Source organism: Agrobacterium sp. 22-226-1 (assembly GCF_053522345.1).
Genome location: NZ_JBNWCP010000010.1, coordinates 1 through 57,671 on the forward strand (window position 1 = coordinate 1; position 57,671 = coordinate 57,671).

Genomic DNA, 57,671 nt, shown 5'->3' on the forward strand with positions numbered 1-57,671 from the left:
AAACTGCGATGCTTTCATCGTCTTCCGTTCCTTTCCCAGCCAGGAAAATGCACCGGAAAACTCTAACCAAAAACGGTCCAGTTTGAAGGGTTCAGATCAGGTTCAGATCATCAACATCGTCACACTGTTCGAGCCGCAGGAATGCGCCAACTACTTCAAATCATGCGGATATGATCCCGAGTAAAGTGGACGTGCTCTAGAGCAGATCCTGTGATCGATGAATCGATTGTGAAGTGACGGGGCGAGCGGAAGCTGATTCAACATCCACAGCGAAAGAGGTGGATGATGGGACAATCTCATCAAATTCGCTCGTTTGAGTGGTCCCTTGCAAGAGTATCAAACCCGCTATCAGGAATAAGGTCGTCTGACACAACCTTAGCCGGCTGACCGACATTCACCTCGGAACTGACACTCGGATGTTGGAAATTGAAAGCCGGTAGACCTCCCGTTGAAAACGGGGTTGCCGACGCTGACAGCAATTTTAGGGGTTGCATAAAGGAGGTGGCGTAGCTAACGCGTGAAAATGCGTTGGAGGCACGGCTCATGAAAGAATATAGATATCTCAATTTATCGTCCGCGTTGCTTTTTGTCGTCGTTCTTTTCGTTGGAATGCCGACTCTGATTTATGGCCCGAACGAACGCGAGTTCAGTTACCCATTCGCAAACATCCTTATTGAGTTCTCGTTGCCGGCGCTTGTTTCACTGGTTGCAATAGCGCTGCCATTTTTTATATTCCCGCGCGGGCTGGCGAAAATCTGGTCTTGCTTGCTAGCCGTCTGCGCCGCGTATGGTTGGGCACATGGGACCTTTCAGACCGTCAATTTTGGAGATTTGGACGCTGCGGGATGGACTGTCGAAATCCGCCCCTCCCACGCCGTGATAGATGCAGCGGTATCAATCGTTCTTGCATCACTCGTGTATTTTGTGGCTTGGAAACGTCCTAGAGTAATGACGATTATATTCTTCGTGTTCGTCCTGCAAATGGGCTGGCAAGCATTCTCGATCTCCCACTCATATGTCAGCATCCACGGCAAAGACTTACAAAGCCTTGGGGCTCTCAATCGCGAGAAAAATATTCTCGTCGTTCTGCTCGACACGCTCCAGTCGGATGTGTTTGAAGCTGTGCTCCAAAATGATAAGGAGTTGCGAGACCAATTTGATGGGTTCACTTGGTACCCGAACACGGTCGGCGCGGCTCCTACAACTTATCTTTCAATGCCCACTATACATTCTGGCCTGACGTTTGAGCCGGGGACGAAGCTTGCGGATTTCTTTCAGCATGCCGTCGGGGAGCAGTCGTTTCTCTCGAGGCTTGTGGACCGGGGATATGAAAGCCTTCTTATCAACCCAATCACGAGCGTCTGTCCCCGAGATGTAAGGTGTGAGACTGCCAAAGCTATACTTGGTGGGGACCCTACCGCTCTTCGCATGGAGGCTGCCCGTGTCTTTGATCTTTCAATTTTCCGCGTTGCCCCTCTCGCTTTGAAGCAAGCGATATACAATGAAGGCGCTTGGTTGGCGCAGATGTACTTATTCAGCGAGGAATTTGTCCATCGCGCCATTGAGGGAAACGAGTTGCTACGTGAAATGGCCTCGAGCGTTGCAGTCTCATCGTCTAAACCAACCGTCAAATTCATTCATCTCTTCAACACACATCCACCCTACGTCATTGACGACGCATGCGTATATTTGGCCCGCGAACAGCCGGCTACTCGCGAGGCTATAGAAAGCCAGGCGCACTGTGCGTTGCGGAATTTCGGCCGCCTTCTCGGCCAAATGAAATCGATAGGCGTCTACGACAATACGGTTGTTGCTATCATGGCAGACCACGGAAGCAATTACAGCATTCCGAGTCCCCGGATGCCGGACACGCCATTCGCTCTTTTGGTAGGTGCCGCAAATCCTACGCTGGCGGTCAAGCCCTGGAATGCCAAAGGTGAGATTAATATTGACACCAGAGACGCACATATTGGCGATTTGGCTCGTTCTATATGTGATATTACTGGTGACTGCATCGTCAACGACGGTGTTGCCCTGGGAAGCGAGCTAACTCCACGAACGCGCATTTATAATGATTACAAATGGGAGCACGACTTCTGGTATCTCGAGGCTATACCTAAACTGAAGAGATACACCGTTTCCGGCAATATGTTTTTGCAAACTTCTTGGTCAGATGCACGCGAGTTTCGGCGCGGAGACGATATTGGCAACATTGGAAGTGCCGACTGTCCTTGTGTCGCAACTGGATGGGGAGAGCCCGAACCTTGGGGTGTCTGGTCAACTTCTCAAAGTTCGTATGTCGCGATCCGTATTGCGCGGGAGGAGAGGCCATCAGCACTGAACGTCTCGATGACCGGGTTCGTCTTGCCCGTGGCGCTGCCGGAGCAGATCGTATCGATTTACAAAAACGGTAAGTATCTCACCGAGGTGCGTTTTACTCCTGAGGAGAATGATCGCGATCTGTCGGTGCCAGTTGAAGCAGGCGAGTCGATTGTGGGCTTGGAGTTTCGCCCATCAAACCCCAAGTCTCCTTCTGATTTGGGGTTGTCGATCGATGCGCGAAAACTCGGTGTTGGCATCCGCTCGATTTCTCTGACAAACTAGGGGAAATCCTCCAATTCACTTGCGGCTGTAGATTGATCTTTAGGCAATCACCTTCGTAGTGATTGTGTGACAGTTTGGTGACAGACACCTGCAGCGCCGCGCGGTAAACTCCTGCGTGATCAACACAGAGAGGATTATTCCATGAAAATTGTAACGTTTCCTAGCATCATCTGTCTTTTCTTGATGTCACTCACCAGCAACGCCTATGCCTATTTGGACCCGGGTACCGGGAGTATTGTATTGCAGGCAATACTCGGAGGCGCAGCTGTCGCGCTCGCTACGGGATCGATATATCTTCAACGGGTGAAATCGTTTTTTACGGGAAAGAAGCCTGACCAGACAGAAGACCACAGATAATCAAATGGTCGATGTTTTCATTGGTGAGGGCTCACAAGTTCCTGGATCATTTCGGGATCCAGCCGGGCATGTTTTCGAGCTCAACGGACGTTTATACCGTACAGTAACTGAATTCGGCGCCAGCGGCTACGAGGCCGCGCGCGATGCGCAGATGTTTCAAGACTTGTCAGAGAAGGGATGGCTGGTCCCTATTCTCAAGGAGTGTCCAGGTGGTGGCACCGACAGATATACGCTGGAGATCGAGCGTCTGCAGTGGATCACATATCCCTATGAATGGTCGTTCGAGTTGCTGAAGGCAGCGGCGGTGTTTCATATCGATCTGCATCTCTATCTTCTGCAACGTGACTTCACATTGACGGACGCGACAGCATACAATGTGCAATTTCGCGGTGTTACTCCCGTCTTTATTGACCATCTCTCTATCCGCCCCTACCGCGACGGAGAATTTTGGAGTGCGCATCGCCAGTTCTGCGAGCAATTCCTCAACCCCTTGCTTCTCCGTGCTTATGTCGGCCGTCCCCATAACGCATGGTACCGGGGCTCGATGGAGGGTGTGTCAGTGGCGGATATGGCAGCGATACTTCCGACGCGCAGGAAGCTTTCTTGGAACACGCTAACTAACGTTGTACTGCAAAATAGCTTTCAGTCAGGAACATCTGGTGATGCGACGAAGATTTCCATCGCCGGAAAAAAGTTGCCAAAACAGGCCTTTGTTGGGATGCTTCGACAACTACGAAAGTGGATTTCATCGCTTGTTCCCGGAGATAAGCGGAAGACCGTATGGGCGGATTACTCCCTCACCAATACGTACAACGATGCTGAACGCGAAGCGAAACATCAATTTGTCTCGGCATATGTCGCGGATTCGCAGCCACTTTCTGTTATCGATCTAGGCTGCAACACCGGAGAATATTCTGAACGGGCGTTAGCAGCGGGCGCCCGAAGCGTGATTGGGTTTGATTTCGATGTTCAAGCGATTGATCAGGCCTATCATACGGCACTGAAGAAGAAACTCAGTTTCACGCCACTATTTCTCGACGCCCGCAACCCGTCACCCAATCAGGGCTGGATGAATCAAGAACGGAGCAGCTTTAGTCAGCGCTTCCGTGCAGATGGAGTTTTGGCTCTAGCATTTGAACACCATCTTGCGATCGCGCATAACGTCCCTTTGGCATCATTTATCGAATGGCTGCTGTCCATTGCGCCCACAGGTGTAGTGGAATTTGTTCCAAAATCAGATCCAACAGTTCAGAAGATGCTGGCGCTGAGAGAGGACATCTTTCCAGACTATGATGCTGATAATTTTGATAACTTGCTTAAACAGCAGGCGCGGGTAATCCGAAAACAAATGGTGTCCCATTCAGGGCGGACGTTGTTTCAGTTCAGCCAATTGCCGTGAAATCCACCAGTGCAATATTCTGCTCCACTATCCACCGCACCCCCTTTTAAGGGGCCAAAGATGGCCGATCATCGTTAATCGTCGGTTAATCTGCCAAAGTAGTGCTAGTTAAATCTTCCCTTCTCTGCAAGAAGGGAAGATTTTGATGGCAACCCGAAGGGATAGTTTGTCTTATATGATTTCAACCTCGGGGAATGGGAAAATAAACTTTCCTCCGTCGGTTAGATACTGCTTCTCGCGACGAAGAATACTGTCTTTGAAATGCCAAGGTAGAACGAGGAAGTAGTCTGGCTTCATTGCTCTTGCCTCTGCTTCGGAGATGATCGGTATATGTGTGCCCGGCGTAAATTTGCCAAATTTCTCTTTATTTACTTCCGCAATTGCCGGAATTTCCTTGGAAGTAAGGCCGCAGAACTGAAGTACCACATTTCCTTTTGTGGAAGCGCCGTATCCCAATACCGTTTTTCCATCGGCGACCAGGCTACGAATAAGGCGACTTAAATCATCGCGATGGCGGAAAACTCGCTCCTCAAAATCGCGATAAGGACGCGGTGTGGATAGGCCCATCTTGTCTTCTTGTTCAAGAAGCCAGTTGATAACCGCATCATTTCGTTTCAGCGTCTTGTTGGAAATCTTGCCAGCCGTCACGGCGAAACTGCCACCGTTCACGCTGTTCATGACAACGTCAATGACGCGAAGGCCGGCAGCCGAAAGAATCTTTTCAACAACCTGGAGAGAGTAATACTCAATGTGCTCGTGGCAGATGGTGTCGTAAGAATTCAAGCGCAGCATCGATGGCATATAGCTTTGTTCGAAATGCCATATCCCATCGTCTGCCAGAACCTGTTCGATCTCCCGAGCGAACTTTATCGGATCTTCCAGATCGTAAAACATTGCGATGGAAGTGATAATCTTAGCCGGACGATCCGTCAGTGTCTTATAAGCCTGAGCGCTAAAAAACTCCGGAACAAAGCGAATTTCCTCCGGATAGAAAGACGCAAACTTGCCGGCAGTTGGATCAATGCCGAAACGCTTTAGACCAGGCGTTGAATAGGCTTTCAACGTTGTACAGTCATTGCTGCCGATATCTAGGATTACCTCACCGGGCGCCGGCGATGCGAGACGCTCAAGATAGGCGACCTTCGCACTCAGATGGTCTACCATCGATTGGTTCAGGCCCGAACGATAACCATAGTTGTCACCATACATCTCCGAGGAGTCGTAGGAATGCTTTAATTGAAGCAAACCGCTGGAAGGGCTCCATACCAGCTCCAACGGACCTTTTGTTACTTCTTCTTCTTTCGTTGCCGGAAAAACGCCTGTCAGAGCTTGTTCGCCGAGGTTTAATACGGATACTAAATCCTTTTGTCCCCCCACTCGGCATTTATCGATTTCGCTATACGCTGTCATTCTAAGCTCCTTCATGCATTTCTGATATTGTGTGCAAATACCGTGGAAATGGGCTTGGATGCACACGGCACATTGTTGAAAGATGCGGCTGTATAGGTTTCAACCAATTCGGCACGCATCTCTTTGAATTCTTGTAAGTGTTTGAAACGCCTAACAAAACGCTGTGGATCGAAATATTCCCCGTTGTCAAGTGGGTCATTCGTGAGGATTTCTGTAAAAAAGTTTTTTGCTCCTGGAAGAGTATGGATGCGCCAGCGATCCATCTCACCGCTATCCGCGCCTCTCCATTCCGCTACTTCGTAAACTTCCGGGATACGCTCGAGAATCCATAGGGGCGCATATTTCATCCACGAAACGTTGAGATTGACGACGAGTACCGGCTTTCCTAGCCAAACACCTTTTGTATCCATCATGTGATTCAGGACATAAAAAGTGGTCGGAATAGCTGTCAACATGGTTGAGAATGGTCTGCCATCGGTGTTTTGCGAGTACGCATTGATTGCGTGATCCCGTCGGAAAACCAAGGTGTAAATGGCGGTAAAGAAATTTTCATTACGCGTACAAATATCCTTGATCAGTCCGATCCTGTCATCCTCTGGCGGCACAATTGGCGTCGAATTTTGGAAAAACTCCTCAAAATCTGTAATTTTCCGTGCGTCTTCGAGATGCGTATAGGCATAATTCAGATAGACGAGCCCGATATCTGGCTCTTTATCAATTGCCGCAAGAACTCGCTCCACGGCATCGGGATATATCAGATCGTCGTCGCCGAGAATCCAGATGTATTCACCATTGGCGTGGTTTGCCGTAACGCGAAGATTCCCGAGCATGCCCACATTTTCGGGGTTGCGGCGATAGGTAAAATCGGGCCGAGACAAATAGGGCTGCACCACTTCGGGTGTGTGATCGGTTGAGGTGTTGTCGCAGACAAAGAATTCCACACCCTTCAGAGGCTCGGGGTAGAGCCGTGCCCAGTTCTTGAGGTTGACCGCCAGCCATTCCGCCCTGTTATATGTGCTTATGCAAATCGAAAGCTTGGGGCGCGGTTTCAAAAGCATAGCGCTGGTCCGCTTCGAAATTTCGCGTGCATCAGAGGCTTCGGCCAGGGACGGAGGTACGCATATGTCAGCGAGTTGTTTTGCTACATTGAATGCATAATCTCTCCAGGTCGTGACCGGTGAAGTGATTGCTTCGGTTGCAAGCCTGTCCCTCGTCTCAGGGGCACACATTTTGACGATTGCGTCGGCAATTTTCCGCGCGTCGCTGACATCTACCGTCAAGCATCCTGCACTGGCCACCTCAGCCATTGCGCCGGAATTGGCACATATGCAGGGCTTTCCGAGCCAAAGGCTTTCAACAATGGGAAGACCGTAGCCTTCTTCAATCGAAGGATACACTGTAAAGTCACACTCGATCAAAAGTTGGTGCAGCTTTTGATCGTTGGTATCCTGCTCCCAGACGATATCCGTTTGACCATTGATCGCTTCCCTAAATTCGTCACCATCGGTGCTCGTATCCTCACGTCCAACTATAACAAGCCGGAGGGGGCAGGGGGCATGCGTTCGAGCCAATTTAAAGGCTTCAACAAGTTTGAGATGGTTTTTCCGCGGTTCAATGGTTCCCACGCTCAAAATGGTTAGGCTTCCATCTGTGGAGGTTTGCGGCCGCTCAACCTGTTCCATACGCGGCGTTTCCGGGAACTCATTTGGCAGCAATATGGGCCGCACTCTGAAATCTATCCCGGATGGGCGCTCCATGTCTGCCCCCAGAAACGATAGCAAATCCTGCGCGCTATGATTCGAAATCGGGAGAACAGCGTCATATGCTGCCAATACCCTCATGTATGCGGCATGAGCCTCGGCATAGTGCTGCGGATAGAACTCGGCCATTTTCCACGGGATTGCGTCATAAAAAACTGCGGCTGCTTTCAATCCGCCGTTTTGCGCGGTTTTTAGAATAGTCATCTGATCGTCGGGCGAGAAGTTTAGCGGCAATTCGGGCATGATGAACCAGCCGTATTCCACTTCCTGCGGCTCTTCCCATTCTCCCCAGTCACTGACTTTGGGGCCGCCCCACTCAGCCAGATGCGTCAGGTCGTCAGCATTTGCCGGTATGAATTTTCTGGCTGTGACATCCCATTTTACCGGTACGACATCGGCCCCATTTTCACAAAGAGCACGCGCAAGCTGTCGTGTAACGCGTTGTATTCCGGTGTTTTTGGGGAATGAAACTGTTGAGTCGACCCAGAAAAACACCTTGCCTCTTTGGGCCCACGGAACAGCAAAGCGTGCTATGTTTTTCAGAATACTCGCTGCGTATTGGTCCCAGTTGGAAATTTCCCGGCTGACAGCCTCATCTATGAGTTTTTGCCGAAGCTCCTGATTTTCAATAAGCTTCTTAAGGGCACCGCCTATCTTCTTCGGGCTGGTAACGTCGATGGTTACACAACCTCCTCCCTGCGCTACTTCAGCCATTGCGCCAAAATTAGCGCATATACAGGGCTTGCCATACCAGAGGCTTTCCAGAATAGGCAGGCCAAAGCCTTCCTCTTTCGAGGGGAACACCGTGAATGCGCATTTGGAGTAAAGTTCCGAAAGAGCGTGTTCCGATACATGCCCATGGTGCTCAATAATTCCGTCCTTCACAGCCGCGTTAATTTGCGGGGCGCATAGAGGATGGAGATTACCGACGAGGACAAGTCTCCAGGGACTTTCCGGGTTCTGTTGTTTGTAGGTCCGAAAAGCTTCAACCAAGGCAAGCTGGTTTTTTCTCGGTTCAATCGTACCGATGCACGCGATCAACGGTTCATCCGAGGGCGATCGGTCCGATACCCGGACTTGGCTCGAAGACGACCCTGGCAAAGCCAGTGGTTCACACACTGGAAGCGTGCCGGCGTCTGCCTTGTCATAGGTTTTCCAGAACGCAAGAAGATCGGTTCCGGACCAGTTTGAGATAGGCCAAACGGCGTCGGACAGGCGCAAGTGAGACATATATCGTTGATGCGCCGGCGCAATGTGTGCCCATTCCGGACTTTTCAACGGTATCGCATCGTAGAAGATTGAACCGACCTTAAGGTTGTTACGATGCGCCCAGAACGTGATGTTAAGCGCCAAGTCCTCATCAGTGTGCAAATGCAACACTTCAGGTATGATCAACCATCCTTGCTGAAACTCTGTTTCATTCAAGAGGACGATCGTCTGGCTGTCTCTTTCATAGAATGTTTCTTCAGAGGGTGTGATCGGTGGGCCTTCCCAAAGCGTGAGGGTTTCTCGTTCTTGCCGATTGATGAGGACGCATCGAGCGGCAGCTTCATCCCACTTGATGAACCGAACGGTTTTTCCTGCTCGGATAAGGCCGGACGCCAACCCACGCACAACACGCTGAACGCCAGTATTGGTGTTGCAGTTTACCGTATGGCCTACAAATAGAAAAATGACGGCTTCATTTCTTTGGGTTATCGATTTGAAAGTCTTCGAGCGGCGCATAGGTGCCGCCGCCACTGTCTTTTCTACGGCCGGTTTTCTCAGATGTTTTTTTATCGGATCCCAGGCAGCATGGAAGGCGCGCTTGATTGGTCGAGGCCAAATTTTACGGCTGGTAACGAGTATTTTGTCCAATTGCCCATCACGCACGAAATCTCTTATTGGATCCCATGTTGCATGAAACGCATGTTTGACCGGTCGTGGCCAGATTTTACGGCTTGAGACTAGAACGCGATTGTATCGTCCGTAACGAATAAAATCTCTCGCTGGGTCCCAAGTTGCGTGAAAAGCGCTTTTGAAAGGTGCTGGCCAGATTTTACGGCTGGGAATGATTTTCCCTTGGCGAATGGAATCTCGCAAGGGATCCCACGTCGCATGAACCGCACGTTTAACCGATCGCGGCCAGATATCGCGAAGCTTGAATTTGATCGGCTCGACACCAACGATGCCATATTCTCTATGCACGGTCACGTAAAGCTTTGTGTATTCCTCTCCCCCGGTGTCGGGGATCGCTATTTTAAGGCGGACAGTTTTTTCCGGCAGGTCGCTGGCGAAATCAGTTCTATGGCTGGAAATCAACGCGTTTAGTTGATCGGCTTTTTCGGTTAGCCGAGAATTTTCTGCGGTTAATCGAGAGTTTTCGATGATGCCTGCGTCCAGACGTGAAGTTAGGCTTCTGATTTCGTCATCTTGTGATTGGGATTGGAAAACCAATTTGGATAGAGAGTTTATCTGGTAGTTGTCCAGAACATTCGCTGGCGTCGAAAGAAACTGCTCCAGATCGCAATGAGTTTCGTGCACATAATAATTGTTGAGCCCGTCGAAGAAAACTTTCTTATACCCGTGAGAAAGAACGTTTTCTTCCCATCCCTCGGTTCTGGAAAGACGAGAGATGGGGTCCAGGGCTTCTACAACGAGTATCCAGGGTTTAAAACGTCGCAAGTCGAGGCCCCGCAAAACCTCGCCCTCAGCCCCTTCCACGTCTATCTTTAAAAAGTGAATTTCGCGATCCCAGTAATCTGAAAGTATAGAATTTAGTGATCTTTGTTGCAGTGTAACTCGCTTTGCCAAACCCTGGCCGACATATTCTTCTCCCACGTCACTTGCAGAAGTTCCCCATCCCCTTGTCGTCGTTTCATAAAACGTCTGCTCACTATCTTCCGCGCCGACAAGACATTGTAGGTTGATATCGCGTGGTCGAGCTGCATTCAAACGGCTAAAAACCTCGGAGGAGGGCTCGATATTGATTCCTCGCCAGCCCTTGTCATAAAAAAGCTTGGTAACGGAATCTTCTTCCGGATCGTTTGCTCCGACGTCGACATAGAAGCCTACGGCAATTTGATTCAATGCTCTCCACAGTAGAATATCTTCACCGTTCTGCGCATAAGATATCAGCACTAACCACTCCTTCTAGACTTCACGTCATTCTACTCCACACTGACACGCGTAGGGGAAACAGAAGAACTCGGTCCCTACGGGCAGAAAATCTGCGCCTGTTCTTTTCCCTTTAAAAACTCAGGCAGACGAAGCGATATTCCCCATATAGAAAAAACCGCCATAACATGCTTTGATGCGTTTGGATGCATCTGCTATTTAATCGGTGATTTTTCCTTCAATTTGTCCACAAGCTGTTTGACGTCTTGAGCTCTATCCTTGGCTACCACCAATATCTCGTCTGGCGTTGAAATCGTGATTATGTTCTCGAGACCTATTATAGAGGTGTGTACTCCATGTGAATGTATGAGGCATCCTGCCGAGTCATAGACTGTCGCGGTTCCCATCACTACATTTCCGTTTTCGTCTTTGGGTAGTGCTGTCCAAATTGTGTCCCAGGATCCTATATCCGACCAACGAAATCTGCCGGTAATCACAGCGACGGCATTTGAATGCTCTATTAAAGCAATATCCAGTGATTTTTTGGGGGATGACTCGAATTGTACTTTGTCAATTTGAATGAATTCACCAATATATTTTGATTTTCGTAATGAATTTCTAGATGACGTTAGAATGTCCGGAGCATATTTGCCAAATTCGGATATAATTATGTCTGTCCTGAACAAGTAGTTGCCGGAGTTCCACAAAAAGCCCTTCCGCATGTAGTCTAGGGCGAGTTCGGCGTTGGGTTTTTCAACGAAGGCCTCGACGCTCGCAACGTCTGCAAATCCCTCGAGGGATCGTCCGGGCTTGATGTAGGCGTAGTTTGTCCGCGGTTCAGCTGGCTCAAGTCCGAAGACCACGATTTTTCCTGATCTTGCCGCGTCAATGCCGGACACGACACAATCGGAGAATCTTTCTTCGTCCCAGATGATGTGATCTGTTGCTAGCACAAGCACGATTGAACCAGGTGCGTGCTCCTCGACTACGAGTGCTGCGACTGCGACCGCTGCGGCGCTGTCCCTTTGCGCAGGCTCGAGCACAATACTGACCTGTTGCTCAACTGCTTCCGCTTGAGTTTTTGCCAGCGTTCCCAGGCGCTCGTTGGTAACGATAACGGGCGAGCGATAAATGTTCGCATCGGCCACTAGTTTCAACGTTTCTTGGTACGTTGAAACTGACCCCGCGAGGGGCTGGAATTGCTTAGGTAGATTGTCTCGGGACACCGGCCAAAGGCGAGACCCAACGCCACCGGCGAGAAGAATAGGAACAACCTTATCTTTCATATATGCTCTCGATTTATTGGTGGTAGCACATCGCAGCGCTTTGTTGTCATTGGGGCTATCCCCACTTTTATCCGAGTTCGGTAGATAGATATGCGCGTTTGCGCTTTTGACGCAACTGCCGGAACCTGGAGTTGCCCCATAAAAACCGGACAGGATCAGATTTCTGTTTGACGGTTTAAGAACTCGCGCGGTGAGCGATATCCCAAAGCTTTGTGCGGGTGAAGCGTGTTGTAATGCTCGAACCACAATGGCAGTTGGGCGATGACGGTTTTGGCGTCCGGAATGGAATTGACCGAGACGTAATCGCGCTTGAACGTCTTTACGAAGGCTTCAGCCATTCCGTTGGACTGTGGGCTGCGGACCGGCGTCGTGCGAGGCTCCATCCCGATATCCAGCAGCAGCGATTTCGTGTCTGACGCAATGAAGCACGATCCATTATCAGTCAGCCATTCGATGGGCTTAGGAAGGATATTGATGCGGCCGAAGCGGTTTTCGACGGCCGTGATGACAAGGTCCTGAACGTCTTCGCTTTTGATGCCTTCAGTAGTGGCGACATGGGCAATTGCCTCGCGATCACAGCAGTCGAGCGCAAAGGCAACGCGGACCTTTTCTTTGTTATCGCAGCCGATTTCGAAACCGTCCGAGCACCAACGCAAATTCGATTGAGCGACAGCGACACGACCATCGTGGCGACGGCTATCAATGGCTCCAGTATGGCGTTCGAGAAGCAGGCCATGCACCTTCATCACCCGATAAACGCGTTTGACGTTCGGCCATGAGCGGCTTTCCCAACGGGCTTTACGGCGTAGAAGCGCATGAACCCGGCGGTATCCATAGGTTGGCATCTCGGAGATGATCGCTTTGATTTCATCGACGAGATCATCATCCGCAAACGGCGGCCGACCACGGGCTTTGGAAGGACGCTGTCTCACCCGCTCCGCCATGTTTGACCGGGCAACACCAAAAGTCTCGCACACGGCCGTCATCGGGAACTTCCCTTCGGCAATGACAGCGAGCGCAACAGGTGTTTTTTTGGGCCGGTGGCGATATCAAGCGCCTCTTTGAGAATCTCGCCTTCCATCGTCTTCTTGCCGAGCAGACGCTGTAGTTCTTTGACCTGGTTTTGAAGGGCGCGATATTCGGATGCTGGAACGACATCTTCCTCGGCAGCAGTTGCCGTCAGAGCTCCTTGGGTGGCAAGCTTACGCCAAGTGAATAACTGGTTCGGCTGGATACCGTAACGCCGAGCAACGATGCTCACGGTTGCGTCCGGCTCATATGTTTCCTGAATAATGGCGAGCTTCTCTGCCGTCGACCAGCGACGGCGGCGCTCAGGGCCGGACAGGACTTCTATCTTAGGACTGTGACTGGTCATAATGGGCACATTACCTCGCACACTTGTTAAGTGGGAGATCGTGTCCGGATATTTATGGGGCCATTACAGAACCTCAAACGTTGGTTTCCCGATATCGCCGATCGAAGTAGGATTAGGTCCGCTTATGCGGCCTGATCGAGGTTCTCAACTCCACCAGCCGCTCCAGCGTCTCAAGGCTTCGCTCAGGGCAGGCGGCGGAGAGGGCGAGGGCCATGGTTTCCATGGCGATGAAGGTGGGGGCGTGGAGCGCCACGCCTTCGTTTTTGGCGCGGGGCAGGAAGAGGCTGGCGTTGGCGTGTTTTTTGAGCACGCTGTCTTCCTGGCCGAGCAGCATGATGATCGGGATGTCGAGGCGGCCTGCCTCGGCTATGGCGGTCTGGGCTTCGCGGTGGGCGCGGCCGTGCAGGAGCATGATGAGGACGTGGCCGTTTTCAAGCTCGAGCAACTGTTCTGCAAGCGCGATGCCGGTGGCGTTGAGCGCATAGGAATGGACGCCCGAGCGCTGGAATAGCCTTGCGGCATAGGTGGCGATGATGCCGGAGGCGCCGATGCCGAGCACGCCGATGCCGCGCGCTTGCGAGAGAAGCCGCACGGCCGCCGCCATGGCTTCGCGGTTTTCTGCGCTTGAAAGCATCTCCAGCGTGTTTTTCTGATTGTCGAGCACGAAATCTATTGCTGCATCGCAGTTGCCGGATATGGATTTTGTCGTAGCCGCCATTTTTTCGACGGGCGAATCCGTCACGCCCAGATAGGCCTCCAGCGTTTCCTTGAGATCGACCAGCCCCTGGAAGCCAAGCGCCTGTATGGCGCGGATGACGGTCGCATCGGATGTATTGGTCTCGAAGCCGATTTCCAGCGCCGATTTGGCGAGAACCGCATGGCGGTGGCCGTCAATATATTCGGCAACGGCAAGCAGGCCCGGCGACAGGCGGTCGCGGCGCTTGCGCAGCTGCTCGCCGAAGCGGTCGGTGCGCCGAAGCCTTGATGTATGCGTTTCGCCAGCCGACATGAATTCTTCCGTGAAGCTGAGTTTTCTACTCTTCTTCTCGAATTAGCAGCGCGCCAAGCCGGGAGGCAAGCGCTTTTGTCCGTAGGGATCGTCGCTGTCACTTTTCGGGCGCTGGCCGCACCGTCAAATGCGACTGGACAGCAGCTACCATGAGGCTGAGCGCGGCATAGGAGTTGGAAATCGCTTCCTCGCGGGGCAGGAGGATGTACCGACCGTTGCGGCAGGCCTCAAGAAAATTGCAAAAACCCGGCATCACGGCTTCCATCATGTCGATTTCCGCCTGCGGTGAAGCGCCGGTATCGGAGCGATAGGGATCGAAGATGATATCGGCGTCGAGTTCCGGCAGGCGTTCGGCGCTGATCTCGATACGGTCGCCATCCGGAATGGCGTCGATGATGGCGGGGAAACGAAACCCCGCATCCCGCAGCACCCGCCCGAGCGCGCGATAGGTGTGGTAGACGCTGATCTTGCCGTTGAGCGGCTGGAACACCGAAACCGTTATGGCGCCTCTATCGACCGATGCCTTCAGCGCCTCGATCTGCGCGCGGTAGCGCCGGTCCAACACGGCCAGACGCTCCTGCGTGCCGGTCAGCTCGGCCAGTACTTTGTAAATATGCGGTGCGCCGTCCTTGGTATTGTCGATGGCGACGGTGGGGGCGATCTGCGCCAGTTTTTCAACGGGAGTGGGGCGATCCGGTTCGGTCAGGATGAGATCGGGCTTGAGGGCGATAATCGCCTCCAGATCGGCATTGATGGAGCCGATATAGGCGATGTCGCTATTGTCGAAATCAACACCGGTCAGAATGGCGCTGGAGCGCAGATAGGGTTTGCCGTCCGTGCCCATGCGCCCGTGGCTGCCCACCGGCGTCACGCCCAGCTCGATCAGCGGAATGGTGAGGTCTATATCGTGCAGCGTCACGATGCGTTTCGGCTTTGCCGGAATGGAAACGCTGCGGCCGAGGTCGTCGGTAAAGCTTCGGTTGGTCTCTTCGGCCTGGGCCATGGCTGTGCCGAGGAGAAAAGCGGCGGCAGGGAGAAGGGCGAGAAGTGTTTTGCGCATGGGGGGACCTATAGGCGATGCCGGTGAAACCAGAGAAGGGCAAGCAGCGTGGGTGCGCCGACGGCGGAAAGAACAAGGCCGGTCGGCAGCTCCAGCGGTGAAAAGGCGGTTCGGGCGATGATGTCGGACGCTGCGACCAGAGTTGCGCCTGTCAGGCCTGCACCCATGACAAGCCCGGGATAGGAACCCCCGGGCAACAGAAGCCGGGCGATATGCGGACCGATCAGGCCAACAAAACCGATGCTGCCGGTGAAGGAAACGCAGGATGCGGTGAGGTTGACGGCAAGCGTGACATGAAGCACCGAAAGGAGGCGGCTATGGACGCCAAGCGCCGTTGCTGCATGCTCGCCGAGCGCCTGCACGTCGGCGGCGCGCGCCGTCATGAGAAGAAGGCCAAGGGCGATGACGAGGATGACGGAGAGGATTGAAACCGCTGTCCAGCTTGCGCCCTGCAGGTTGCCAGCCATCCAGATCATCGCCGTCTGCAAATTGCGAATATCGAGCGATGCCATAAGGATAAGAAGCAAAGCTGATAAAAACCATGAAAAGCCGATGCCGGTCAGCACGAAGCGCAGGCGCGAGGTTGCGCCGGAGAGCATCAGAACGATTGCGGCACTTGCCATGCCGCCGGCAATACCCGCGACGGGGCGCAACATGACCGGCAGGGAAGGCAGCAGGAACAGGCAGCCCAGCACGGCAAGGGATGCGCCTTCGCGCACGCCGAGCAGGCCGGGATCGGCAAGGCCGTTGCGGGTCGTGGCCTGCATGATGGTGCCGGCAATGCCGAGCATGGCGCCGGCCACCATCGCAAGCGCCAGACGCGAGAGGCGGAAGTCGAGAACCACGAGGGCGTCGGTTATGGCGGCATCGGTGTTGGTTGCGGTGACAAGCGACCACAGGGCGGAGGCGGGAATATGCTGGCTGCCGGCGGTGAGAGACCACAGGGTGACAAGCATGAGGCAGAGGAAAAGCGCCAGCAGAATGGCGAGCCGCGACGGCATGACGCGGACGGAAAAGTGCCCCAGTCGGACAACCCGGTAACGGCTCATTTCAGCACCCTGCGCACCAGCCAGAGAAAGACCGGCGCGCCGACAAGACCGGTCATTGCGCCGGTGGGCAGTTCTGTGGGCAGGAGAATGAGGCGGGCGGCGAGATCGGCGGCGATCAACAAAACCGCGCCGCCGAGTGCAGCGATGGGTATGGCAAGCAGAAGCCGCCCCGTTTTCAGGCGTGCGACGAGCGGCGGCACCACCAGACCGACGAAGCCGATGGGGCCGACGACGGCGATGGCCGCGCCGCAGAACAGCGATATGGAGACAAGCGCCAGAATCCGCGTCGAACGGACCGGTACACCGAGTGCTGCGGCAGCGCTCTCGCCCAGCCCCAGAAGATCGAGCCGGGGGGCGACGGCGAAAGCGAGGATGAGCGCAATCATGGCCGCGGGCAGGGCGGCGGCGATGATTGTGATCGAAACGCCGGCCGTATCGCCCACCAGCCAGAAACGCATCTGCTGCAATGTTTCCTCATTGAGAATGAGGATGGCGGAGGTGAGGGTTGCGGCAAGCGTGGAAAGCGCAATGCCGCAAAAGACGAGTTTTGCCGGCGTCAGCCCCTGCCGCCCGGCGGAAGCAAGGAGAAGTACGAGCGAAAAGCTGATGCCCGCGCCCGTCGCCGCCAGCAATGGGCGGAACAGCGGCGTTGCAATCAGCCCGAGCGGCATCACTGTCGCCAGAACGACGGCAAGGCTTGCCCCGGCATTCAAGCCCAGAATATGCGGCTCGCCAAGTGGATTTCGAAGCAAGGTCTGCAGCAGAAGCCCGGCTGTCCCAAGGCAGGCCCCGGCCTGCATCGCAGCCAGCAGACGCGGCAGGCGCAGGCGCATCAAAACCTGCTGGTCGAAATTCCGGGCGTCATAAGCGAATATCAGGTCTTGCAGAACGTGCGGCGCGATGGGGCGCGGGCCGGTGGCCATATGCGCCAGCACCAGAAGCAGCATGGTGAGCAGCAGGAGAAGCGCTGCCGCAAGCGTGCGGTCATAGGCTTGCTCTCTGAGGGCAGGGGTGCTTGCGCTGGTACCGGTGAGGTTCATGCCGCGCCGGTCCGCCCGGGCAGGGGAAGAAATACCGGCCGTGCCGTGACCGGATGCGTGAGTTGGGCAACTGCCATGTCGAAGACATCGGCAATGATGCCGGCATCGCACGCCGCTGCCGTTTCCAGCCGGTGCCGCAGCCGCCCGTCCTTCAGGAAAATCAGGTGATCGGCATATTGCAGGGCAAGATTGATGTCGTGGAGCACCGCCATGATCGTGCGGTTGTGGCGGGTGACGAGGCCGGCCAGCATGTCCAGCACCTCCATCTGGTGGTGCAGATCGAGAAAGGTCGTCGGCTCGTCGAGAAGAATTATATCCGTCTGCTGCGCCAGCGCCATGGCGATCCAGGCGCGCTGGCGCTGGCCGCCGGAAAGGCTGTCGACCGCTCGTTCCGCCAGTTCGGACATGCCGGTCACGGAAAGCGCCTCTTCCACTGCGCGGGCGTCTTCCTCGCTCCATTGCTTCAAAAATCCCTGATGCGGGTAACGGCCGCGGGAGACGAGATCGAAAACCGAAAGCCCTTCCGGCGTATGGTTCTGCTGCGCCAGCATGCCGAGCTTTTTCGCCACCTCCTTGGTCGGGTGGCGGAAGATATCGCTGCCGTTGAGAAGAATATGGCCCCGCGCGGGCCGGTGCAGGCGGGCAAGCGCGCTGAGAAGCGTGGATTTTCCAGAACCGTTCGGGCCAAGCAGAACGGTGAAGCGGTTCGGCGCGACATCGATGGACATATCCGCGAGCACCGGCGTGTCGCCGTAGGCAAGCTCGATTGCCTGCGCCGCAAGGCCTCTATCTGTGCTTATGGGTCTCATGCCGTCGCTCAAGTCCGTCACTGTCTGAATGCGTTGCCACCAGAATTATTGATGACTGTAGTAGTCAAGTATATAGCGTTCGAAAATGCGGTTTTTGCCGGTCTATTTGAACAAGCAGCGGCTGTCATGGGCTGAAATGACACGCCAGGAAGCGCGAATGCGCCTGTCGATGCCGGCGTTTTGCCGCGCTGATGCGGAAATAAAGTTGACTACTACATTCATCAATTGAAAGAGCGGTGCATCGTCGCGATAACGATTTGGGACAGCCGGGGACAAGACAGGATGCATGACGGTTCGATGATCATTGGGGTGCGTTCACGGGCGCTGCTGGCGTTTCTTCTGGCCGGGGTTGCCCTGCCTGCTTATGCGCAGGAGAGTGCGGCGCCGAAGAAAAATGCTGATGGAACGACGGTGCTCGAAACCATAACCGTCAGTGCCGATGTCAAAAAAGGCGCGCGCGGTTATCAGCCGGTGACGACGGGCACGGCGACACGCACCGAAACGCCGATCCTCGATATTCCGCAATCGGTCAATGTGGTGACGGCCGAGGTGCTGCGCGACCAGCAGGCGCGCTCGCTGGACGAAGCGCTGGCCAATGTCAGCGGCGTCACCCAGGCAAATACGCTCGGCGGTACGCAGGATGCCGTCATCCGCCGCGGTTTCGGTGATAATCGCGACGGCTCCATCCTCGTCAACGGGCTGAAGACGGCCTTGCCGCATTCCTTCAACGATACGGTCGAGCGGGTGGAAGTGCTGAAAGGTCCGGCCTCCACGCTTTACGGCATTCTCGATCCGGGCGGCATGGTGAATGTCGTGACGAAGAAGCCCGAGGACACATTCACGGCGGAGGCCTATTCGCGCTTTTCCGCCTATGGGGCGGGCAAGTATGGCACATCAGGCGGTTTCGATGTGACCGGCCCGGTTGCGGGTACGGATTTTTCCTATCGCCTGATCGGCGAGGGGGAAAACAGCGATTACTGGCGTAATTTCGGTGAGAAAAAGAACTGGCTCATCGCGCCTTCGCTGAAATGGAGCGGCGAGGACACCGATATTACGGTTTCCTATATGCATGAGGACTACAGCGTGCCGTTCGATCGCGGCACCATCTTCAATCCGGCGACCGGCAAGGCGATCAATGTCAGCCGCCGCCTGCGCCTTGATGAAGCCTATAATATCACCGACGGCAAATCCGATCTGGCGAGCATCGCCATAGATCGTCAACTCTCCGATGACTGGAAGCTGTCGCTGAATTACGCCTATAGCCGTAACGAATATTCGGACAATCAGGCGCGCGTGATGGGTTATAATTCCCGCACCGGGCAGGTGACGCGACGGGCCGATGCGACGCAATATTCGACGATCTACAATCACGCGCTGCGAGCGGATCTGACGGGCGAGGCCGAAATCGGCGGGCTGCGCAACGACCTGCTGTTCGGCGCGTCCTATGATTACAGCGACACCCTGCGCACCGACATGCTGCGATGCGCGAATTCCACGAATTTCAACGTCAACAATCCCGCCTATGGCCGCCTGCCGGTCTGCACCACGGTAAGGGCGGTCGACAGCGACCAGACGGAACAGCTCTCCACCGCCTCGATCTATATGCAGGACGCCCTGCATCTTAACGATCAATGGATCGCGGTCGGCGGCTTGCGTTACCAGTATTACGACATCTATGCCGGCAAGGGCCGTCCCTTCGTCGTCAATACCGAGAAGGATGGCGGCGAACTCATTCCCAATGCCGGCCTCGTCTACAAACTCACTCCGAATGCCTCGCTTTACGCCAATGTGGCCAAGACCTTCCGTCCGCAATCATCCATCGGCGCCTATTATGGCGGGCTCGATCCGGAAGAGGGCATTTCCTACGAAGTGGGCGCGAAGTTCGATCTTTTCGCGGGGCTCAACGCCAATATCGCCCTGTTCAATGCCCGCAAGCGCAATGTCGCCTATTCGGAAGATGTCGGCGGCGTCTCGACGGTGAAGGCCGCCGGTCTCGTCCGTTCGCGCGGTGTGGAGGTCGATATTGCCGGCAGCCTGACCGACGATCTCGATCTCATCGCAAGCTATGCCTATACGGATGCGCTCGTGCTCGAGGATCCCACCTATGCCGGCAAGCGTCTGCCAAATGTGGCACGCCACACCGGCTCGCTGTTCCTTGCCTATGATGTCGGCGAGGTCGGTCCTAACGGCAATATGCTGCGCATGGGCGGCGGTGTGCGGACGGTGGGTGAGCGCGCCGGCATCAACGACAATTCCTACAATCTTCCGGGCTATGCGGTCTTCGACGTCTTCGCCACCTACACGCTTCAGTTCGAAAAGCCGGTGACGCTGCAGCTCAATTTGAAGAACATCTTCGACAAGACCTATTACACCTCGTCCATCGGCTCCACCAGCTATGCCAATGCCGTGGGTGAGCCCTTCAACGTCAGCCTTACGGCCAGCGTGAAGTTCTAACAACGGCGTCGACCGGAAAATAATCGCGAATGAGAGCAGGGTGAACGCCCCGCTATTTATTTCCACATGGCCCGCATCCGCGCACCCACATCGATGCGGATCTGTTGCGCGCTGCGCTCGGAAGCGGCAGCCGACACCAGTGGCCAGGTTGCCGTTTCGAAGAATTGCAGCAATGTCGACGGTATGCGGGTTCTTGCGGCCTAAACATGCCGGTCGCCCTGCTGGTTCTGCCTGCCGGTGAAAAAGCGTTGCGGCGTGATCAGCAACAGGCTGTCCAGTCCATCGCCGGTCTTCGGCGGCGGCGGAATTTCGGCAAGGGCAAGCAGTGGTTCTGGGGCTGTCGCAATCGTATCGAAAATATTGCCGGCTTTCTTCGGTCTGATGCCGGACGCATCTGCTGCAACCGGAAGCCGGACCCGGTCACGCGGGTTCTGCGCGAAGCGCACCACAATCAATCATTTGATTGCCGATCTTTTCAGATCGCGACTACCCAACAAGTCGGATAACGACAATTATTGCTGAATGCGGTTGATCCTTGTTTATTTGCTCTGAGGTCTTGCGAGCCTAACGCCCACTCCCTTGGCACCGGTTTCTTCTATGAACTCGATGCCGGAAGCTTCGAAAGTAGCGCGCACGGCATTGATTGTGGAGGATTTTAAGGTCTCTCCTCGTTCCAAACGCGCCACCGTATCAGGAGATATTTGGGCCTCTTTCGCCAAATCTCTTGTTCCCCATCCCAAAGCTGCGCGAGCCATTTTACATTGAATAGAGTTCATTTCGTAACGACGATACGATTTCTGTTGAATTAGGCGGACGCTTTCGATATCGTATCAATGATACGAAAAGCGCGTTTTAAGAACTGACCATAATCAAGCTGAAGGGAGCTCGGATCATGAGTGATTCTGAGAATAGCAGAACTTTGCCTATGGTAACACGACGTAGAGTGCTTTCCACGTCCGCAGCATTGCTGGCGTTGCAAGCTGGCGCGCTTGATGAAGCAATGGGAGCGGAAACTTCGCTTGACGCAGAGGCGGATTATAAGGTGATGGATCTTTGGCGGGAATGGCTGACAGCACATGACGAAACTCAGCGGCTTTGTAAGCTGCAACAAGGCATTGAAAGTAGGATGGTGGCTGCTGTTGGATTCCCGCAGGTCAAAATCGCATTGCCGGGGAGGGCGGTGACGGTTTTTGCTTCCAGTCAGGAGGAAATTGAACAGATATATGGCGACGCTCCCGAGCATCAGGTTATCAAAGCCAAGGCAATAGCTGCCCTTCGGGAGCGACAGGAAGCTTGGGATCGTTTGGACACGGCTTGGGGATACAGTCGCGCCCAGAAAGCCGAGATAAGGTCCGACCGCCTTGAAATGAAGCTGGCGAAAGCCCTGTGGGCGCAACCTGCCATATCGATTGCCGGAGCCATTGCAAAACTGCACTCCATTCTCGTCACCGGAGAGCAGCAGGGCATGCCTGATGAATTCCCATGGCCGGAACTTCGTATCGTTCTTGACAACCTGTCAAAAGATGGGCCGCTTGCATGATGTTGGCAAGCGAAATGATTTTTCATACCGGCTTTCTGCTTTTCCTTTTTTCGGAATAGGCGGTTGAGAAAAACCTCAGGTGCTTCCCTGTACGAAGCTGCGTCTGGCCGAATCCTCAAGGCCGTAACGCTCCTTAATATCGGAATTTACTTTATGCCCAGGCGGGCAAGCCAGAAGTTCTGACCGAGCGCAAAAATATCCGTCAGACGTAAAAAACGATGGGCATTCGTTGCACTCACGGTTTGCCACCGAAACTACTGATGTATGGCGCTATATCCGTCACCGACTATTTCCACATGGCGCGCATCCGCGCACCCACATCGATGCGGATCTGCTGCGCGCTGCGCTCGGAAGCGGCGGCCGACACCAATGGCCAGGTTGCCGTCTCGAAGAATTGCAGCAATGTCGCCGGTATGAAGCGGGTTCTTGCGGCGTAAACATGCCTGTCGCCCTGCTGGCTCTGCCCGCCGGTGAAGAAACGTTGCGGCGTGATCAGCGCGAGACTGTCCTTTGCGCGCGTCATAGCGACATAAAGCAGCCGGCGTTCTTCCTCCAGCTCCTGGGTGGTGCCGACCCCGAGATCGGAGGGAATGCAGCCGTCGACCACATTCAGGATGAAGACGGAACGCCATTCCTGGCCTTTTGCCGAGTGGATGGTGGAGAGGCTGAGATAATCCTCGTCAAGCAGCGGCACCCCGGCCTGATCGCTGGTGGCGTCGGGCGGATCGAGCGTCAGCTCGGTCAGAAAGCGCTCGCGTGAGGGGTAGCCGCCGGCGATCTGCTCAAGCTGCAGCAAATCGGTCTTGCGGGTGTCCGCATCCTCATGGATGCGTTCCAGATGCGGTTCGTACCACAGTCGCGCCTGCCCGATCTGGCCCGGCCAGTCGTTCGGCGCCTGTCGCAGGCCCACCAGCATTTGCGTAAAGGCTGTCCAGTCTTCGCCGGTCTTCGGCGGCGGCGGAATTTCGGCAAGGGCAAGCAGCGGCTCGGGGTCTGTCGCAATCGCATCGAGAATATTGCCGGCCTTCTTCGATCCTATGCCGGGCAGCATCTGCAGCAGCCGAAAACCGGCGACGCGGTCGCGCGGGTTCTGTGCGAAGCGCAGCACGGCCAGCATGTCCTTCACATGGGCGCTGTCCAGGAATTTCAGGCCGCCGAATTTGACGAAGGGGATGTTGCGGCGGGTCAGTTCCACCTCGAGCGGGCCGCTATGGCTGGAGGTGCGGAACAGCACGGCCTGCTGTTTCAGCGTCATGCCGGTTTCGCGGTTGGCGAGGATCTGGTCGATGATGAAATTCGCCTGTTCGGTCTCGTCCTTCACCGTCACGAGTTTCGGGCGCTCCAGCGACTGCCGCTCGGTCCAGAGGTTCTTGGTGAACCGCTCGCGCGCGAGATCGATGACGCCGTTGGCGGCCGCCAGGATCGGCTGCGTCGAGCGATAATTGCGGTCAAGCGTGATGATGTCGGCAGCAGGGCTGAAGGATGCCGGAAAATCGAGGATGTTTCGCACCGTCGCCGCCCGGAAGGAATAGATCGATTGCGCATCGTCACCCACCACGGTCAACCCGCGGCCACCGGGCTTCAGCGCCATCAGCACCGAGGCCTGAAGCCGGTTGGTATCCTGATATTCGTCGACCATCACATGGTCGAAGCGGTCGCCGATATCATCAGCCAGAATGGGATCGCTGACCATTTGGGCCCAGTAGAGCAGGAGATCGTCGTAATCGAGCACGTTCTGGACCTGCTTGGCCTCGACATAGGCTGCGAACAGCTCTTTCAGTTCACTCTCCCAGTTGGCGACCCAGGGATAATGCTGGCGCAATATCTCCTTGAGCGGCGTCTGGGAATTCACCACGCGCGAATAGATCGCAAGACACGTACCCTTCGTTGGAAAGCGGCTTTCGGTTTTGGAAAAACCGAGCTCGTGCCGGGCGAGGTTCATCAGGTCGGCGCTATCCTCGCGGTCGTGGATGGTGAAATCGATGTTGAGCCCGATCTGCTCGGCATAGATGCGCAACAGGCGCGCGCCGATGCCGTGAAACGTGCCGGACCAGGTCAGCGCGTCTGTCATGATTGCCGAATTCGCCCCGATAACGTGTTTGCAGATACGCTCGACCCGCCGCGACATTTCCGTGGCGGCACGTCTGGAAAACGTCATCAGCAGGATGCGGCGGGGATCGGCGCCATTCACGATCAGATGCGCAACACGGTGGGCGAGCGTATTGGTCTTGCCGGAACCGGCCCCGGCGATGATCAGCAGCGGCCCGGCCGTGTGTCCTTCCGCCAGCCCAACGCCATGCTCCACCGCCCTGCGTTGCTGTTCGTTGAGCTTTTCCAGATAGGCAACCGCCATGCCAGCAATCCTTAGATAACCTGCCTGTCCCCACGGGTGAGAACCTTGTTCAGAGATGGCAGTCGTCGGAATGTCCGGCCATTGTCTGCCCTGTCGTCGCAATGATTAGCAAAGACTCAAACAGCAATCCAGAACAAATGCTGAACGCATTGTTCCGGTGGTTCGAGCGCAGTCGGTGGTGAAATGTATCGGCCCAAGAGGTCGCTCGTCCCCTGCCGGCGATTGGCCGCTGCCGGTCGGGCGAAATCCCCGAAATTACGCCACGGGAGAATGCGAGCGGCCGTGGATGGGCCGCCCGGTGTGACCGTTGTGGGGGAATCGTTACAGGAAACTGCTTTCGAACAGCTCGCCTGAATAGGCCGAATGGGTAACGCCCGCTTCAAGATCGGCCTTGGTCAGCTCATCGACAAAATCGCCGTTCTGCATGACCAGCACACGGTCGCACATATGGGCGATCACCGCGAGGTCATGGCTGACGAGAACGAAGGTGAGGTCGCGTTCTTCGCGCTGGTCGGCAAGCAGGTTCAGGATTTCCGCCTGGATGGAGACGTCGAGCGCGGATGTCGGCTCGTCGAGCAGCAGGATCGGCGGTTCGAGGATCAGCGCGCGGGCGATTGCCACGCGCTGGCGCTGGCCGCCGGAAAGTTCATGCGGGAAGCGCTCGGCGAAATGTGCGGGCAAGCCCACCTGTTGCAGGGCGGCAGGCACTTTCGACCAGCCATCGCCAAGTCCCATGGCGCGGATCGGTTCGGCGAGCGCCCGGCCGATACGGTGGCGCGGGTGCAGCGAACCGTAGGGGTCCTGAAACACCATCTGGGCCAGTTTCAGTTCGTCGCGACTGCGGGTCTTGCCGACCGGTTTGCCGTTAAAGCTGATGGAGCCGGTCCAGCCGGCCTCCAGCCCCGCCAGCGACCGCAGCAAGGTCGACTTGCCGCAGCCGCTTTCGCCGACGATGCCGAGCGTTTCACCCTTGTTGACCGTGAGGCTGACGCCGCGCACGACGTGATTGCGGTTTTCCTTTGCGCCGTAGACGACGTCCAGCTTGTCTACCGTGATCATCGCATCACCTCCGCATCGATGGCCTGACGGTCCAGCACCCTGAGACGCCGCACCGGATTGCGGGGATCGGGCATCGCCGCGATCAGGCCCCGCGTATAGGGATGTTGCGCATCCTCCAGCTTGGTCAGCGTTTCCACGACGCGCCCGCCATACATGACCAGCACCCGCTCGCAGAAGGCCGCGACCATGCGGATGTCATGGCTGATGAGGATCAGGCCGGAATTATTCTCCCGCACCATCTCGTCCAGAAGCAAAAGCACATCCTTGCGGACGCTGACATCGAGGGCCGAGGTCGGTTCGTCGGCAATGACCAGCTTGGGCTTGGCGAGCAGCATCATGGCGATCATCACGCGCTGGCCCATGCCGCCCGATATCTGGTGCGGATAAAGCGCCATCACGCGGTCGGGATCGTTGATGCGCACGCGCAGCAGCATGTCGCGTGCTGCACCTCTCGCCGCCTTTCCGGTCAGCGCCAGATGCAGTTCGGCGGCCTCCGCCACCTGCTTTCCGATGGGCAGCACCGGGTTCAGCGAATAACGCGGGTCCTGCATGATAAGCGCCATCTCGCTGCCGCGGATCGTACCCATCTGCCGCTCGGATTTTTCGAGCAGCGGTTCGGACAGGAAATCCATCCGCTCCGCTGTCACCGTGGCGCCTTTCGGCAGGAGCCGCATGGTAGCCCGTCCGGTGGTGGATTTTCCCGAGCCGGACTCACCGACGATGCCTACCCTTTCGCGCGCGACATCGAAATTGACGTTGGACACGGCTGGAATGGTGTTGCGGCCGAAACGAACATTGAGGTCGCGGACCGAAAGGATGGGGGAGCTATCAGGAACGGGCATGACGCGGATCCAGAAGGTCGCGCAGCGTATCGCCGGCGATGTTGAAGGCAAGGCTCGTCAGCAGGATGGCGATACCGGGCATGACGGCGACCCACCAGTAGTCGAGCATGAACTTACGGCCGCTGGAGATCATCGCGCCCCATTCCGGCAGCGGCGGCTGGGCTCCGAGACCGAGGAAGCCGAGTGAAGCGGCCGTCAGGATGATGCCGGCCATGTTCAGCGTCAGGCGAACGATGACCGAGGGAATGCACATCGGCGCAATGTACAGAAACAGGATGCGCAGCGGCGAGGCGCCATAGAGACGGGCGGCGGCGACGTAGTCTGTATTGCGCACGACAAGCGCTTCCGCACGGGCAAGACGCGCAATCGGTGGCCATGCGGTGAGCGAGATCGCGATGATCGCCGTGCCGAGGCCGGCGCCCATGGCGGCCGCAAAGGCAAGCGCCAGCACGAGCGAGGGGAAGGACAGGACGATATCGGTCGCGCGCATCAGGATCGCGTCGGTTCGTCCGCCGAAGAAACCGGCCATCACGCCAATGGCAAGGCCGATAGGACCGACGATGACCGAGACCGACAGTACCGTCTGGATGGTGATGCGGGTGCCGTATACGAGCCGGCTGAAAATGTCGCGGCCGAATTCGTCGGTTCCGGCCAGATGCGCCCAGCTTGGAGGCTGGAGCGCGTTTTCCAGAGCCTGACGGGCAGGATCGTAAGGCGCGATGAGAGGTGCGAAAATGGCGACCAGAACCAGAATGGCCAGAATGGCGAAGCCGAACATTCCAAGCGGTTCGTCCGCGAGCTTTCGAAGTGTCCGCACGGTGGTAGTCGAGATGCGCGATAGGGCGCTGGGACGATCAACGGTATTGTTGTGCGCGATATCGGTCATCGTGCGGCCTCCCGTGTACGGGGATCGAGCGTGGTGTAGGCCAGATCGGCGAGGAAGTTGAGCAACATGAAAATGAAGCCGATGACGATCGTGGCGGCCAGAATCGCATTCATGTCGCCGATGAGCAGCGCATTCGTCATGTATTGGCCGATGCCGGGCCAGGAGAAGACGATCTCCGTGACCACGGCGCCTTCCAGCAGGTTGCCATAGGAGATCGCCAGAACGGTGATGAGCTGCACGGCGATGTTGGGCAGCACATGGCGGGTTATGGTGCGTGCTGGGCTGACACCCTTGGCCCGTGCCGCGATGACATAGTCCTGGCTGAGCTGTTCAAGGGTGAATGCCCTCGTCATGCGGGTGATGTAGGCCATGGCCATATAGGCTAGGATGATCGCCGGCAGGATGATGTGTCCAAGCGCGTTCCAGAAGATTTCCGTCTCGCCTGCGAGCAGGCTGTCGACGAGCATCAATCCCGTCTTCGGCTCCACGAGGCCTTCGTAGAAGACGTCGACCCGGCCGGGGCCGGCGACGAGGTTGAGGTTCGCGTAGAAAATCACCAGCCCAACGATGCCGAACCAGAAGACCGGTATCGAATGTCCCACCAGCGCAAAAACGCGCGCGAACTTGTCGATGAAGGTGTCGCGGAAGAGGGCGGCGGCGAGACCGAGTGGGACGCCGACGACCGTCGAGATGATGATCGCCAGCGTGGCGAGTTCGAAAGTGGCGGGGAAAGCCTGCGCCAGATCGCGGGTCACGGGGTTGCCGGTCAGGATTGCAATGCCGAAATCGCCATGCAGCAGCCCGCGCAGATAGATGAAGAATTGCTGGTAAAGCGGCAGGTCGAGCCCCAGCCGCGCTCGCATGGCCTCATAGGCCTTGGGATCGGCAAGTTCGCCGACGATTGCCCCGACCGGATCGCTCGGCATAACCCGGCCGATGATGAAGGTGATGCAGAGCAGGATGAAGAGGCTGACGATCAGTTGCAGAAAACGATGTCCAAGCCCGCGCAGTGAGATTTCCGTCATTGCTGGCCGCACTTCCCTGTGAGAACGCTGTCGGCAGTGGAGCCTTTGCACGCTGCTCGCCGCAGACGCGCAATTCTCCTTTGCAAAAACTCTTGATGGTACTTCATCCCAACTCCTCCCTGAGCTAACATGAAAACATATGATGTGCGGCCGTGTCATCATATGAGTAGCGAAGGGATTCGTATTCTGCAAGAGGGAAGAGTGGCATGATGGGCGACAAGGCGAGGCCGCGGGAGAGGCGGGCACAACAGATCATCGATAATCTCAGCGCAGAAATTCGCAGTGGAAAACTGAAAAACGGTGATCAACTTCCCACCGAACCGGAGCTTGAACGCAGCTACGGCGTGAGCCGCACCGTGGTTCGCGAGGCGATCGCGGATTTGCGTTCCGCCGGCTATGTCGTTCCCATCCAGGGCAAGGGGGTTTTCGTCAGCAATGCCAGTGAGTGGGCCGGCGTGAAACTGACGCAATCCGAAGTCGGAACCATTGCGGAAACGCTGGAAATGCTGGAGTTCAGGCTTGCGACCGAAGGGGAGGCGGCCGCAATCGCCGCCTATCGCCGCACTGCCCAGCAGGAGGCCGCAATCTCTGCGGCGCACCGGAAAATGGCCCGCGCCATCGATGCGGGTGAAACCACCGTCGATGCTGATTACGAGTTTCACACGGCCATCGCGATAGCCACCAATAACCGCTTTTATCTGGAGGCTCTGCGTCAGTTCGGTTCGCGCTCTATACCGCGCGGGCAGTTCCCGACGCTGCCGGAAACCGGTGACGCGAATTATCTTCGCAAAGTGCAGGCCGAGCACGAGGCAATCCTGCGCGCCATCGTCGAACAGGATCCGGAAGCGGCGCGAAAAGCCATGCGCGAACATATGCTTGCGAGCCAGCGCCGATACAGGTTGCTTTCAGAAGCGCAATAGCATCTCGACACTCATCTTATTTCATGCGATGTCATATGATGACTTGCATGGAGAGAGGAGAGAATCGATGTATGTCGGCACCCAGGTTGCTGCGCGCGATGACGAGGATTTTAAGGTTTGGGCGCAGCTCGGCGTCAAAAATGTCAACGCGGATCCGCCCGGAAAGCCCGCGAGCTGGACTTTCGAGGACTTTGAGCGCCACCGTGACAAGGTCGAAAGCTTTGGCCTCGTTCTCGACATGGTGCAATTGCCGTTGCCGTCGCGGCCCATCGAACAGGCTTCGTATCCCGATATCCTGCTTGCCGGCCCTGATCGCGACCGGCAGATCGATGCCGTCTGCACGATGATAGAGAATATCGCCAGGGCCGGAATCCCTGCCGCGAAATACAATCTCAACCTCATCGGCATTCCGCGCACGGAAATGGAGCGCGGCCGCGGCGGCTCGCTCAATGAAGCCTGGCGCTGGGACAAGGCGGACCACGATGCGGCACCGGGTCTCGCTGGCGTTCTTTCCGAAGACGAGAACTGGGAACGCATCGACTATTTCCTCGAGCGTGTGGTGCCGGTGGCCGAAAGCAACCGTGTGCGTCTGGCATGCCATCCGCATGACCCCTATACCCCGCCGGGCTACCGGGGCGTCACCCGCGTTCTCGGCACGGTCGAAGGGCTGAAGAAATTCGTGCAGATGCGCGAGAGCCCTTATCACGGCCTGAATTTCTGCCAGGGGTCGATCGGCGAAATGCTCGACAATCCGCGCGAGGAAATCGACGACATCATCAGGTGGTTCGGCAGCCGCGACAAGATCTTCAACGTCCATTTCCGCAATATCAGTGGCGGCAAACTCTCCTTCATGGAAACATTCCCCGATGAGGGCGACATGGACATGGTGCGTTCGCTGAAACTCTATCACGAACTCGGCTATCGCTACATGATCATGCCAGACCATGTGCCGACGATTGCCGGGCGCGATGCCGTCGGTGTCGCTTTCGCCTTCTGCTACGGCTACATCGCCGCCTTGATAGAAGCGCTTGATAACAAACATCTTTGACCGTTCTGGCCCGCGACGCCGCGCTGCGTCGCGGGCTTTTTCCCAAACATGAATTACCGATCTGTAGGAGGAGCAGGTATGAGAAAATCATTGATCCGTCTCGCATTCACCACGGCCCTGGGCGCCATGCTGGTGCAGGCAGCGCCAGCCGTGGCCAAAACACCGAATGACCAGCTCGTCATCGGAACCTCGCTGGCTCAGGTGCTGTCGCTTGATCCGCATCAGGCCACCGAAGGAAAGGCCAACGAAATCATGTCCAACCTCTATGACCGTCTGATTTCGGTCGATGGTTCGGGCAAGGTTTCACCGCAGCTTGCCGAGCGCTGGGAGATAGATGACAAGGGCATCACTTTCCATCTTCGCGAGGCCAACTTCGCCTCGGGCAATCCGGTAACCTCGGCAGACGTCGTTTATTCGCTCAGCCGGCTGTTGAAGATGAACCAGGCGGCCGCGGCCAACCTCAAGCGCGTTGGCTATAATGCCGACAATGTCGACAAGCTGGTGAGCGCGCCGGATGAAAAAACGGTACGCATCGATCTTTCCGGCGAAACCACCTCCGAGCTGCTTCTTTACCGTCTGGCCATGGTCATCGCCAGCGTCGTCGACAGCAAGGAGCTCAAGACGCATGAAAGCAATGGCGACTGGGGTAATGGCTGGCTGAGAACCAATTCCGCCGGTTCCGGTCCCTTTACGCTCAATCGCTGGTCACCCAACGAGATCATCATTCTCGAGGCCAACAAGAACTACGTGGCCGGCAGCCCGAAAATGCGCCGCGTCATCGTGCGGCATGTGCCGGAAAGCCAGGTTGAACGCCTGATGCTGGAGCGCGGCGATATCGACATCGCCAGTGCGCTGACGGCTGCCGACCTTGCAACCTTCAACAACAAGGAGGGTTTCCAGATTCAGCGCGTGCCGACGGGCGGCTTCTACGTCCTGTCCATGAATGCCGGCAAGGAACCTTTGTCCAACCCCAAGGTCCGAGAAGCGATTGCCTATGGCATCGACTACAAGGGCATGGAAAAGACCATCATGGGTCCCTATGGCCGGGCGCGCACGGTGCCGGTGCCGGAAAACTTCGAATACGCCATTCCGAGCCCGGACTGGAAGCTCGATGTGGAGAAGGCTAAGGCGCTCCTCAAGGAGGCCGGCTATGAGAACGGCTTCACGCTTAATCTGAAGACGATCGCGCAGACGCCGCGCATCGACCTCGCCACCGCGATCCAGGCGTCGCTCAGCCAGATCGGCATCAAGGTCAATATCCAGCAGGGTAACGGTTCGGACGTGATTGCCGCCCACCGTGCGCGGGATTTCGATCTGCTCATTCCGCAGACCGGCGCCTACATGCCGAATGTGCTGGGCTCGATGGAGCAGTTTTCCAGCAACCCCGACAATTCGCTCGCCGCCAACAACGCCGGCAATTTCGTCTGGCGCTCGGCCTGGGACATTCCGGAACTGACGGCGCTCACGGCAAAGGCTTCGCTGGAGCCGGACGCCAGGAAGCGCGGGGAAATCTACACCCAGATGCAGGAAATGTTCGTCGCCCAGAAGCCGGCGGTGCTGCCGATGTTCGAGAGGTTTGAGCCGATCGTGCTGAATGCGCGCGTGAAGGATTATGTGGGCCATCCCAGCCAGACGACCCGGCTGGAAAAGGTCACGAAGGACTAAGGCAAACCACAGCCGCTGAAAGACTGTAACGGGCGGTTTTACCGCCCGTTTTTTATTCGCGGTTGGACGGGAAGCCCGGCCAAGGCGGTGGATTATCGTCATTATCCCGGAAATTCGGGGGTTTTCTCAAGGATTTCGTCGGGTTAGATCGTCCGATGACTATTCCTTCCATCGGGCGAGAGTCGTGTACTCCGCTCACCCACCTCCCGAAGAATGCGTTGACGACCATGAACCTTGCACAGATAAAACTTCCGTCGCGGCCGCTGAGCCTCAAACGTGGCGTCATTTCGGTGCCGGCAGCCTATTATTTCTCCGTTCCGGTGCTTCTGGTCATCACGGCCGTCATGCTCGTCGCCGAAGGCCCGGGCATATTGCGCGACTATCAGATCAGCAAAGATTCGCTGGAGATTGAAAACGGCGATATCAGCGGCAGCTGCAAGACGCGCAAGGCAATCTTCACGACCTGCAAGGCGGATCTTTCCTACGAACATGCGGGCGTGAGCTACAAGAAGGATGTCGAAGTCATGTTCGTCGATTTCCATTCCGGTGATTACGAAACCGGGCTGGTCATCTCCGCGAAGAACCCGGAACTCGCAACGATTTCGCTGGGCCTCGACATGCTCTGGAACCGCATCATCACACTCGGCGTGTTCGTCTTCCTGCTCGGTTTCGGCAGTCTCGCCATGCTGTTCACGCTTGTCCGGGTCCTGCGGGTTCGCCTGCAGCTGCGCAAGCCCGCACCGTTGACCGTCATTCCGGTGGCGCTGACGGCGGTTGCCGAAAAACGCAGCCGACTTTTCGTCACCTATGCCGATACGGTAAGGGACGATAAAACCAAGCGGCAATCCTTCACGCATCTGGAGCGGGGTCGCATTCCCGTTGTCGTCGGTCATACCGGCAAACATGATGTGGCGCTCGCGGTCCTGCATGGAAACAGCGCCTTGCCGGTCCTCCTCGATGATCAGCTGGAACGGATCGACCTTACGGAGCAGGAGCGGACGGAAGCTCTGACATCGCTTGCCCCGTTGGTCGCGCGTGAGACACAGGAGGCTGCAGCGGCCCAGGCCTCGGCGATAAAGAAAGGACCGGGCCTGCTGCGCAGACTGGGCACTTTCGTTGCCATCGTCGCTGTCATCATCGTCGCGGTGGTCGGTTACTGGCTGTGGTATGTCACAAGCGCTCCGTCGCAATTCAACTCGCCCGGAATGGACATTAACAACATGTTGCCGGCAGCGCTCAACGAGTGGGGTTGCGCCCGTCTGCAGGAGCGTTTCGCCGATGGCCCGGCGCCTTTCGGATGCACCGCAGCCGATTATCGAAGCTGGAAATAAACCGCTTTCCTACAGTCCCGGTCGGGCCGCGCGCGAAAAAGCTTACTGGCTGTCGCGTGCGGCCCGTTCCTTTCTGTACGTTGCAGAACAGATCGTTACATTTATCATTAGTTGCATTAGAGATTTATAAATAAACCACTCCCATAGTGCCACCGTGAGCGGTTCTTCAGAGGCTGGGAGAGTGCGTCATGTTCACGGTTCTGGAATGCGTTGTCGTACAACACGACCGGGCGGTCGTGCTTCTTGCGGCTGTTATATGCCTGCTTGGCATGTTTGCTTTTTTTCATCTTTTATTGCGTGCGGAGGAAAGTCCGGCTGGCCGCAAGCCCTATTGGGTGCTGGTTGCCGCCTTTGCCGGAGGGCTCAGCGTCTGGGCCACGCATTTCGTCGCCATGCTCGCCTATAAGGGCGCGGTCCCGATCGGTTATGATTTCGCCTTCACGGCTCTTTCGGCGGTTCTTCCGGTTTTCGGTTTCTGGCTGGCGCTCACCAGCCGCTCGCAGGCCGCTTACAGCCCGGCCATCGTCGGCACGCTGGTCACGCTGTCGGTTGCCGTCATGCATTTCGTCGGCATGGCGGGAATGGATGTCGCCGCCACGATCAGCTATCGCTGGGGACCGGTTCTGGGTGGTTTTGCGGTTGCCTGGGCATCTTTTCTCCTCGCCTTTTCCCTTTTTCGCCGCCTCGGCTCCTGGCAGCGCCTCGCCGCGCCGGCCGGATCGGCGATCTTCGCGATCTGCGCGCTGCATTTCACGACCATGTCGGCCACGGTGCTTTCGCCAGATCCGTCCGTATCGGGACCGGACCCCGACAATGTCGCCCGGTTGATCATGATTTGCGCCATTTCCGGCGTCACGTTCCTGATCCTGTCCACCACTGCTGCGGCTGCTCTTGTGGACCGTTACCTTGTCGATCTCAAGGGTCTTGTGGATGCGACGCTCGATGGTCTCGCTGTTGTCCGCGATGGGCGGATCGTGGAGCTTAACACCCGCTTTGCCGGCCTTCTGGGCCGGGAGGAAGCGTCGCTGGTCGGACAAAACCCCGACGATCTCTTCAAGGCCGTCGACGGGCAGCCCGCTTATCTGCCGCGCCACGCACCGGTGGAGGCGGTTCGCGAGCGCGCCGGGCAGGCGCAGATATTCGAGCTCGGCGTACGCACGATCGAATATCGCGGCCGCCCCTGCGAGGTAATGGCTATCCGTGACCTGACGGAAAAGCGCGAAGCGCAGCGGGAAATCGAATATCTCGCCCGTCACGACGTCCTGACGGGCCTGTCCAATCGCACCATGTTCCAGACCCGTCTTCACCAGCAGATCGAGCATTGCGACGAGGAGGACGAATTCGCGCTGCTGGCGCTCGACCTCGACCGGTTCAAGGCGGTCAACGACATATTCGGCCATGCCGAAGGGGACCGCGTTCTGAAAAAGGTTGCCGCCATTCTCGATGAATGCGCAAGGGCAGGCGATGTGGTCGCCCGTCTCGGCGGCGATGAATTCGTCATCCTGACTGCCCGGCACACCAAAGCGGAAGAGGCGCGCCTGCTGGCCGAGACGATCCTTGGCATGTTTGCGCTGAAGATGAATGTTGCCAACGATCCGACCTCCGTCGGCGTCAGCATCGGCATCGCCGTCTTCCCGCGGGACGGGAAGGACCATGAAAGCATCATGCATGCCGCCGATCTGGCGCTTTACCGCGCCAAGATGGGCGGGCGCGGCATATTGGCCTTCTACGATCCGGTGATGGATCAGGAGGCGCGCGAGCGCCGCCAGCTCGAGACGGATCTGCGGCTTGCCATCAATCGCAACGAGTTGCTGTTGAATTATCAGCCGGTCCTTTCGGTGGAATGCGGCCAGGTCGTCGGTTACGAGGCGCTGGTGCGCTGGCAGCACCCGACACGGGGCGTGGTGCCGCCGGATGTCTTCATTCCAATTGCCGAGGAGAGCGGCATCATCATCTCGCTCGGAGAATGGGTACTGCGCGAGGCCTGCCGTCAGGCAGCCGGCTGGGCGCCGCACCTGAAGATCGCGGTGAACGTTTCGCCATTGCAGTTTTCGCTGGCCAATCTCGGTCATGTCGTCTGCACCGTGCTGATGCAGACCGGACTTTCGCCCAACCGGCTGGAACTGGAAATCACCGAAGCCGCGCTTCTGAAAGACCGCAAGGCGACGTTGATCATCCTCAACCAGTTGAAGGCGCTCGGCGTCGCCATCGTCATGGACGATTTCGGAACCGGTTATTCCTCGCTCAGCAACCTGCAGAGCTTCCCTTTCGACAAGATCAAGATCGACCGCAGCTTCATCGCCGCCATGAGCGACGATGACAATGCCCGCGCCATCGTGCGCGCGGTGATCGGCCTCGGCCGCAGCCTCGATCTGCCGGTAACGGCGGAGGGAATCGAAACGGATGCGCAATACCGCATGGTGGTCGACGAGGGTTGCGCGCAGGCGCAGGGCTATCTCTTCGGCAAACCGGATGTCGCGCCCGCTCAGGTCGTCAGCGCCACCACACGGAAGAAACATTCCGTTTGATAAAAGATGCGGCGGCACAATGGTGTCGTCGTCCTCCTTTCCCATCTCCGATGGAACGAGAGCCAAGGCAGATCGTTAGGTTAGCGTGTGGCGCGTCCATGCCGCTGTCAGCCCGACCGGGCGATATGCCTGCTGTGTCAGCGAATGCGCCACGGATGGACATCTATCTATGGGAGAGACCGCGATGACAGACCGCCTCGAGCCACAGGACCCGCGCAGCCAGTATCCGCGCCCGCCTTTTTCGACCCCGCCCCAGGAAATGCCGGGTCTGGTGACGAATATGACCCCTTTCCCGGACCATGGTGAAAAGACCTACCGCGGCACCGGCAAGCTTGCAGGACGCAAGGCGCTGATAACCGGCGGCGATTCAGGCATTGGCCGTGCGGTCGCCATCGCTTTTGCAAGGGAAGGCGCGGATGTGGCGATCTCCTATCTTCCGGAAGAAGAATCCGACGCCGAGGAAGTCGTGGCGCTCATTGAGGCCGAAGGCCGCGTGGCGGTCGCGCTGCCCGGCGATATTACCGACGAGGCCTGGTGCCGCGAACTGGTCGAGAAAGCGGCCGGTGATCTCGATGGGCTGGATATTCTGGTTATCAACGCGGCAAGGCAGCAATATCGCGACGATATAGAAGAACTGTCGACCGACGATTTCGACCGCACCATGAAGACCAATCTTTATGCGCTGCACTGGATTGCGCAGGCGGCGGTTCCTCACCTCAAGCCGGGGTCGTCGGTAATTACCACGGCGTCGATACAGGCCTATGAGCCCTCCGCCATCCTGCTGGACTACGCCACCACCAAAGCCGGTATCGTCGCCTATACGAAAGCGCTTGCAAAGCAGCTTATCGAAAAGGGCGTACGCGCCAATTCCGTCGCTCCCGGCCCGTTCTGGACGGTTCTTCAGCCGAGCGGCGGCCAGCCGGACGAGAAGGTGAAGAATTTCGGCAAGGACAGCGATTTCGGCCGCCCGGGACAGCCGGTGGAACTGGCGCCCGTCTATGTGCTGCTGGCATCGCAGGATGCGAGCTTCATCAATGGCGAGGTTTATGGCGTGACCGGCGGCAGGGGCATTGCCTGAGGCGATGTCCGCCAAATGCCGGATGGGCCTTTGAGGATTTCGAGATGAAACGGCAGGCAGAACGTTCAGACAGAAGTTTGAAGAGCTTCGATGTTCGCGACCGGCTGATACTGGCGCTTTATGCGCAGTTGAACGCGGAGCGGCAAACCCGTGAGGCTATGGAATGGGTTATCCGCAATGGCGGGCTGTCGCCGGAGGTGCTGGAAGCCATGGCGTCCGACCCGGTGCCGGTTCTGGCGGAGGCGGATGTGCCCGCCATCGAGCGCATTCTGGCCAAGGGCCGACGCGGAGACATGTCCTCCCGCAGCGATGACGAGGGACGACGGACATGAACCGGAGAGCGAGCTGGAGGGGCCATCTGAGCTTTGCCGATTTCAACTGCGAAGTCGGTCTTTATTCCGCACTGACCTCGGCGGAGAAAATCTCCTTCAATATCGTCAACCGCAAGACCGGCCACCGCGTCGAGCGGCAATATGTCGACAGCGATACCGGCGACGAGGTTCTCCGCGAGGATCAGGTCAAGGGATACGAACTCGACAATGGCGACCACATCGTCATCGAGGGAGACGAGATTGCGAAGCTGATGCCGGAAAGCGACAAGGTCATCAGCGTCAGGCATTTCCTGCCCTGTGACGAGATCGACAAGCTTTATTTTGACAAGTCCTATTATCTCGCGCCGAGCGGGGAGGGCGGCGAAGAGGCGCTTACGCTTCTTGCCAGGGCAATGGACGACGAGAATGTCGCAGCTCTCGGCGAAGCGGTGCTTTTCCGCCGCAACCGTGTCCTGCTGATCCGTCCGAGCGGTAAGGCTCTCGTCGCTACGACGCTAAATTTCAGCTACGAGGTCCGTTCGCAGACATCCGTCTTCAAGTCGATCCCCGATATCGAGTTCGATGAGGAAATGCTGGAGCTGGCCGGACACATCATCGAAAAGCGTGCGGGCACATTTGACCCGGCAGACTACAGCGATCGGTATAATGATGCACTCGCAGAACTCGTGAAAGCCAAGATCGAAGGCCGGGAAATCGCCAGGCCGCCGCCGCGCAAGGAAGACAATATCATTGATCTCAAGGAGGCCCTGCGTCGCAGCGCGGGGGCCGAAGCGGGCAGCAGGAAAAGGGCGACGGCAGCGGGCCGCAAGGCCCCGCGGAAAGCGAGCTGATCCATGGGATTGCAGACCTATAACGCCAAGCGCAGTTTCGACAAGACGCCGGAGCCCAAAGGGACGACCGCCGAACAGCAGGGCTCGAGCTTCGTGATACAGAAACACGATGCCCGCCGCCTGCATTATGATTTTCGGCTGGAAATGGACGGGGTGCTGAAAAGCTGGGCGGTGACGCGCGGCCCGAGCCTCGATCCCGAGGACAAGCGCCTTGCCGTGCATGTCGAGGACCATCCGCTCAGCTATGGCGATTTCGAGGGCGTCATCCCGAAGGGACAATATGGCGGCGGCACCGTGATCGTCTGGGATCGCGGCACCTGGCAACCGATCGGCGACGCCCGGAAAGGTTATCGCAAAGGCCATCTGGAATTCGAACTGGACGGCGAAAAGCTCAAAGGCCGATGGCATCTGGTGCGCATGCATGGAAAGCCCGGAGAAAGCCGGGAGAACTGGCTGCTGATCAAGGGCGATGACGAGGAGGCGAGGCATAAGGGCGGCGCGGATATTCTCGAAGAACGGCCAGAATCCGTAAAGACCGGGCGCAGCGTCGAGGAGGTTGCGGCCAAACCGAAGGATACCTGGAACTCCAAAACGGTATCGAAAAAGACCGTGGCTTCGGCCTCCGGCAGGAAACAGGCGCATGCGCTGCCCAAAGGCGCACGCAAACTGGCCATGCCATCCTTCGTGCCGCCGGCGCTCGCCACGCTCAAGCCGAAACCGCCCAACGGAGATCGCTGGCTGCATGAAATCAAATTTGACGGCTATCGTCTGCAGGCGCGCGTCGATCAGGGCAAGCTTCAACTGCTGACCCGCAGCGGGCTGGACTGGACGGAGAAATTTGGCAGCGCCGTGACAGGAGCTCTCACGGCGCTGCCGGTGGAAACGGTGTTGATCGACGGCGAAATCGTCGTTGAACGCGACAGCGGGGCCTCCGATTTCTCCGCCTTGCAGCAGGATCTGAGCGAAGGGCGCAGCGACCGCTTCGTATTCTATGCCTTCGACCTTCTTTATCTCGACGGCAGCGATCTGCGCGGTGCGGCATTGAGCGAGCGAAAGGCGCTGCTCGAAAAGCTGTTGCCGGCGGGTGACCCCCATCTCCGTTACAGCCAGCATTTCGAGGAAAGCGGCGCGCTTGTCCTGGACCATGCCTGCCGGCTCAGCCTCGAGGGCGTCATTTCCAAGGTCAAAAACAGCAGATATGTTTCGGGCCGCAAGGGCGAATGGGTAAAATCCAAATGCTCGATGCGACAGGAATTCGTCATCGGCGGTTATACCGTCTCCTCGACATCGGACCACGCCATCGGATCGCTGGCGCTTGGCGTTTATGAAAATGGCAAGCTGCGCCATGTCGGCCGTGTCGGAACAGGTTATACGGGCGAAATGGCTGAGATGCTGCTTGGCCGGCTGAAGCCGCTTGAGCGCAAGGAAAGCGCTTTCGATGGCAAGCTCACCGCGCTCGCCCGCCGCGATCTTCATTTCGTCAAGCCGGAACTGGTCGCTGAAGTGGAGTTTCGTGCATGGTCTGGCGATGGCAATCTGCGTCACGCCTCTTTCCGGGGGCTGCGCGAAGACAAGCCCGCAGCAGAAATCGAACGCGAGGAGAAGGCCGTGTCCGATACTCAGGCGCCGCAATCGAAGATCAAGTTCACCCATCCGGACCGGCTCTATTGGCCGGAGGACGGTGTGACGAAGGAGGGGCTTGCCGATTATTATGCGCAGGTCTGGCGGCACATGGCGCCCTTTGTCGTCAACCGGCCGCTGGCATTGTTGCGCTGCCCGGAGGGCATAGAGGGGCAGCGATTTTTCCAGAAACATGCCTGGCGCGGCATCAATAAGGCCGTGGAGCAGATCCGGGATCCCAAGGACAAGGGCGGCGAACCGCTGATCCGCATCACCGATTTCGATGGCCTGATGGCGCTCGTGCAATCCGCCGCGCTCGAAATCCACCCATGGGGTGCGACGACTGCCAACTGGGAAAAGCCGGACATGATCACCATGGATATCGACCCCGGCGAGGATGTGGCTTGGGAAGAGGTGATCGAAGCGGCGCTGGAACTGAAGCGGCGTTTCGAAGAGGCCGGACTTGCCGCTTTCGTCAAGACGTCGGGCGGCAAGGGGTTGCATGTCGTTGCACCCTTGAAGCCGCAGGCGGGCTGGGGCCCGGTCAAGGCCTTCGCCAAGGCCATGGCGGCGGATATGTCGAAAGCCGAGCCGGAGAAATATCTCTCCGTCGCCACGAAGGCGAAACGGCAGGGCCGCATTTTCATCGACTATCTGCGCAACGGCAGGGGCAATACGGCGGTTGCGGCCTATTCGACACGTGCCCGGCCGGGAGCCGCCATTTCAGCGCCGCTCGAATGGTCGGAACTCACCGCCGAGATCGGCCCGGCCCATTTCACCGTCAACAATATCGGCGCGCGTCTTTCCGCGCTGAAAAAAGACCCGTGGGATGGATTTTTTGCTGCTGCCGAGCCGCTTCCGAAAAAGGCCCGCTGAAGGCATCGAGCCTCAACTTCTCTTTTCGGAAGCAAGGCTTTTCTTCAGGGCATCCATGATGTTGATGACATTGCCGCCGGTGCGTGCCTTCGTGCCGGTTTTCTTTTTCGAGGAGGAGACCTCCTCGCCCTTGGTTTTCAACAGGGACTTGATCTTCTTCTGAATGGGGTCCTGCACTAGAGTTGGTTTCCAACCGGTCACCTGTTTGCTGATGCGTTTTTCCATGGCGTCCAGCAATGGCCGGTCGATTTTCATCTTCGGCTCCAGCGCGTCGATGCTTTCGCGTACCTCTTCGCCATAATGCAGCGTCCACAGGATGATGCCTTTTCCCGACGGTTCGAGGAGCACAGCCCTTTCACGACGGTAGATTACGAGGCGCGCGATGCCGAAAACATCGTTCACCTTCATGGCTTCGCGAATGACGCTGAAGGCTTCGGTGCCGATCTTGTCTTCCGGGCGCAGAAAATGCGGACGGTCGTACCAGATCCAGTCGATCGATCCTTTCGGCACGAAGGTCTTGATATCGATGGTGCGGGTGCTTTCCAGCGCCACCGCATCGATCTCGTCATCTTCCAGCAGGACATAGTCGTCCTCGGCGCGGGGAAAACCTTTTACCTGGTTTTTGGCGGCGACCGGTCGGTGGGTGACGCTGTCGACATAACGGCTTTCGACGCGGTTGCCGGTTTTGCGATTGAGGACGTGGAAGGTGTATTTGTTGCCTTCCGTCGTCGCGGGCGTTAGCGAGACGGAAGCCGTCACCAGCGACAGCTTGAGATAACCCTTCCAGAAAACCTGTCGTGCCATGTCCGCGATCCGCATTGGTTCTCCCGGAACAACAGCCACGGGGTGGCTTTTGTTCCGGGAGGAGTGGCAAATCGGGACAGGGATGGAGCTGTCAGCCGAACAGCGACGTCAGCCCGTAAACCGCGGCGGAGATCAGCGCAGCCGCAGGCATGGTCACGATCCAGGCGATGACGATATTGCCGGCAAGGCCCCAGCGCACCGCCGAGACGCGGCGGGCCGCGCCGACCCCGACGATGGCGCCGGTGATCGTGTGGGTGGTGGAGACCGGAATGCCGAGCCATGTCGCACCGAACAGCGTCAGCGCACCGCCGGTTTCGGCGCAGAAACCCTGCATCGGGTTCAGCCGGGTGATCTTCGACCCCATCGTGTGGACGATGCGCCAGCCGCCGAACAGTGTGCCGAGCGCCATGGCCGACTGGCAGGAAATCACCACCCAGAATGGCACGTAAAAGCTCTCGCCCAGATGTCCCTGGCTGAAAAGCAGCACGGCAATGATGCCCATGGTCTTCTGCGCGTCGTTGCCGCCGTGTCCCAGCGAATAAAGCGAGGCGGAGATGAACTGCATCACGCGGAAGGTGCGGTCCACGGCAAAGGGCGTCTGCCGCACGAACAGCCAGGAGACGGTGAGCACCAGAAGCAGGGCGAGGAAGAAGCCGATGGCCGGCGACATGAAGATGGCGCCCACGGTCTTCAGCAGGCCCGACCAGACGATGGAATTGAAACCCACCTTGGCAAATCCCGCACCGACGAGCCCGCCGATCAGCGCGTGCGACGAGCTGGAGGGAATGCCGAAAATCCAGGTGACGATGTTCCAGACGATGGCGCCGATCAGCGCCGCGAAGATCACCTGCGGCGACACGATGGCAGGATCGATGATGCCGGTGCCGAGCGTTTCGGCCACATGCAGGCCGAAGAACAGGAAGGCGATGAAGTTGAAGAAGGCCGCCCAGGCGACCGCATATTGCGGGCGCAGCACACGGGTGGAGACGATGGTGGCGATGGAATTGGCGGCATCGTGCAGACCGTTCAGAAAATCGAAGAACAGCGCGATGGCGATAAGGCCGATTAGCAACGGCAGGGCAAGTGCGACATCCATCAGACGTTCTCGATAACGATGCCGCTGATCTCGTTGGCCACATCCTCGAAGCGGTCGACGACCTTTTCGAGTTCGCCGTAGATCTCGCTGCCGATCATATAGGCCATGGCATTGCCGCTTGCGCCGTGGCGGCGGAAGAGGTCCTTGAGACCCAGATCGTGAAGTTCGTCGGAGCGGCCTTCGACGCGGGTCACCTCTTCGGCGATGGATGACAGGCGATGCGCATTCGTGCCGACCTTGTTGAGAAGCGGAATGGCTTCCGCGATGAGGCCGGCTGCCCGCACGATCTCATGCCCCATTTCCTTCATTAGCGGATCGAATTCCGTTTGCTCGAAAAGACGGATGGTCTTGACGGTCTTGTGCATCATGTCGATGGCGTCATCCATCGACTGGATGAGATCCTTGATGTCGCCGCGGTCGAAGGGGGTGATGAAGCTGCGCCTGACGGCGAGCAGCACCTCGCGGGTGATGTCGTCCGCCTGATGTTCGAGGGCGACGATGAGGTCGCAGTTCTTCTCGACGTCGATGCCGCTCAAAAGTTGGTCAAGGGCCTCGGCCGCTTTGATGACGGTTTCGGAATGTTTGCTGAACATGTCGAAGAAACGGTCCTCGCGCGGCATCAGCTTGCGAAAAATACTCATCATGCGAATTGGCCCTCAATGGCGCTTTATTAGTTGTGGGGGGTGATTGTCATAAAACTGTCATAAATGCACGCGGGGCATTGATGCAACCCGGAAAATCAGCACTATCAACGGATATGAAACCCACCAAGAAAAGCCGGAAAACCCGCCCGGCTCGTGCACTGACATTGCTCCAGCAGCTTGCTGCGGTTCCGGAAAAGCTCTTCACCGGCGCTTTCCGGCAGCAATATGCCGCGCTTTGCTTCCGTTATGCCGGCAATGGCGAGGATGTCGAAATCCTCCTCGTCACGTCCCGTACCAGCGGACGCTGGATCATTCCGCGCGGCTGGCCGATGAAACGCAAGAAGCCGCACGAGGCGGCGGCAATCGAGGCGTGGGAGGAGGCGGGCGTGCGCGGCCGGGTGAAAAAGAATGCGGTTGGCCGCTATACCTATCTCAAGATGCTCGACAATGGCGATGTCGTTCCCTGCATGGTCGATGTGTTCCAGATAGAGGTGACGGAGGCGGAAACCACTTTCAAGGAGCGCGGTGAACGCCTGCTGGAATGGGTGCGCCCGGATGAGGCGGCAAGGCGCGTTCGCGATATCGAACTGAAGTCGCTTCTTGTCGATTTTCGCCCGAAGGGCAAAAAGAAGCGCCAGGGCAGCGAGAGACCTTAAACGTACGCGTCCGGCATCCGCTCCTGTGCCCAGGACTGTAATGCCGCCGCAATGGGCCATCTCCAACCTTGCCTGATGTTTGTCGTCAGGTGCCGCTGCATGAAACCATGTCGTCCCGTTCTCCGCTTTTTATTGCGTTATCTCCATCCCATCATCGTCCTTGCCGTACTTCTGGCGGGGCCGACCGCCATTCTCCTGCTGAGGTGACGGCAGCCCCACGGATGCAAAACCGGCCTTTTCAGGCCGGCTGCTTTTGGGAAGGTTGCGCCTGATGGTTCGAATGCCCCGTTTCATCCGGCGCTTTCGGTAGCAGGCGGGCAAAACGCCTGACGATGCTGTCTATATAGGACAGGATGGTCGGCACCACGATCAGGGTCAGCAGTGTGGAGCTGATGAGACCGCCAACCACCGCATGGGCAATCGGCGCACGCTGCGCGCCGCCGCCGACGGCCACGTGGCTCTGGACGTGCGGATATCCATCTTGGTTACGGTCTGACCGTGAGACCGAATACGTTGAAGCAGACTGCACAGGGAATCAAAAAAACAACTTGCAAACAGGGCGGGCCATACGTTCCTTCGTTTCATCCACAAATCCAACGTGGGCCGCAGAGGCTCAGTCCTTTGTCGCCTGGCGTGATGGCGTGTGGGCCTTCGTTTACGCCGAGCTTGCCAAGGTTCAGGCAGGACAGCGCCAGCAGCCTACTGTCGAGCAGTTCCTTACGGAAATCGCGCCCATCGCCTGGCCGGTGGCGTAACCCAGCAGCAACCCTATGTCGGCGGTCAATCAGCGTTTCGGTACAAAATGTGCGGACGTATCACGCGATTGCTGCCGCCGGATTCCGGCTGGCGTGGCTGGTCGCCGCGCCAATCTCTAGGATCCTCGCGTCGCTCTCTGTGCTCACGGCGATCCCGCCAGTCCCTGCGATCATAATCGCGGTAATAGCGGTCCCTGTAGTAGCGATCCCTATCGTACGAGCGATAGTAAACGCCTGACGAATAATACCCGCCAGAGCGATACCCGCCGTCATCAACGCATCCGCTGAGAATGCCGACCGATACGAGCGCAACAGATGCGGCCAGAAACTTCATGATGTCATCTCCCATTGAGGCACTCAAACGTGTGTCGGTGCCTTCGGTTCCATGATTGCGAGAATGCGGGGGCAGGGATGAACCGGGGCTGAATGAATGGAAGTCCACAAAAGCTGGAGATGTAGAAAACCAACCGAAGCAGCGCACAACGAGGGCATCTTAATATTAGAGAGGGAAGCCGTCCTCCCCGACCCAGGGTCGGGCCGAGGAGGGTGACTGGGATCACTAGCGAAAGCCTTTCGGCTGTGGATCTTCGCCAGAACATCGAAAGCGAGATTACAATTTTTTGATGTATCTGTCTTGTGAAATTTTTGAATAGAAAAAGCCCCGGCATTTCTGCCGAGGCTTCCGTCACTGACAATGTCAGATCAGATTAGAACGAACGCTGCAGACGGATGAAGCCGTTCCACTCTTCGTCAACGTTGTCGACGTCGAGGTAGTTAACTGCAACCTTCGTGGAGAGGCCGTCGGTGATCTTGTAGTCAACCGTCAGGCCAGCCTGCCAAGCGTCGTCGTTCGAGAAGTCGTTGCCGCCGAGGTAGTAGTTACCGAAGTACTGTGCACCGGGGGTGATCGTCAGCTTGTCGGTAGCCTTGATGGCGTATTCACCGGCAATCGCCCACTCAGATTCGGTGTAGTAAGCGTTTGCGCCAGAAGCCCAAACACCAGCCAGGCCGAGCGTACCCGGGCCAACGTCAGCCGTTGCGATCAGGCGAATGGCGCCTTCTTCGCGGTCGGTGTCGTAGCCGCCGATGAGCTGGAAGGAAGCTGCGCCGAGCTTGGCGCCGAGACCGAGAGCAACACCAACGTTGTTGTCCTGATCTTCGTAGCCGACTTCGATGCCTTCGAGTTCATCAACCGAAACGCCTGCCCAGAAAGAACCGGCGTCGTAGGTGTAACGTACCGAGTTGAAGAGAGCGTTCGTGGAGAGAACGTCAGACTCGCCAGAAAGGCCATCGTCCCACCAGCTGTAGAACTTACCGACCTTCAGGCCGCCGAGTTCGATGAAGGCCTGGTCAACGTGAACGCCAGAAGACGAGGACGAGCCGTTGTCAGCGTTGCCGCGGAAGCCGATGAAGCCGCGCAGAGCGCCGAGTTCGGTGTCGGTGCGGGTGTCAACTTCGAACTGAGCGCGGGTGAAGGAATCCCAGTCAGACGTACCACGGCCCGAGTTGAATTCATCACGGCCGATGTTCGTCTGGAAACGGATGTAACCGCCGAACTTCAGGCAGGTTTCGGTGCCGGGGATGTAGAAGAAGCCGGTGCCGAATGCGTCGCAAACGCGAACGTATTCCAGGGGCTCGGGCTCGGCAGCGACGATAGCGTCAGCGGCCTGTGCGCCGGATACTGCTGCGAGAGCGGCAGCGGAGCCGATAAGAAGGCTCTTGATGTTCATGGTTGACCTCCAGTCAAAGTTTTTATCCACCGCGCAAAGTCTCGAAACCGGTTGCCCCCGCCTCATTAGCCCTGCGCTGATTCAGCAAATGACAGAAAGTCGCCGCATACTGCAATCTGGATTCACTGATTTAGTGTGATTGAATGGGCATGAAGCGCATAAGGTGTGTCCAATTAGTAACAGAATCCTCTTTGCCCTGTTGAAAACATTAAGTTCTCATTAGGAAATTCAAGCGGTTCGCTCTGGCGGCGTTTTGTACGGATAATGTTCACAGCAGTGCCCGGATGACTTCTCGGCCTTCGATCTGGAATAACCGAAGCCGCCCGGCGTCCCAGTGAAGAGGCCCGTCGCTATCAAGCGCCGAGGCCTCAATGCCTCGGCCTGTTTCAGGGGACGCGCGACGGGCCCTACTACATCGGTTGATCTGGACCAACAACCCATAACCCACAATCAGGAGAAGCCTCATGTTGAAGGCTGATGTCGCGCGCTCGATAGAGCGAGTTGCGAGCGTGCACGGTATTGAGCCGGCGGCGCTGAAGGCTGTGTCGAGGTCGAAAGCAACGGCATCGCGGACGCTGCGTTCCGCCTCCAAAAGCGCGAAAGGGATAAAAGGACGCCCACCGCATCTGAAGGACAGAAACGTCGCGCCCCGATGATCGTGAATGCTAGCCGAACGCCGTGGCAATTTCGGAAGGAAGCCAAATCTAGAACATCTGAAATGAGAACATTCCGGTGTCGTCGTCGTTTCTCCTATGCAGTCCAGCCGAAGAGTTTTGGCAACCTTTTTGGTGAGACAAACGATAAAAAACGCATAATGAAATCAAACAGGGAGATTTTGTCTCACTATTTTATATGTTTTGTAAGGGATTTTGGCCCGCCCTGAAGGCAGAGAACTCAACACTCTGGTTCGTGGCTTCCACGCTGGACGGGCGGGTGGCGAGCTATGGCGCCGTGCCCGCCGTTTATGAGGAATTGTCGCCGTATCTACATTTGTTGACGGATGCCGATATTCGCGGAGGAAAGGGCATCGTCGATGTCTGGAGACCAAGTGGGGTTCCGCAAGGGTCATGTTCGGCGGAACCACGCATATGAGGGGGGCAGTTGGCGCTTCTTGCCGGATCCTACGAGATTTACGTTCCCCTGCTGGCTGTCATATTGCCCGCCGTGTTCTTCTCCGTTCCCTGCATCGTGCGCGAGGCGCTTGCCGGCCTCAGTTACGTCGTCAAAAAGGCTCCCGAGATCGATCCGCGCCGGCCGGGATCGAAGCTCACCGTCGAGGATGTGCCGCGGGAGGTGGTGCCCCCTGATCCTTGCCTTTAACGGCGTCCTCGAACGGCTTGAAGAGCAATTTCGGGCGCTGCAGCGTTTTCTCATCGATGCGGCGCATGAGCTGAGAACACCGATTGCGATCATGCAGACCCGGATAGAGAGCTTGCGGGGACCGGAGCAGCAGCGCTTGATAGAGAATGTAGCGCGGCTTGGGGAAACCACAGAACAGGTTCTCGCCTTCGAAAGAAACGATCAGGTAAACGACCGGCGCGAAACGGCGCGCACCGTCGTTGCCGCTCGCGCTTCGGCGGGCTACGATATCTCCTTCGAAACGCAGATCGTGCGATATGAAGTACCGGGTAATCCGTCCACCCTGCCGCGCGCCATCAGCAACATCGTGCGCAACGCCATCGATCATGGCGGGGACAGGGGGATGATCCACGTCGCGATTCTCGCAAGTGGCGAGATCCCGGTTTCCGATGAGGGACAGGGGATAGCCGAAGATCAGCAGGAGCGGATTTTCGAGCCCTTTTATCGCGTTACGCTGCGCAGCACCGGCGCCGGCCTTGGCCTCAGCCTCGTCAAGCAGATCATCGCCAACCATAACGGGCGAATCTTCCTCGACAGCAACGCCTTCGGAAGCACCTTCCGGTTACGTTTCTGAGCCTGCGCCGCGCGCGATTTCAGGGGCGGCAATTGTAATGTTGCCGCAATTTTGGCTGTCGTACCCTGTGGGGCACAGGATCAACCATCCCAACTGGAGTACGTGCAGTGAAACAACAGTGCAGTCTGTTTGCCCGGGCTTCCGGCGACAGGGCCTCCCGCGGTCGCGGCGTCGCCTTCGCCACCTTGCCCTTTGCTATCATCATGTCCGGCTGCACTTCCGTGCCGCTCAAGGAAGGCGGTACGCTGACCTCTTATGCGCAACTCAGCCCGGTCAAGGGCAAATTCACCAAATCGCGCACCTTCGTGGACGCCAACGGACTGGCCGGGGTCAAGACCGTCGCCATCGTGCCGACCACCTTCTCCTTTGCGGCCTCGTCGCGGGTCACATCGGAAAAGGATCGTGTCCTTGTTTCGAATGCGCTGGATCGGGCCATCTGCGTGGCGCTCAGCGATAAATACCGGATTGCCGCGCTGGGCCAGCCGGCGGACATGACGGTGCGCACGGTCATCACCGATCTGGTGCCGACCGACAAGACCATGGCCGGGGTATCGACGGCCGTGACGCTCGGCAGCGGCTTCGTCCTGCCGGTCAGCGTGCCGCGTCTTCCATTCGGGCTTGGCGGCCTCGCTGTCGAGGCGGAGGCGGTAGACAGCACCGGCGTCCAGCGCGCCGCAGCCGTCTGGTCCAAGGGCGCGAATTCCATCACAGGCAAGGCCCGCGTCTCGGAAATCGGAGATGCCTACGAGCTTGCCGCCGATTTCTCCAACTACTTCTCGCGCATTCTGGTGACAGGCAAGGTCTCCGACGGGCTGAACCTCTCTATCCCCTCCGGCCATCGAATCCGGTCCGCCCTGGGTGGAAAAACGAAATATGTCGAATGCGATGCCTATGGCCGGTCGCGCGGCCTGCAGGGCATGGTGGCCGACAAGTTCGGTGCGCCACCCGAATGGACCGACAGACCCGCAAAGGCCGCGTCGCGATAGGGGCAGCCGCGAGATTTGTGGATCGCGCGCGTTGCGGCGCGCGCGATCATCCGACCTAAGTTCCTATGACGCGATGCCAAGTTTCTGGAGACCGCATTCGCGGACGATTTCGGCGATATGGCTGAACTGCGCAGACAGCGGATTGCTCTTGCGCCACACCATGCCGATAGTGCGCGACGGGCGCGGTTCCGCCAGGCGGAACACCGAGACCGTGGATTGCCGTGTCTCCATATCGACGGCCATCTGCGGAATGAGCGTGACGCCGATGCCGGCGCCGACCATCTGCACGAGGGTGGAGAGCGAGGAGCCTTCCATCAGCACGCGGGGCGGCGCATTGGTCGTGCTGCAGAAGGAAAGCGCCTGGTTGCGGAAACAATGGCCTTCTTCGAGCAGCAGCAGGCGCATTTCGCCCAGCTTGTCGGCGCTCGGCACCGGCATGCCTGCATCCTCCATCGGCCGCACCAGAATGAATTCCTCCGAAAACAGCGGCACTTCTTCCAGCGCGGGTTCCGAAACGGGCAGCGCGACGATTGCCATGTCGAGCCGGGCTTCGAGAAGGTTTTCGATGAGCTTCTGTGTCACCGCCTCGCGCGGGCGTGCTTCCAGTCCGGGATAATGCCGGGTCAGCGTCTTGATCACCTGCGGCAAAAGATAGGGCGCGACGGTGGGAATGACACCGATGCGCAGGCGACCGCTGAGAGGGCCGTGCCCCGCACGCGCCAGATCCTGCAACTCGTCCACCGAACGCAGGATGGCCCGGGTACGTTCCGCAAATTCCTCGCCAAGCGCGGTCAGCCTGATCTGGCGGCTGCCGCGTTCGACGAGCGGCGCACCGATCAATTCCTCCAGTTCCCGGATCTGCAAAGATAGTGCAGGTTGGGAAATGGCGCATGCCTCCGCCGCCCGACCGAAATGGCCGATCTTGGCCAGAGCGTCGAAATAACGGAGATGTTTCATGGAGAGCGCAATCATAAGCTCAGCATATCGCAGCCTTTAGAATATACAATTGGAAATTATGGAACCCGACTGTTAGTCATCTTCATGACAGAAAAAAGCTGTAGCTGTGAGAGGTTACCAGCGCCGCTGCACGGTTTTCCCATGACCTGCCGCTGGCTCTGGCTCCCACGCTGCACATGTCGAATTGATTATTTCGTTTAATTGCTAAACCCATCGGAGGGCGAAATGGACGCAACTTCAAAACCGGCTGGCAAGTGTCCTGTCATGCATGGAGGCAACACGGCCTCGGGTAAATCGGTGACCGAATGGTGGCCGAATGCGCTGAACCTCGACATTCTGCATCAGCACGACACCAAGACCAATCCGCTCGGCACCTCCTTCAACTATCGCGAAGCCCTGAAGACGCTCGATGTCGAAGCGTTGAAAGCCGATCTACGCGCCCTGATGACCGACAGCCAGGACTGGTGGCCGGCTGACTGGGGCAGCTATGTGGGCATGATGGCGCGCGTTACCTGGCATGCGGCGGGTTCCTACCGCGTGACTGACGGGCGTGGTGGCGCGAACACCGGCAATCAGCGTTTTGCCCCGCTCAATTCCTGGCCGGACAACGTAAACACCGACAAGGGCCGCCGCCTTCTGTGGCCGATCAAGAAGAAATACGGCAACAAGATCTCCTGGGCAGACCTTATCGCGCTCGCCGGCACCATTGCCTACGACGTCGCCGGTCTGAAGACCTTCGGTTTCGCTTTCGGCCGCGAAGATATCTGGGCGCCGGAAAAGGACACCTATTGGGGTGACGAAAAAGAATGGCTGGCGCCAAGCGACGGTCGTTACGGCGACGTGAGCAAGCCAGAGACGCTGGAAAACCCGCTTGCCGCCGTGCAGATGGGCCTCATCTACGTCAACCCGGAAGGCGTTAACGGCAAGTCCGATCCGCTGGCGACAGCGGCGCAGATGCGCGAGACCTTTGCCCGCATGGGCATGGACGATGAGGAGACCGTGGCGCTGACCGCCGGCGGCCACACCATCGGCAAGTCGCATGGCAATGGCAGCGCCGCCAACCTCAGCCCCGATCCGGAAGCCGCAGGCCCGGAATATCAGGGTCTTGGCTGGATCAATACCAAGGGCCGCGGCATTGGCCGTGACACCGTGGTATCGGGCATCGAAGGCGCCTGGACGAGCGAGCCGACGAAGTGGGACAACGGCTTCTTCGACATGCTGTTCAAGCATGAATGGACTTTGACGCACAGCCCCGCCGGTGCATCGCAATGGGCGCCGATCACCATTGCTGAAGAAGACAAGCCTGTCGATGTCGAGGACGCCTCGATCCGCACCATCCCGATGATGACCGATGCCGATATGGCCCTGAAGGTCGACCCGATCTACCGCGAGATTTCGCTGAAGTTCAAGGACGATCAGGACCACTTCTCTGACGTCTTCGCCCGCGCCTGGTTTAAGCTGACGCACCGCGACATGGGACCGAAGTCCCGTTATTTCGGCCCGGATGTTCCGGCTGAAGACCTGATCTGGCAAGACCCGGTTCCGGCAGGCTCCACGAGCTACAATGTCGCTGCCGTCAAGGCGAAGATCGCTGCTTCCGGCCTGCCGATTGCCGATCTGGTTTCGACCGCCTGGGACAGCGCCCGTACCTTCCGCGGCTCGGACAAGCGCGGCGGCGCCAATGGCGCACGTATCCGCCTTGCACCGCAGAAGGACTGGGAAGGCAATGAGCCCGCCCGTCTTTCCCGTGTGCTGTCCGTTCTGGAACAGATCGCCGGTGAAAGCGGCGCGAGCATCGCGGATGTGATCGTCCTGGCCGGCAATTACGGTGTGGAACAGGCGGCGAAAGCGGCTGGTTTCGATATCGCCGTGCCTTTCGCGCCCGGCCGTGGCGACGCTTCCGCCGAACAGACGGACGCCGACAGCTTCGCGCCATTGGAGCCGCTGGCGGATGGTTTCCGTAACTGGATCAAGAAGGATTATGTCGTCAGCCCGGAAGAGCTGCTGCTGGACCGCGCCCAGCTTCTCGGCCTGACCGCGCCGGAACTGACGGTGCTCATCGGCGGCCTGCGCGTCATCGGTACCAACTACGCCGGTGCGACGCATGGCGTGTTCACTGACAAGCCCGGCGCTCTGACGACGGACTTCTTCACCACGCTGACCGACATGGCCTATTCCTGGGTTCCGACCGGTAACAATCTCTATGAGATTCGCGACCGCAGAACGGGTGTGACGAAGTATACCGCGACCCGTGTGGACCTCGTCGTCGGATCGAACTCCATTCTGCGTGCGTATGCGGAAGTTTATGCGCAGGATGACAGCAGGGAGAAATTCGTGCGGGATTTCGTTGCCGCCTGGGCGAAAGTCATGAACGCCGACCGTTTCGACCTTCTGTAAGAAAATCCGGCTGTTTAAGAATAAACACCTCCCCGGGAAATCGGGGAGGTGTTTTGCGTTCTATCGACCGCCAAGACGCAACGGTTGCCGTGACAGCGAAAGATTGCTGGACACCTATAGGCCTCATTATCTTGTTTGCGCAGGACGGTTTCCCTATCGCCGGTCCGAGGACGGAACCGGTTTGCCGGCCGGGGTTTTTCCGGCGCCTGGCGACGGGGCTTTGCCGTCCTTCTCGTTTTCATGCGCGTCCGGCCCAGCCACGATCACGCCACGGCCGTGCTCCTCGCGCTTCTTATCTGCGAAGTCGCCCGGTTCCTTCTTGCTGTCCATGGTAATCTCCGTTGTTGCACTTCTGTCAGGATTTCAACGGTCGTCATGGGCAGAGGTTCCAGCGCGTCGCCGCAGCGAATGTTTCATTTTATAATGATCTTGCTATTAACATGAATTGATAAGTCATGTTATTGGAGCGAAGCGCGATGACTGGCGCGGTGCGCCCGTCTTTTGATTTCACCCGACCCAGACCCGACAACCGGACGGTACCCGCATTGAGTTTCTGGCATTCCATGACCTGGCACACGGAAGGGATCAGCGTTACTGCGCCGGTGAAATGGCGCCAGTTCGACGGGCTGGTCAGTGCTTTCTGGGAAGCGGAAAGCCAGATGGGAGCCAAGGGTTATTATCTGGCCGCCGATCCGCGCATCATGATCTTTTTCAACGATGTCTCCTCGCGCATCAGCATGTCCAACCGCAATGGCGAGTTCACCAACCATTCGCGGCCGATGACACGGGCGGTTTATGTGCCGGCCGGCGTACCGATGTGGACGAGCAGCAGCGCCACGCACCGGTTCTCGCATCTCAACCTGCATATTCACAAGGATCGCCTGTTGCGTTTCCTGTCGCCCTCAGTCGGCAGTTCGGCGGCGATGACGGCGCTGCGCCGTCCGGTCGAGATACAGGATATCGGTTCGGTGGAAACCCTTGCCGGCCTGCTTGTCGATGAGCTGGCTGAACCCTCGAAACACGCGGTCTATGCGGAAAGCCTCGTCGGCAGCATCGTTGCCGGCCTGCTGGATATTCCCGGCCCTTCGCCGGAGCAGGCCAATGGCAGGCTGACGCAGGCGCAGTTGAACAAGCTTCTTGCCCGGGTCGAAAAGCGTGGTGACGACCGTATGACGGTCGCCGAAATGGCAGATATCGTCGGGCTTTCGGAAAGCTGGTTCGCCACCGTATTTCGCCAGACCACCGGCAAGACGCCGCTGCAATGGCAATTGGAGCGGCGCATCAATGCCGCCCAGAAACTTCTGCTGGAAGGGGATCTGACGGTGGCCGATATCGCCGCCCAGCTCGGCTTTTCCGATCAGGCCCACCTGACCAAGGCTTTCCGCCAGTCCGTTGGCAACACGCCGGCCGCCTGGCGACGGCTGCACAGGCTTCTTTGATAGCGGGTCGGCCCTGCGCCGCCCATGTTCAGCGGTTTGGCGCATTCCTCGAGCCTCTCTCCACGTCATCCTCGGGCTCGTCCCGAGGATCTGTCAACTTCAGACTAGATGAGACGTGGTTAGATCCTCGGGACAAACCCGAGAATGATGTGGTTCGCTAGGAAAGTAGTACAAGATATTGAAAAATATTGCTAATATATCCGATCACCATGTCTTTCGCAAGGTCACGGAAAACGCCCGGCCGGGATTGTAAAAGTCAGCGCCAAACCCGCCATAAGAGACGTGTTTTTCGTTGAAGATGTTGGAAACATTGACGTCCAGCGAGGCGGTTTCCTGAATCTTGTAGCTGAATGCCGCATCCACGGTCACGCTGCTTCCGGTTTCGACCTTGTTGGCATTGTCGAAATAATAAGCGCCGGTATAGCGGCCGCCGAGACCGAAGGTCATGTCGCCGAAATGGTCGTTGCCCGCAAGCGTATAGTTGACCCACAATGAGGCCTGATGCTCGGGCACGAATTGCGGCCGGTTGCCGACATTGCCGCCGGTGCCGTTTTCAGTGATTTCCGCGTCGAGATAGGAATAGGCCGCCGTCAGGCTGAGATTGTCGGTCACTTCCGCCTTGGCTTCGAGATCGAGACCGCGCACGCGCACCTCGCCGATGGTCGTGGGCAGGCTGGTGATCGGGCTGGTGACGGTGATGTTGTTCTTCTTCAGATCGTAGATCGACGCGGTGAACAGGGCCGGGAAAGCGTCCGGCCGGTATTTGATACCAAGCTCGATTTGCTCACCGCGCTCCGGTTCAACCGTGAGCCCCGATGCAGGCACCACCGATTCGGCGTAGCTGATATAAGGCGCGATTTCATTGGTGACCTTGTAGGACACGCCGATACGCTTGGTCAGTTCGCTGATGTCGCCGCTGGCCGTCGTGCCGTTCAGCCGGTTGGTCTGCTCGGTGTCGATCCAGTCGTTGCGCAGGCCGGCGCTGATGATCAGCCTGTCGAAGAAGGTGAAGTCCTGCTGGAGATAGATCGCTTTGGTCTTCTGGTCCGTCAGGGAGTCGGCGTAGAGCGGCACTGAAGCGGGTGCGCCGGTATAGACCGGGCTCATCCAGTTGATGCTCGGCGCGGCGCCGAAGTAGCTTTTGCTGCCGGAGGTGTAGTCATTGTAGAAGGCGCCGACGAGGCTGCGGCTTTCGACATTTTCAAACCGCGTATCGTATTGCAGGCGCGTGTCGATCAGGAAGTTTTCGGTCTCGGTGTCGTTGCCGAAATAGGACCGGTCGGCGATTGTCGAACCGTTGATCGGCGTGGACGAAATGTAAGCATAACCGAAATCGGTATTCGCCTTGCTGTAGCGGGCGTTGGAACTCAGCGTCAGGCCGGAGCCGAAATCGTGGTCGAACATTACGCTCAGCGAATTGCGGTTTGTGCCGCGATAATTGTAGTCCGGTTCGCCGAAGAATCGGCTCCGGTCGAAACGCGAGCCGACGGGATGGCCGCCGCCGCCCGGAACGCCATCCTTGTTGAGATGATCGTAAACCACGGTAAGGCTGGTGACGTCCGTGGGACGCCATGTCAGGCCGCCCATGAAGAATTTCTCGTCGTCGCGGGAATAGTCATATTCCGCATCGGCATTTCTGAGCTTGCCGGTCAGGCGATAGGACAGCGTGTCGTCGCTGGTGATGTTGTCGCCAAAGTCGAAGCCGGTTTCGGCGCGGCCATAGGAGCCGCCGGTGACATAGGCTTCACCGAAACGGGTGCGTTTCGGCACCTTTGTGGAATAATTCACCGAGCCGCCGGGATCTGAGACGCCGAAGGTGGTGGAATTGCCGCCCTTCAGCACTTCCACGCGCTCATAGGCATAGGTTTCCTCGCGCAGCGCGCCGAAGGGACGGCCAAGCGTCAACCCGTCGCGATAGGTATAGGCGTCGAAACCGCGAATCTTGAAATAGTCGAACCGGTCGTCGGAGCCGTAAAAATCCGTTGTCACACCGGCGGTATATTGCAGCGCTTCTTCCACGCTCTGCACGCCGCGCTGCTGCATTTCCTTGGCGGTGATGACGGAAACGGAGGCAGGTGTGTCGAGAATATCGGTCGCCATCTTGCTGCCGCTCGTGGTGCGGGTGGCAACGATCGATTTCTGGTCATTGTCGCCGCTGTCGATGGTGATGCGCTCCAGAACCGTGCTGCCGCCCGTATTGGCAGCTTCCTGCGCCAGCAGGGAGCCGGGCAGGGTGGCGACAAGCGCCGTGCAGGCAAGCAGGGCCGCATCCTGATAACGACGTCGCGCGGTTTTGCGGTGTCTGCCTTCGGTTTCGATATTCATTGGTATGTTCCAGAAGTTGATGCCCCGGTCGCCGCTTTCACGGCCCACTTTCGAAGCGCCCAATAACTTGAGAAAGTTTGTCCGGTATTGTAACTTTTTACGGTTTTGTACAAAACCCCGGAAATTTCACCGCTGTTGCGACGGCATTTCTTGCCTGGGCTTGACGGAGGCAATTGAAGCTGAGAGTTCAAGTCCACTTTTGAACTTTTGAGAGCTCGCCAATGCTTCGCCCGTTCCGCTGCCTCATACCGGTACTTGTGCTTTTCCTGTCGCTGATCGCGCCTGATATGGCCTCGGCGGAGGAGACGACCAGCTATCCCATCGTCATCAAACATGCGTTCGGTACGACCACGATTGCGAAGAAACCGCAGCGGGTCGCGACCGTCGCCTGGGCGAACCATGAGGTGCCGCTGGCGCTGGGCATCGTGCCTGTCGGTTTTGCGGCGGCCAATTTCGGCGATGATGACGGCGATGGCCTGCTGCCATGGGTGGCGAAACGGCTCACCGAACTCAACGGGGCAAAGCCGGTGCTGTTCGACGAGGGGGACGGCATCGACTTCGAGGCCGTGGCGGCGACGCAGCCGGATGTCATCCTTGCCGCCTATTCAGGCCTCAGCCAGTCCGACTACGATACGCTGAGCCAGATCGCCCCTGTCGTCGCCTATCCCGTTTCTCCCTGGGCGACGGACTGGCGCGAGATGATCCGGCTGAACAGCGCCGGCCTTGGCATGGTCGCGGAAGGTGAGGCGCTCATCACACGCATCGAGCGCGAGATTGCGCAGGTCGTTGCCGGCCATCCGCAGCTGAAGGGCAAGTCGGCCATGTTCGTCACCCATCTCGACGCCACCAATCTCAGCGTCGTCAATTTCTACACGGCCAATGACACCAGGGTGAAGTTCTTCGCCGATCTTGGGCTTGCCTCGCCGAAAAGCGTCGTGGAAGCCACGAAGCCGGGGCAATTCGCCGCCGGCGTCAGCGCCGAGCGTGTCGATGCCTTCAACGATGTCGATATCGTCGTGACCTATGGCAGTGAGCCGCTGCTGAACGCCATGCGCGCCGATCCGCTTCTCGCCCGCATGCCGGCCGTTGCCAACGATGCCATCGTCATGCTGGGCCGCGACCCGCTCGGCACCGCCTCCAATCCCACGCCGCTGTCGATTTCGTGGGTGTTGAAGGACTATGCCGATCTTCTGGCAAAGGCTGCGGATAAATCCTCCGGGAAATCGCAGTGACAACGTCTGGACCCGGCAAAGCAACGGCCGTGCTGCTCGCCGGCCGCTCCAACCGCGTGCGAACGGCTTGGCTCGG

At 57.7% G+C, this 57,671-nt stretch carries 43 protein-coding genes and 3 pseudogenes (1 of these 46 running past the window's edge); 22 read left to right on the forward strand and 24 right to left on the reverse strand.

All coding sequences use genetic code 11. The features are described from left to right. The 3 genes from ACQZ5K_RS17380 to ACQZ5K_RS17390 form a co-directional block, all read left to right on the forward strand. Window positions 1-184 (forward strand): hypothetical protein (locus tag ACQZ5K_RS17380; protein ID WP_448740953.1); only part of this gene is annotated, 184 nt, incomplete at its 5' end. A 359-nt stretch (window positions 185-543) separates the two neighbouring features. Then, on the forward strand, window positions 544-2,604 hold the full coding sequence (locus tag ACQZ5K_RS17385; protein WP_448740954.1) for a sulfatase-like hydrolase/transferase: 2,061 nt from the start codon (window positions 544-546) through the stop codon (window positions 2,602-2,604). Between the two features lie 361 nt (window positions 2,605-2,965). After that, on the forward strand, window positions 2,966-4,360 hold the full coding sequence (locus tag ACQZ5K_RS17390; RefSeq protein ID WP_448740955.1) for a class I SAM-dependent methyltransferase: 1,395 nt from the start codon (window positions 2,966-2,968) through the stop codon (window positions 4,358-4,360). Between the two features lie 171 nt (window positions 4,361-4,531). On the opposite strand, the gene ACQZ5K_RS17395 is transcribed toward ACQZ5K_RS17390, so the two are convergent. The 9 genes from ACQZ5K_RS17395 to ACQZ5K_RS17435 all read right to left on the reverse strand — a co-directional run bounded on the left by ACQZ5K_RS17395 (window position 4,532) and on the right by ACQZ5K_RS17435 (window position 18,254). Next, on the reverse strand, window positions 4,532-5,770 hold the full coding sequence (locus ACQZ5K_RS17395) for a class I SAM-dependent methyltransferase (protein WP_448740956.1): 1,239 nt from the start codon (window positions 5,768-5,770) through the stop codon (window positions 4,532-4,534). Between the two features lie 11 nt (window positions 5,771-5,781). Continuing rightward, window positions 5,782-10,650 carry an FkbM family methyltransferase gene (locus ACQZ5K_RS17400; RefSeq protein ID WP_448740957.1) on the reverse strand — a complete coding sequence of 1,623 codons (4,869 nt, stop codon included), beginning with the start codon at window positions 10,648-10,650 and terminating at the stop codon, window positions 5,782-5,784. Window positions 10,651-10,841: 191 nt separating this feature from the next. Beyond that, window positions 10,842-11,912 (reverse strand): mannose-1-phosphate guanylyltransferase/mannose-6-phosphate isomerase, encoded by a 1,071-nt coding sequence (locus ACQZ5K_RS17405; RefSeq protein ID WP_448740958.1) that lies wholly within the window; start codon window positions 11,910-11,912, stop codon window positions 10,842-10,844. A gap of 155 nt (window positions 11,913-12,067) precedes the next feature. Beyond that, a protein-coding gene (locus tag ACQZ5K_RS17410; RefSeq protein ID WP_086558194.1) for an IS3-like element IS1312 family transposase occupies window positions 12,068-13,287 on the reverse strand; the annotation gives its coding sequence in 2 pieces (ribosomal slippage) (window positions 12,068-12,945 and window positions 12,945-13,287; 1,221 coding nt in all). A 112-nt stretch (window positions 13,288-13,399) separates the two neighbouring features. Then, window positions 13,400-14,296, reverse strand: coding sequence for a MurR/RpiR family transcriptional regulator (locus ACQZ5K_RS17415; protein ID WP_448740959.1), 897 nt, complete (start codon window positions 14,294-14,296; stop codon window positions 13,400-13,402). 97 nt (window positions 14,297-14,393) lie between these two features. Continuing rightward, window positions 14,394-15,356, reverse strand: coding sequence for an ABC transporter substrate-binding protein (locus tag ACQZ5K_RS17420; protein WP_448740960.1), 963 nt, complete (start codon window positions 15,354-15,356; stop codon window positions 14,394-14,396). Between the two features lie 8 nt (window positions 15,357-15,364). Beyond that, window positions 15,365-16,405 (reverse strand): FecCD family ABC transporter permease, encoded by a 1,041-nt coding sequence (locus ACQZ5K_RS17425; RefSeq protein ID WP_448740961.1) that lies wholly within the window; start codon window positions 16,403-16,405, stop codon window positions 15,365-15,367. Further along, window positions 16,402-17,445 carry a FecCD family ABC transporter permease gene (locus tag ACQZ5K_RS17430; RefSeq protein ID WP_448740962.1) on the reverse strand — a complete coding sequence of 348 codons (1,044 nt, stop codon included), beginning with the start codon at window positions 17,443-17,445 and terminating at the stop codon, window positions 16,402-16,404. Before ACQZ5K_RS17430 ends, ACQZ5K_RS17425 begins: the two co-directional genes overlap by 4 nt. Next, entirely contained in the window at window positions 17,442-18,254 is an 813-nt protein-coding gene (locus ACQZ5K_RS17435) for an ABC transporter ATP-binding protein (RefSeq protein WP_448740963.1), read from the reverse strand. Before ACQZ5K_RS17435 ends, ACQZ5K_RS17430 begins: the two co-directional genes overlap by 4 nt. A gap of 282 nt (window positions 18,255-18,536) precedes the next feature. On the opposite strand from ACQZ5K_RS17435, the gene ACQZ5K_RS17440 reads away from it, so the two are divergent. Beyond that, window positions 18,537-20,708, forward strand: coding sequence for a TonB-dependent siderophore receptor (locus ACQZ5K_RS17440; protein WP_448740964.1), 2,172 nt, complete (start codon window positions 18,537-18,539; stop codon window positions 20,706-20,708). Between the two features lie 56 nt (window positions 20,709-20,764). Here ACQZ5K_RS17440 and ACQZ5K_RS17445 read toward each other — a convergent pair. Further along, window positions 20,765-21,163, reverse strand: a pseudogene (locus tag ACQZ5K_RS17445) (ATP-dependent helicase); the annotation flags it as partial. 437 nt (window positions 21,164-21,600) lie between these two features. Here ACQZ5K_RS17445 and ACQZ5K_RS17450 point away from each other — a divergent pair. Further along, entirely contained in the window at window positions 21,601-22,248 is a 648-nt protein-coding gene (locus ACQZ5K_RS17450) for a hypothetical protein (protein ID WP_448740965.1), read from the forward strand. 286 nt (window positions 22,249-22,534) lie between these two features. Here the strand turns inward: ACQZ5K_RS17450 and ACQZ5K_RS17455 are convergent, their stop codons facing one another. From ACQZ5K_RS17455 to ACQZ5K_RS17475, 5 genes are all read right to left on the reverse strand, one after another. Further along, window positions 22,535-24,601 carry an ATP-dependent helicase gene (locus ACQZ5K_RS17455; RefSeq protein ID WP_448740966.1) on the reverse strand — a complete coding sequence of 689 codons (2,067 nt, stop codon included), beginning with the start codon at window positions 24,599-24,601 and terminating at the stop codon, window positions 22,535-22,537. Window positions 24,602-24,922: 321 nt separating this feature from the next. After that, on the reverse strand, window positions 24,923-25,660 hold the full coding sequence (locus tag ACQZ5K_RS17460) for an ABC transporter ATP-binding protein (protein ID WP_080853488.1): 738 nt from the start codon (window positions 25,658-25,660) through the stop codon (window positions 24,923-24,925). Next, window positions 25,657-26,502 (reverse strand): ABC transporter ATP-binding protein, encoded by an 846-nt coding sequence (locus tag ACQZ5K_RS17465; RefSeq protein ID WP_448740967.1) that lies wholly within the window; start codon window positions 26,500-26,502, stop codon window positions 25,657-25,659. Before ACQZ5K_RS17465 ends, ACQZ5K_RS17460 begins: the two co-directional genes overlap by 4 nt. After that, entirely contained in the window at window positions 26,489-27,388 is a 900-nt protein-coding gene (locus tag ACQZ5K_RS17470; protein ID WP_104679971.1) for an ABC transporter permease, read from the reverse strand. Before ACQZ5K_RS17470 ends, ACQZ5K_RS17465 begins: the two co-directional genes overlap by 14 nt. Then, entirely contained in the window at window positions 27,385-28,413 is a 1,029-nt protein-coding gene (locus ACQZ5K_RS17475) for an ABC transporter permease (protein ID WP_059758625.1), read from the reverse strand. The genes ACQZ5K_RS17470 and ACQZ5K_RS17475 overlap by 4 nt, the downstream gene beginning before the upstream one ends. 206 nt (window positions 28,414-28,619) lie before the next feature. On the opposite strand from ACQZ5K_RS17475, the gene ACQZ5K_RS17480 reads away from it, so the two are divergent. The 9 genes from ACQZ5K_RS17480 (at window position 28,620) to ligD (ending at window position 40,641) form a co-directional block, all read left to right on the forward strand. Further along, window positions 28,620-29,333 carry a FadR/GntR family transcriptional regulator gene (locus ACQZ5K_RS17480; RefSeq protein WP_448740968.1) on the forward strand — a complete coding sequence of 238 codons (714 nt, stop codon included), beginning with the start codon at window positions 28,620-28,622 and terminating at the stop codon, window positions 29,331-29,333. 67 nt (window positions 29,334-29,400) lie between these two features. Beyond that, on the forward strand, window positions 29,401-30,381 hold the full coding sequence (locus tag ACQZ5K_RS17485) for a mannonate dehydratase (protein ID WP_448740969.1): 981 nt from the start codon (window positions 29,401-29,403) through the stop codon (window positions 30,379-30,381). 126 nt (window positions 30,382-30,507) lie between these two features. Further along, window positions 30,508-32,046, forward strand: a complete 1,539-nt coding sequence (locus ACQZ5K_RS17490) for an ABC transporter substrate-binding protein (protein ID WP_448741039.1) — start codon at window positions 30,508-30,510, stop codon at window positions 32,044-32,046. 227 nt (window positions 32,047-32,273) lie between these two features. Continuing rightward, window positions 32,274-33,377 carry a hypothetical protein gene (locus ACQZ5K_RS17495; RefSeq protein WP_448741040.1) on the forward strand — a complete coding sequence of 368 codons (1,104 nt, stop codon included), beginning with the start codon at window positions 32,274-32,276 and terminating at the stop codon, window positions 33,375-33,377. Between the two features lie 188 nt (window positions 33,378-33,565). Next, window positions 33,566-35,905, forward strand: a complete 2,340-nt coding sequence (locus ACQZ5K_RS17500; protein ID WP_448740970.1) for a bifunctional diguanylate cyclase/phosphodiesterase — start codon at window positions 33,566-33,568, stop codon at window positions 35,903-35,905. A 184-nt stretch (window positions 35,906-36,089) separates the two neighbouring features. After that, window positions 36,090-36,983: an SDR family oxidoreductase gene (locus ACQZ5K_RS17505; protein WP_448740971.1), complete on the forward strand. Its 894-nt coding sequence runs from the start codon at window positions 36,090-36,092 to the stop codon at window positions 36,981-36,983. A 44-nt stretch (window positions 36,984-37,027) separates the two neighbouring features. Continuing rightward, a complete protein-coding gene (locus tag ACQZ5K_RS17510) occupies window positions 37,028-37,315 on the forward strand; it encodes a hypothetical protein (protein WP_448740972.1) in 288 nt (95 codons plus the stop codon). Then, window positions 37,312-38,145: a non-homologous end joining protein Ku gene (gene ku / locus ACQZ5K_RS17515; protein ID WP_448740973.1), complete on the forward strand. Its 834-nt coding sequence runs from the start codon at window positions 37,312-37,314 to the stop codon at window positions 38,143-38,145. Before ACQZ5K_RS17510 ends, ku (ACQZ5K_RS17515) begins: the two co-directional genes overlap by 4 nt. A gap of 3 nt (window positions 38,146-38,148) precedes the next feature. Continuing rightward, complete coding sequence (ligD, locus tag ACQZ5K_RS17520; RefSeq protein WP_448740974.1) at window positions 38,149-40,641, forward strand: DNA ligase D; 2,493 nt, start codon at window positions 38,149-38,151, stop codon at window positions 40,639-40,641. Window positions 40,642-40,653: 12 nt separating this feature from the next. On the opposite strand, the gene ku (ACQZ5K_RS17525) is transcribed toward ligD, so the two are convergent. The 3 genes from ku (ACQZ5K_RS17525) to ACQZ5K_RS17535 all read right to left on the reverse strand — a co-directional run bounded on the left by ku (ACQZ5K_RS17525) (window position 40,654) and on the right by ACQZ5K_RS17535 (window position 43,185). Beyond that, a complete protein-coding gene (gene ku / locus ACQZ5K_RS17525) occupies window positions 40,654-41,445 on the reverse strand; it encodes a non-homologous end joining protein Ku (protein WP_175422219.1) in 792 nt (263 codons plus the stop codon). A 91-nt stretch (window positions 41,446-41,536) separates the two neighbouring features. Continuing rightward, window positions 41,537-42,541 carry an inorganic phosphate transporter gene (locus tag ACQZ5K_RS17530; protein ID WP_003521775.1) on the reverse strand — a complete coding sequence of 335 codons (1,005 nt, stop codon included), beginning with the start codon at window positions 42,539-42,541 and terminating at the stop codon, window positions 41,537-41,539. After that, entirely contained in the window at window positions 42,541-43,185 is a 645-nt protein-coding gene (locus tag ACQZ5K_RS17535) for a DUF47 domain-containing protein (RefSeq protein WP_003521774.1), read from the reverse strand. Before ACQZ5K_RS17535 ends, ACQZ5K_RS17530 begins: the two co-directional genes overlap by 1 nt. 113 nt (window positions 43,186-43,298) lie before the next feature. Here ACQZ5K_RS17535 and ACQZ5K_RS17540 point away from each other — a divergent pair, with 113 nt between their 5' ends. Then, entirely contained in the window at window positions 43,299-43,841 is a 543-nt protein-coding gene (locus ACQZ5K_RS17540) for an NUDIX hydrolase (protein WP_137005680.1), read from the forward strand. Between the two features lie 238 nt (window positions 43,842-44,079). Here the strand turns inward: ACQZ5K_RS17540 and ACQZ5K_RS17545 are convergent. After that, window positions 44,080-44,286, reverse strand: a pseudogene (locus ACQZ5K_RS17545) (hypothetical protein); the annotation flags it as partial. A gap of 196 nt (window positions 44,287-44,482) precedes the next feature. Here ACQZ5K_RS17545 and ACQZ5K_RS17550 point away from each other — a divergent pair. Further along, window positions 44,483-44,596, forward strand: coding sequence for a DUF936 domain-containing protein (locus ACQZ5K_RS17550; protein ID WP_233284802.1), 114 nt, complete (start codon window positions 44,483-44,485; stop codon window positions 44,594-44,596). A gap of 25 nt (window positions 44,597-44,621) precedes the next feature. Here the strand turns inward: ACQZ5K_RS17550 and ACQZ5K_RS17555 are convergent, their stop codons facing one another. Together ACQZ5K_RS17555 and ACQZ5K_RS17560 are read right to left on the reverse strand one after the other, a co-directional pair. Continuing rightward, complete coding sequence (locus ACQZ5K_RS17555) at window positions 44,622-44,930, reverse strand: hypothetical protein (RefSeq protein ID WP_175422220.1); 309 nt, start codon at window positions 44,928-44,930, stop codon at window positions 44,622-44,624. A gap of 373 nt (window positions 44,931-45,303) precedes the next feature. Beyond that, window positions 45,304-46,326 carry a porin gene (locus ACQZ5K_RS17560; RefSeq protein WP_137005681.1) on the reverse strand — a complete coding sequence of 341 codons (1,023 nt, stop codon included), beginning with the start codon at window positions 46,324-46,326 and terminating at the stop codon, window positions 45,304-45,306. 876 nt (window positions 46,327-47,202) lie between these two features. Here ACQZ5K_RS17560 and ACQZ5K_RS17565 point away from each other — a divergent pair. Together ACQZ5K_RS17565 and ACQZ5K_RS17570 are read left to right on the forward strand one after the other, a co-directional pair. Continuing rightward, window positions 47,203-48,259, forward strand: a pseudogene (locus tag ACQZ5K_RS17565) (sensor histidine kinase); the annotation flags it as partial. A 107-nt stretch (window positions 48,260-48,366) separates the two neighbouring features. Continuing rightward, window positions 48,367-49,245 carry a DUF3313 domain-containing protein gene (locus ACQZ5K_RS17570; RefSeq protein WP_137005682.1) on the forward strand — a complete coding sequence of 293 codons (879 nt, stop codon included), beginning with the start codon at window positions 48,367-48,369 and terminating at the stop codon, window positions 49,243-49,245. A 63-nt stretch (window positions 49,246-49,308) separates the two neighbouring features. On the opposite strand, the gene ACQZ5K_RS17575 is transcribed toward ACQZ5K_RS17570, so the two are convergent. Beyond that, window positions 49,309-50,217 carry a hydrogen peroxide-inducible genes activator gene (locus ACQZ5K_RS17575; RefSeq protein ID WP_137005683.1) on the reverse strand — a complete coding sequence of 303 codons (909 nt, stop codon included), beginning with the start codon at window positions 50,215-50,217 and terminating at the stop codon, window positions 49,309-49,311. A gap of 210 nt (window positions 50,218-50,427) precedes the next feature. Here ACQZ5K_RS17575 and katG point away from each other — a divergent pair, with 210 nt between their 5' ends. Next, on the forward strand, window positions 50,428-52,599 hold the full coding sequence (gene katG / locus ACQZ5K_RS17580; RefSeq protein ID WP_137005684.1) for a catalase/peroxidase HPI: 2,172 nt from the start codon (window positions 50,428-50,430) through the stop codon (window positions 52,597-52,599). A gap of 153 nt (window positions 52,600-52,752) precedes the next feature. Here the strand turns inward: katG and ACQZ5K_RS17585 are convergent, their stop codons facing one another. After that, window positions 52,753-52,929, reverse strand: a complete 177-nt coding sequence (locus tag ACQZ5K_RS17585; RefSeq protein ID WP_175422221.1) for a hypothetical protein — start codon at window positions 52,927-52,929, stop codon at window positions 52,753-52,755. Window positions 52,930-53,144: 215 nt separating this feature from the next. On the opposite strand from ACQZ5K_RS17585, the gene ACQZ5K_RS17590 reads away from it, so the two are divergent. Further along, the gene (locus ACQZ5K_RS17590; protein ID WP_262530788.1) at window positions 53,145-54,038 is read left to right on the forward strand and encodes a helix-turn-helix domain-containing protein; all 894 of its coding nucleotides are present in this window, start codon (window positions 53,145-53,147) and stop codon (window positions 54,036-54,038) included. 204 nt (window positions 54,039-54,242) lie between these two features. Here the strand turns inward: ACQZ5K_RS17590 and ACQZ5K_RS17595 are convergent, their stop codons facing one another. After that, the gene (locus tag ACQZ5K_RS17595; RefSeq protein WP_137005687.1) at window positions 54,243-56,363 is read right to left on the reverse strand and encodes a TonB-dependent siderophore receptor; all 2,121 of its coding nucleotides are present in this window, start codon (window positions 56,361-56,363) and stop codon (window positions 54,243-54,245) included. A 221-nt stretch (window positions 56,364-56,584) separates the two neighbouring features. Between ACQZ5K_RS17595 and ACQZ5K_RS17600 the strand changes: the two genes are divergently transcribed. Both ACQZ5K_RS17600 and ACQZ5K_RS17605 read left to right on the forward strand, forming a co-directional pair. Next, the gene (locus ACQZ5K_RS17600) at window positions 56,585-57,595 is read left to right on the forward strand and encodes an iron-siderophore ABC transporter substrate-binding protein (protein WP_137005688.1); all 1,011 of its coding nucleotides are present in this window, start codon (window positions 56,585-56,587) and stop codon (window positions 57,593-57,595) included. Next, window positions 57,592-57,671, forward strand: partial view of a FecCD family ABC transporter permease gene (locus ACQZ5K_RS17605; protein ID WP_448740975.1) — the beginning only. 964 nt of this gene lie beyond the right edge of the window; 80 of the gene's 1,044 nt are visible here — the first part of the coding sequence; its start codon is at window positions 57,592-57,594; the stop codon falls past the right edge of the window. Before ACQZ5K_RS17600 ends, ACQZ5K_RS17605 begins: the two co-directional genes overlap by 4 nt.

Coding starts and splice junctions, on each gene's coding strand:
- ACQZ5K_RS17420 (WP_448740960.1), bottom strand. CDS start 15,356: ATGCGCAAAACACTTCTCGCCCTTCTCCCTGCCGCCGCTTTTCTCCTC.
- ACQZ5K_RS17535 (WP_003521774.1), bottom strand. CDS start 43,185: ATGATGAGTATTTTTCGCAAGCTGATGCCGCGCGAGGACCGTTTCTTC.
- ACQZ5K_RS17390 (WP_448740955.1), top strand. CDS start 2,966: ATGGTCGATGTTTTCATTGGTGAGGGCTCACAAGTTCCTGGATCATTT.
- ACQZ5K_RS17600 (WP_137005688.1), top strand. CDS start 56,585: ATGCTTCGCCCGTTCCGCTGCCTCATACCGGTACTTGTGCTTTTCCTG.
- ligD (WP_448740974.1), top strand. CDS start 38,149: ATGGGATTGCAGACCTATAACGCCAAGCGCAGTTTCGACAAGACGCCG.
- ACQZ5K_RS17385 (WP_448740954.1), top strand. CDS start 544: ATGAAAGAATATAGATATCTCAATTTATCGTCCGCGTTGCTTTTTGTC.
- ACQZ5K_RS17555 (WP_175422220.1), bottom strand. CDS start 44,930: ATGAAGTTTCTGGCCGCATCTGTTGCGCTCGTATCGGTCGGCATTCTC.
- ACQZ5K_RS17505 (WP_448740971.1), top strand. CDS start 36,090: ATGACAGACCGCCTCGAGCCACAGGACCCGCGCAGCCAGTATCCGCGC.
- ACQZ5K_RS17475 (WP_059758625.1), bottom strand. CDS start 28,413: ATGACGGAAATCTCACTGCGCGGGCTTGGACATCGTTTTCTGCAACTG.
- ACQZ5K_RS17450 (WP_448740965.1), top strand. CDS start 21,601: ATGAGTGATTCTGAGAATAGCAGAACTTTGCCTATGGTAACACGACGT.
- ACQZ5K_RS17435 (WP_448740963.1), bottom strand. CDS start 18,254: ATGAGACCCATAAGCACAGATAGAGGCCTTGCGGCGCAGGCAATCGAG.
- ACQZ5K_RS17425 (WP_448740961.1), bottom strand. CDS start 16,405: ATGAGCCGTTACCGGGTTGTCCGACTGGGGCACTTTTCCGTCCGCGTC.
- ACQZ5K_RS17540 (WP_137005680.1), top strand. CDS start 43,299: ATGAAACCCACCAAGAAAAGCCGGAAAACCCGCCCGGCTCGTGCACTG.
- ku (WP_448740973.1), top strand. CDS start 37,312: ATGAACCGGAGAGCGAGCTGGAGGGGCCATCTGAGCTTTGCCGATTTC.
- ACQZ5K_RS17395 (WP_448740956.1), bottom strand. CDS start 5,770: ATGACAGCGTATAGCGAAATCGATAAATGCCGAGTGGGGGGACAAAAG.
- ACQZ5K_RS17500 (WP_448740970.1), top strand. CDS start 33,566: ATGTTCACGGTTCTGGAATGCGTTGTCGTACAACACGACCGGGCGGTC.
- ku (WP_175422219.1), bottom strand. CDS start 41,445: ATGGCACGACAGGTTTTCTGGAAGGGTTATCTCAAGCTGTCGCTGGTG.
- ACQZ5K_RS17490 (WP_448741039.1), top strand. CDS start 30,508: ATGCTGGTGCAGGCAGCGCCAGCCGTGGCCAAAACACCGAATGACCAG.
- ACQZ5K_RS17455 (WP_448740966.1), bottom strand. CDS start 24,601: ATGGCGGTTGCCTATCTGGAAAAGCTCAACGAACAGCAACGCAGGGCG.
- ACQZ5K_RS17440 (WP_448740964.1), top strand. CDS start 18,537: ATGCATGACGGTTCGATGATCATTGGGGTGCGTTCACGGGCGCTGCTG.
- ACQZ5K_RS17405 (WP_448740958.1), bottom strand. CDS start 11,912: ATGAAAGATAAGGTTGTTCCTATTCTTCTCGCCGGTGGCGTTGGGTCT.
- ACQZ5K_RS17485 (WP_448740969.1), top strand. CDS start 29,401: ATGTATGTCGGCACCCAGGTTGCTGCGCGCGATGACGAGGATTTTAAG.
- ACQZ5K_RS17510 (WP_448740972.1), top strand. CDS start 37,028: ATGAAACGGCAGGCAGAACGTTCAGACAGAAGTTTGAAGAGCTTCGAT.
- ACQZ5K_RS17480 (WP_448740968.1), top strand. CDS start 28,620: ATGATGGGCGACAAGGCGAGGCCGCGGGAGAGGCGGGCACAACAGATC.
- ACQZ5K_RS17470 (WP_104679971.1), bottom strand. CDS start 27,388: ATGACCGATATCGCGCACAACAATACCGTTGATCGTCCCAGCGCCCTA.
- ACQZ5K_RS17465 (WP_448740967.1), bottom strand. CDS start 26,502: ATGCCCGTTCCTGATAGCTCCCCCATCCTTTCGGTCCGCGACCTCAAT.
- ACQZ5K_RS17585 (WP_175422221.1), bottom strand. CDS start 52,929: ATGGACAGCAAGAAGGAACCGGGCGACTTCGCAGATAAGAAGCGCGAG.
- ACQZ5K_RS17495 (WP_448741040.1), top strand. CDS start 32,274: ATGAACCTTGCACAGATAAAACTTCCGTCGCGGCCGCTGAGCCTCAAA.
- ACQZ5K_RS17415 (WP_448740959.1), bottom strand. CDS start 14,296: ATGTCGGCTGGCGAAACGCATACATCAAGGCTTCGGCGCACCGACCGC.
- ACQZ5K_RS17575 (WP_137005683.1), bottom strand. CDS start 50,217: ATGATTGCGCTCTCCATGAAACATCTCCGTTATTTCGACGCTCTGGCC.
- ACQZ5K_RS17430 (WP_448740962.1), bottom strand. CDS start 17,445: ATGAACCTCACCGGTACCAGCGCAAGCACCCCTGCCCTCAGAGAGCAA.
- ACQZ5K_RS17560 (WP_137005681.1), bottom strand. CDS start 46,326: ATGAACATCAAGAGCCTTCTTATCGGCTCCGCTGCCGCTCTCGCAGCA.
- ACQZ5K_RS17530 (WP_003521775.1), bottom strand. CDS start 42,541: ATGGATGTCGCACTTGCCCTGCCGTTGCTAATCGGCCTTATCGCCATC.
- katG (WP_137005684.1), top strand. CDS start 50,428: ATGGACGCAACTTCAAAACCGGCTGGCAAGTGTCCTGTCATGCATGGA.
- ACQZ5K_RS17460 (WP_080853488.1), bottom strand. CDS start 25,660: ATGATCACGGTAGACAAGCTGGACGTCGTCTACGGCGCAAAGGAAAAC.
- ACQZ5K_RS17595 (WP_137005687.1), bottom strand. CDS start 56,363: ATGAATATCGAAACCGAAGGCAGACACCGCAAAACCGCGCGACGTCGT.